The following is a 57,671-nucleotide window of genomic DNA, read 5'->3' as shown; positions in this document are numbered from 1 at the left end:
CGTGCCGCACCGAGGACGACACCACCGCGCCGTCGCGAGTGACGGACGACTTCCACCTGGAGCTGGCGCTCCGGCCGCCCCCGCCTCCGCTCGAGGAGAACGCGGTGCGCGACTTCGTGCGCTGGCTGCGGCGGAACATGAACGTGGTCTCCTCCACGCCCACGCCCACCACGCTGGAGCAGTTCGTCACCCTGCTGCGCGGCTCCGTCGTCCCCTCGTCGCCGGTGTCACCGGTGGACGACTACGTGCTGGACGACCCGCCGGGCGGACCGCTGCCGGTGCTGGAGACGGACGTGGAGTCCTTCCTGCGCGAGGCGTCGCGGCTGTGGGTGACGGAGCTGCGGCCCCTGTGGCGGACGAACTGGCTGGGCGAGTCCCAGGGCTGCACCCAGCCGGTGTCGGCCGCGCCGGAGTCGGAGGTGGACGGCGTCCTGCTGGCCGCGGTGGACCTGCCGCTGGTGCGCGAGCTGGGCACCGGCCCGTGGAAGGTGGACGCGGCGGGCACGAAAAGGGTGGACGAGGCGCAGCGGCCCTACCTGCTGCACCAGCGCATGCTCCAGGAGTGGCTGCTGGCGGGGCTCGCTCGTGACGCTTCGGCGGTGCACCGTCCGGATGACCTGCCGCCCTACTCCATCGTCGCGTCGGGGATGATTCCCATCGACGAGACCTCCGCCGACGTCGGGTACAACGGCTTGAAGGTGACGAAGGTGGAAGTCGGGCTCGTGACGCTGAGCTTCAACGGCTACTCGCACCAGCCGGACCAGTGGCGCTACGTGGTCAAGACGACGCTGGTGGAGCCACAGAACGGCCTGGTGACGCAGCCCTCGCTCAGCTTCGTGCGCGCGGACACGGACGGGCTGCTGCTGAAGGTGCGGGACAAGGACGCGTTGGTCCCCCTCCTCGCCCTGCGCAAGCTGGGTCTCATCGTGGAGGTGAGCCAGTACGCCGTCCCCGCGAAGAAGAAGTCGTCCGGTGGCGACGCGAAGCCGAAGGCCGGCGTGAGCCCTGGCACGGAAGGCACGAGGTAGGCCATGCGCATCGACCTGGACACCGCGTTCCTCGAGGACGGCATCCGCTCGACGAACTTCTTCAACGGCCGGCTGCTGTCCGCCGAGGACTTGAGTCAGGAGCAGACCGCCCACGAGGCGGCCCTGGGACGACACGTGCGAGCCATGGGCGAAGGTGTCGCCCACGGGCTCACCGTGTCCATCGCCCCGGGCAGCACCGTGTCCTCGCCGCTCGTCACGGTGACGGCGGGGCTGGCGCTGAGCCGCGCCGGCCACGCGCTGGAGCTGCTCCAACCGGTGGAGGTCTCGCTGGTGCGAGGCCCCTCCAACAGCGGCAGTGGCGCGACGGCCACCGCCACGGGCGGCTTCGAGACGTGCTCGCCGGGCAGCAGCGACTACGTGTCCGGCACGGGCGTGTACCTGCTGGTCCTCTCGCCCGCCTCCGGCCGCGAGGGGCGCGCGCCCGTCAGTGGACTGGGTGGCAATCCCTCCTCCGGCTGCGAGGCGAAGCGGCGGGTGGAGGGCGTGCGCTTCCGGCTGTTGGATTTGAAGCTGACCGCGGCCCAGCTCTCGGATGAAGCACACCTGCGCAGCCGGGTGGCGCACCTGTGCCTGGGCTCGTCGGACGCGGCGAGCCGCGCGTGGATGGTGAATCCCTTCGGGCCGGCGAACCCGCCCTATGGCCTCATCGACAAGCTGCGGCCCACGGCGCTGACGTCGTGTGACGTGCCGCTGGCGGTGGTGCACTGGAAGGCGGGCGTGGGGCTGCGCTGGGTGGACGCCTGGTCCGCGCGACGCCGGCCCGCGCGCGTGGCCACGCCGGAGCGCTGGGGCCTGGGACTCGAGGACCGCCGCGCCACGGAAGGCGAGGCGAGCTTCCTCCAGTTCCAGGAGCACCTGGACACGCTGCGCACCGGGACACCGGAGACGGTGCGCGCGCTGGACCACTTCGTGGCGCTGCCCGCGGTGGGCCTGTTGCCGCTGGAGGGCATGACGGGCGCGCGGGGCTTCACGTACACGAAGTTCTTCGACGGGCTCACCTATCCCCCCGAGGCGCCGGTCCACGTGGAGGGTTCGCGGCTGCAAGCCCTCTTGAGGATGTCGCTGGCGTACCCGCCGGTGGACCTGGTCCGCAAGGAGCCCTTCCTGTGGCTGTACCTGGTCCACGAGAACCAGCTCGCGCAGAGCGACCCGAGCGGCCCAAGACCCCAGCCCTATCTCGTCTTCGCCAGTGGCTACCTGCCCTACCTGGGCGATGCGCGGTCCGACGCCGCGCACTGGCACTTCGGCAACTACGCGCTGCCCCGCTGACCTTTCCACCTTCCATCTCTCGCAGGCCGCGAGGAGACCCCGATGGCCGACCCACTCAACCTCGTCAAGCCCGGCGACCTCATCAGCGCCGAGCTCATCAATGCGATCATCCAGCTGCTGAACGCGCTGGCCAACACGTCGGGCGGCCCCAACGTGGTGCCCAACCTCTTCAGCCGAACGCTGCTCGACGTGAAGGCCCTGATTGCGCAGTCCGGCGGCAACCTCCAGCTCGCCCTGTCGATGGACGCGTCCGGGCTGGTGGTGAACCTCAATGACCCGAAGAACAACGCGCGGCCGGTCATCGGGCAGATTCCCACGCCGGGCACCCGGGTGCAGGACGGCACGGGCATCCACCTGCTGGTGGCGACCCAGGCCGGCTCCACGCCCACGCCTCCGGCGAAGCCCACCGTCAGCGGCTTCTCTCCGCTGACGCCGAACATCGGTACGGAGGTGCAGATCATCGGCGAGAACTTCGACGCGGTGCGCGCCAACAACACGGTGACGTTCGACGGGACGGTGGCCGCGCCCCCCTCGAACGCGAGCACGCGCTACTCGCTGTTCGTCGTCGTGCCCTCCGTCGCGAACCCTCCCGCCGCCGGTCAGCAGAAGACGGTGACGGTGGTGGTGACCAACCCCGCGGGCGCGACGTCCTCGCAGCTCATCATCCTGGGGCCCACGGGCACGCCGCTGCCCGCCATCACTCCTTTCAGCATCCCGAACGCCCCGCTCGGCGGCGAGCTCATCATCAACGGTCAGAACTTCGGCACCACGCTGACCAACATCCGCGTGTTCTTCGATGACCAGCCCCGGGATGGCACTTCGGGCACGCCCATTGGCGTGCAGCCGCTGGGCACGTCCACGCTGCCCAGCCGGCTCGTCGTCACCATCCCCACGTCCCTGACGGGCATCAACCTCTCCGGGGACAGCAAGATCATCAACATCAAGGTGCGCGTGGGGACGGCGATGTCTCCCACGCAGGCACTCGAAATCTACAAGCCCTGAGGTCCACACATGCCAAGACATTCCAAGAGGCTTTCCTGGCTCGCGCTCCCCTTCCTGCTGGGGGCGACAGGCTCCCTGGCGGCGACGCACGAGCTCGCCATCTCCGCGCCCGCGACGACCATTCCCATCACCCGCGTGAAGGTGATGCTCGAGTCGAGCACGCCGATTCAAAACGGCGCGACGCTGAACTTCGAGACGCCCCTGGGCAACGCCGACGTGACGGTGGGCGGCGGGCCCGTCAACCTGGCCAACGGCGACAACGTGTTCATCGTCGGGGCCGGCACCAACGCCATCATCATCGACTACAAGCGGCGAGACGTCCTGCAGGACCCGAGCAACTTCTGCGGCATCAAGCCCGCCCAGGACGGCTCCGGGACGATTCGCTTCACGCCGGACGCCACGAACTTCAACAACCTCACGGGCTATCGCACGACGACCTTCGCCGCGCCGTCGCTGGACCAGTGCACCTGCGCCTCGCGACGGGTGAAGGGGCTGACGCAATGGAACGCGCCGCCCCCCGGGGTGAATCGGGGTCGCATCCCCATGGACGTGGCGCTGGTGCTGGATCGCTCCGGCAGCATGATTTCGGCGACGCCCGGTGACGCGGCGAACGTCCAGAAGTGGCTCGCGCTCCAGAGCGCCGCCGAGCAGTTCATCCACTTCTGGGAAGTCGAGGGGTTGGCCCCCCTGGACGAGACGGGCGGCACGGGGCTGGGCAGGGACCGGTTGGCGCTCGTCTACTTCGAGAGCGACTCCGAGCCGACCAAGTTCAACGGCAAGCTGTTCGTCGAGCGCGCTCCGGCGCTGATGGATGGCGGTCACCCGTGGGAGCAGGCCGTCAGCCACGTGAACGCGAACATCACCGCGGGCACCACGGCGATGGGCGGCGGCATCCGGGATGCGCTCGCCGCGTGGCAGGAGGACAAGGTCAATGACCTGACGCTGGTGGTGATGACGGACGGCATGCAGAACGTCAACCCGATGGTGAAGGACGGCACGGGCCCGGACATCGGCTTCAAGGTGTTGGAAGTCACCCCCGGCACGACGGAGCGCCTCACCAATCACTGCGTCCCCATGCTGACGGTGGCGGTGGCCAGCGGCGCCGTCCCGTACGCGGACCTGATGAACGGCATCTCCCAGCAGACGGCGGGACAGAACCACCTGACGACGAGCAGCGGCACCACGACGGCCTTCGCGCAGCAGTTGGTGGCCGCGCTCAAGGGCAACACGCTCGCCACGCTGCTCCAGAGCTCCACCACCCTGCCCTCGGGCACCAACACCGCCACCCGGACCGTCGACGTGGACGGCACGGTGCAGAGCCTCTACGTCAACCTGGGCTGGTTCACCTCCAGCCCGCGCGGGCAGCCCGTGACGCTCAAGGTGACCGCGCCGGACGGCAGCAACCCGAAGCCCGTGGCGGTGAAGACGGGCCGCAGCCACGTCCTCAACCGCTATGACTTCCCCAAGGCGGGTCCGGTCGGCAAGTGGCAGCTCACGGTGAACCGCATCCCCGGGACGGCGAGCCCCGCCATTACGTACCAGCTCGCCGCGTATGTTCAGGAGAAGAGCCTCGACTTCCAGCTCTCGTTGGACAAGGTGCGGCACTCCGCGGGCCAGCCGCTCGAGGTCGTCGCGCAGGTGACGTTCGACGGCAAGCCGCTGGAGAAGCTCAACAACGGTGAGCTGACGGTCATGGTGGAGACGCCGAACGGGGCGCTCGGCACGCTGATGCATGAGACGCGCGCCGAGGGCCGGGGCGAGCAGGGACCGGATCCGGTGTCGCCGTACCAGGGCAAGCTGGACACGCTGATGAAGGACCCCGAGTTCCTGAAGAAGATGGGGACCACCGTCGGCAAGGATGAGCTGGTGCTGAAGGAGACCGCGCCCGGCATCTACAAGCTGGGGTTCAAGGACACGCAGACGCCCGGCACGTACCGCTTCCACTTCCAGCTCTTGATGAAGGGACCCTCCGGCGAGCCGGTGCGGCGCACGGAGATCCTCGAGACGCAGGTGGAGGTGCTGCCCTTCGGCCCGAAGACCGACGTCACCGTGACGAAGGTCGACACCGGCAGCTACGTGCTGGTGCTGACTCCGCGCGACGAGCTGGGGAACTACGTGGGCCCGGGCTTCGAGGACCGCGTCGTCGTGCAGATCGACGGCAAGGGCAGGCAGGCCCCGGCCACCACGCCCAAACTCGACGGCACCTACGAGGTCCGCCTGTTCGAGATTGACGACAGCACCGAGATCATCGTGCTGGTGAATGGCACGCCCGTGGCCAAGGGCCCGGTGACGAAGCTGGAGCCGGTGAAGCCCGTCCCTCCGGACAACGGCTCCGGGCGTGACGGCGGCACGGGCGGCGGCGACGGAGGCTCCAGTCCTCCGGTGCCTCCCACGGAGGGCTGCCCCTGCAAGCATACGCGTCCTAGCGGCTCCACCGGCGTCCTGGGGCTCGTGGCCCTGGGGTTCCTCGCGAGCCGTCGCCGCAAGCACCACGACGGCGACTGACGTCCGGTGTCTGGGAGCCTTCGTCACGGGGGCTCCCGGCTCGGCCGAACCACACGCTCATCACGAGGTTGAAGCAGACACAGGTGTCGAGCCCACGAGGACGTCGCGACGATGCATGAGCAGGCGGCACGAGGCAGGACGGTCATTCAGCGGCTGCGGCTGCGCGGGGCGGAGCTGGAGCCGCTCTCGGCGCGGCTGCGGCTCGAGGCCGTGCTGGCTGGAGCCGACCTGCTTCCTCCGGGCCTGCCTCCTTCGGCCACCGTGTGCATCCGGCGGTTGATGGACCCGAAGCCCGGCGTGCTCTCCGTGAGCCAACAGGCCCTGCGTCCGCCCGCGGCGTGGAACGAGGCGTTGACCTCGGTGCTGCGCGAGCAGGTGGCCCGTGCCGCGAGGCCCGCGCATGGCGTCGTGCCGCCTGGCGCGGAGGCCGTGTTGTTCGCGGACCCTTCCGAGCTGCTCGCGTGCCTGGCGAGCGACGTGAGTCGCGGTCTCGCCAGCGCGCATTGGTGGTGGCGAGGCCTGTTCCCCAACGCGGAGCTGGCTCGCACCGTCGTCGCGGAGTGGCTGCGTGCCCCCGAGTACGTCCCGAGCGCGCTGGAGTTCCTCACCCGGCGGCGCGAGGTCCGTGCCGTGGTGTCGGTGTTCACTGCTTCGGAGGCTCGCGACCTGCTGACACGGGTGCTCCGGGTGCATGGCCTGTCCGCCTCCGCGCTCGATGCAACCGCACGAGATACGAACGACGAGCAGCCCGCGCGCTCCGTCGAGCCATCAGGCCCGGTGAAGGCAGGTGGAGCGCCCCACGAGACAGGTGCCCCGTGGGAGCCCTGGGCCCCCGAAGTGCGGCCCTTGAAGGACTCTCGTGAACACGCGGCCCTGCTCGGAGTCGCGCTCACACTGCGACGTGCTCCCGTCGAGGCACGTCGCCCGGAGTTCCTCCCGGCCGTGGGCACCTGGCGGCGCACAGAGGAAGCGCTCTCTGTTCCATTGACCGTCGCACCGCGCGCGGCTCGGCACGAGGCCCCGCCCGAAGCTCTCACGGTCAGCGCGCCTCCGACGCCGCGCGCCGAAACAGCTCCTGACGCCACGGCCTTCGCGGCTCCCGTCGAGGAATCCACGACGCGGCCCCGCTCGGAGACAGCCCCTTTCGAGGAGCGCGCGGCAGAGCCCGACATTCATCGGGCCGAGGCATCGACAGCGAGTGATGACGTCCAAGCGCGTTCGGACATCGACAGCGTGTCACGGCCCACCGAGGCCCCGTCGAGCGCTGAGAACCCTCCGTCCCCTGAGGCCTCACCCGCCTCCGCAACTGAAGACTTTTCGCGGTCCCCCGTGCACACCACGACACCACCGACGCCACTCCGAGAGCTCGAGCCACCCTCCGGACGCGCGTGGGGACTGCCCTTTTCCACACACCTCGGCGGCCTCTTCTATCTGGTCAACCTGGGCCTGTTCCTGGAGCTGTACGGCGACTTCTCGATGCCAGCGCATCCGAACCTGCCGCTGTCGCTGTGGGACTTCGTCACGCTCGTGGGCCGACGCCTGTGCGTGGACCCGCGTCCTACAGACCCGGTGTGGAAGGTGCTTGCGCTGCTCGCAGGCCGGAAGCCCGGAGTCCTCCCCGGCCAGGACTTCACGCCTCCCGATGCATGGCGAATCCCGCCTGGATGGCTGCGCACGTTCCGCACGGCCCGCGACACCCACTGGACGTGGAGCGTCCACGAGGGACGGCTGCGCGTGAAGCATCCAGCGGGTTTCCTCGTGCTGGACGTTCCCTGCGATGAACGCGACGCGGAGACCCACGTGAACGGCGAGCTGGAGCCCTACTCCGCCGTCACGTCGTACACGCTGTCCCGAGGTGACAAGACAGGTCGGCTCGACACCGAGCCCCTGGAGCGGTGGCTGGGGTGGCTCGTGCCTTTCTGCCGCGCTCGACTGTGCCGCGCGCTGGGGGTGTCACCGGACGATGCGTCAGCCCTGGACACGACACTGCTCGCACACGACGCGCGGCTTCACGTGACGGAGGGACATGTGGACGTGGTGCTGTTCCTGTCGCAGCTCCCGCTGGCGGTGCGCATCGCCGGCCTGGACCGCGACATCGGGTGGCTGCCCTCCGAGGGGCGACACCTCACCTTCCACTTCGAGTGAGCCCGAGGCGCGCCATGTCCATCTCCCAGCCTCCTCCCACCGAGTCCCAAGCGCACGAGCACTTCAAGCTCTACTTCTTCGCCGCCACGTCGCGCGTGCTCGCCCAGGGCGCGAGCCTGTGCGGCGGTGAGGACTCGCTGCTCGCGCGCTTCCCCTTCCTCGAAGCCTACCGGGCGGAGCTCACCGAGCTGGGCATCGACCCGCTGGAAGCGTCGACCGGAGCGGGCCCGTGGGCCGAGGCCATCTCCGCCTGGGAGGAAGACGTCACCGAGCACCTCCCCCTGCGAGCGCTGCGCAGGGCCGCGCTGCTGGACCACGACACACTGACGCTCCTGCTCGCGGTGGGAATGGTCGAGGAGGACGCCCGCTTCGGCGCGCTGTTCGCGTCACTCCAGGGAACACCCACGCTCCACCGTCCGACGCTCGGCCTGCTGAACGCGGGCTGGCGCGGAGATGAGGACCGGGGCGAGACGCGCGCACGGCTGCGTCGCCTGATGGAGCTGGGGCTCGTGGAGGTGACGGACCACGAGGCCCCTCGCTCCGAGTGGGCGCTCCATGTCCCCGGCGCGGTCTGGGATGCTCTGCGGGGAGAGGCCCCCGATAAACCCACGCCGTGGATGAAGCACCATCCCGTGGAGCGGCTGGAGCAGGACGAGCCGCTCATCATTCCTGAAGCACTCCGCGAGGCCCTGGAGCGACTGCCCACACTGCTCGGCTCCGATGAGGTGCGCGCGCTGGTGCTGCGTGGGCCTCGTCACAACGGTCGGCGCACACTGCTCCGCGCGGTGGCCCGAGCGCTCGGGCGAGGCGTGCTGGAGGTGGAGGGACTCCAGAAGGTGGAGGACCCGCGCTGGCGCGTCGTGGGCCCGCTGGCCACGCTGCTGCATGCGATGCCCGTGGCCGTCACTGACCCGCCTCCGGGCGAGGCCGCCGACATTCCCGCGCTGGAGGGACTCGACGGTCCGCTAGGTGTCGTTCTCGGCCGATTGGGTGGCGTCACTGGTGACGGCGTCGACCGCGCGCTCACGCTGGACGTGGCCATGCCAGGGCCGGACGAGCGCGCGCTGCATTGGGAACGAGGACTGGCCGGCCGGGCCTGTCCCTCCCTGGAGGCATTGAGCACGGGCTTTCGCCTCACCCGAGGACATCTGCGACGCGCGGCCCGGCTGGCGCAGGCCCATGCGGCGCTCGCGGGCCGGCAGCACGTGGAGCCCTCCGACGTGCGCGAGGCCACGCGCGCGCTCAACCGACAGGCCCTGGACACCCTCGCCGTGCGCGTGACGACTCCAGGCGACTGGAGCCAGCTCTCCGTCGCGAGCGAGACGCTGCGCGAGCTGCGCCTGCTGGAGACTCGCTGTCGCTACCGTGAGCGCATGGGCTCGACCTTGGGCAGCTCCCTGGCGCGACAGCTCACCGCGGGCGTGCGCGCCCTCTTCCAAGGCCCCAGCGGCACGGGCAAGACGCTGGCCGCGCGGCTCGTGTCGGCGGCGCTCGGGCTGGACGTGTACCGGGTGGAGCTGTCCTCGGTGGTGAACAAGTACATCGGCGAGACGGAGAAGAACCTCGCGCGCATCTTCGCGCTCGCCGAGGAGCTGGACGTGGTGCTGCTCTTCGATGAAGGCGACGCCCTCTTCGCGCGGAGGACGGGCGTGGGCTCCTCCACGGACCGCTACGCCAACCTGGAGACGAACTACCTCCTCCAGCGCATCGAGTCCTACGAGGGCATCCTCATCGTCACCACCAACGCGTCCGACGCCATCGACACCGCGTTCCAGCGGCGGATGGACGTGGTGGTGGACTTCCGCTCGCCAGACGCCTCCGAGCGCTGGACGCTCTGGCAGCTCCACCTGCCTCCGGCGCACTCCGTGGACAGTCAGTTGCTTCGCGAGGTGGCCGCGCGCTGCCAACTCAGCGGCGGACAGATTCGCAACGCGGTGCTGCACGCCTCCCTGCTCGCGCTGGAGGAGCAGGCCCCGCTCGGCTCCGCGCACCTGGAGGCAGGGGTGACGCGCGAGTACCGCAAGGCCGGAGACGTCTGCCCCTTGCGTCGGGCCACCACGCAGTCCCTGCGAGGCTGAGAGAGCCCCATGCCTCCCGCCCGCGCATCCGCCCGAGCTTCCTCCCGCGCACCCGCGCGAGGAGCGGCGCCCGCACGCGCCGGGGCCACGAGCGCGGCGGCTCCTGGAGGCGCGGCCATCAAGGTCGGTGGCGACGCGGAGAAGGACCCGCGCTTCCGCAAGGTCATCGAGCAGCTCAAGAAGAGCTCCGACAAGACGAAGAAACATCCCCCCGCGTCGCAGAAGGCCGCGGAGGCGCAGGCCGCCGCCGTGTCCCCGCCCACCGAGCAGCTCGCGGGGGCGAAGGGCAATCAAGTCGACGCCATGAAGGCGGCGGAAGCGCCCAAGACAGAGCCCAACGGTTTCCTCGCGATGTTGCGCGCGGAGATCGAGAAGGTGATGCCGAAGACGCTGGATGACGCCGACAGCTTCATGGAGGGCAACGAGACGGCGCAGGTGAAGGACAGCGTCGCCGGAGGTGTCAGCGAGACCAAGCAGGCCGCGACGGGTCCCACGGAGGCCGCCACCGCGGCGGCGCCGGACCCCAGCGGCGTCCCCGCCCGACAGTCCTCGGAGATGCCCTCCGAGCCCGCGCCCGAGTCGCTTCCGGTCAACGGCGCGGAGGCCATGCCCGCGCCCAAGCCGAACACCCAGGTGCAGGCGCTGCAGAAGGGCAAGCAGGACGCGGACCAGCAGATGAAGGACGCGGAGCTGACGCCCGACCAGCTCAAGAAGGCGAATGACCCGCGCTTCTCCAAGGTCATCTCGGAGAAGGGCCAGGTGGAGAAGACCGCCGGAGCCGCACCCGGCAAGTACCGCGCGAGCGAGACGGGCACCCTGGGTCAGGCCAAGGCGAAGGCCGGTGGGGATGCACGTGCCGGCGTGGCGCAGATGGCCGGCGTCCGCGTGTCCGGCAACAGCAAGGTGAAGACCCGCCAGCTCCTGGCGAAGCAGAAGGACGAGGCCCGGCGCAAGGAAGTCACCTCGAACATCGAGCGGATGTACCAGCAGACGAAGCAACGGGTGGACTCGCGGCTGTCCACACTCGAAGCGGACGTCATGCGCATGTTCGACCTGGGCGCCGAGGCCGCCCTGTCGGACATGAAGTCCTATGCGGACCGGGAGATCGAGAAGTTCAAGGACGACCGCTACAGCGGCCTGACGGGCAAGGCCCGCTGGGTGGCGGACCTGTTCCGCCCCGTGCCCGAGGGCATCAAGGTCATCCTCGGCCAGGCGCGTACGCGCTTCGCCTCGAAGATGGATGCGCTCGCGGTGCGCATCTCCACGGCGGTGGACAACCGGCTGGCCCAGGCCAAGGCCGACGTGGACAAGGGCCAGGCCGCCATCAAGACGTATGTCGACAGCCTCCCGCGCGACCTGCAGGGCGTGGGACAAGAGGCGCAGAAGGCGGTCGGCGAGCGCTTCGACGAGCTGCGCAGCGGCATCGACGCGAAGAAGAACGACCTGGCCCAGAAGCTGGCCCAGAAATACAAGGAGGCGTTCGACAAGGCGGACGCGGCCCTCAAGAAGTTGGAGGAGGAGAACGCCGGCGCGCTGAAGAAGCTGGCGGACGCCATCGGCGAGGTCATCAAGATCCTCACCGAGTTCAAGGACAAGCTGATGGCCCTGCTGCGCAAGGGCTGGGAGACCATCAAGCTCATCCTCGCGGACCCCATCGGGTTCCTGTCCAACCTCATCTCCGCCATCAAGCTGGGCGTCCAGCAGTTCCTGGGCAACATCAAGGCCCACCTGATTCGTGGGTTCATGACGTGGCTCTTCGGCGCGCTGGCGCAGGCGGGCATCCCCATCCCCACGGACCTGACGCTGCCCAGCATCCTCAAGCTGGTGCTCGCGGTGCTCGGCATCACCTACGAGCGCATGCGCGCCAAGGCCGTGAAGCTCCTGGGCGAGCGCACCGTGGGGCTGCTGGAGAAGGTCTTCGAGCTGGTGCGCACCCTCATCACGTCTGGCCCGGCGGCGATGTGGGAACAGATGAAGGAGAACCTCGGCAACCTGAAGGACATGGTCATCGAGGCGCTGAAGTCGTGGCTCATCGAGACCGTCGTCAAGCAGGCCATCACGAAGATCATCTCCATGTTCAACCCGGCGGGCGCCATCATCCAGGCCGTCCTCGCCATCTACAACACGGTGATGTTCTTCATCGAGCGCGCCAGTCAGATCATGTCGCTCATCGAGGCCATCATCAGCTCGGTGCACGCCATCGCCACGGGTGCGATTGGCGGCGCGGCCAACTGGATTGAGCAGGCGCTGGGACGCGCGGTGCCCGTGGTCATCAGCTTCCTGGCGCGGCTCATCGGCCTGGGCGGCATCAGCGACAAGATCAAGGAGACCATCCTCAAGGTGCAGGGGATGGTGGACCGCGCCATCGACAAGGTGCTGGCGAAGCTGGTGGCCCTGGCGCGCAAGCTCTTCGGCAAGGCCAAGGGCGCGGGGCCGGAGTCACAGGTGCCCGTCGCGGAGCGGTGGAAGAACGGCATGGCCGCGCTGGACAGCTACCTCGCGGCGGACCGGGGCAAGGAGAAGCGCATCGGCGATTTGAAGAAGGGCCTGGCGCCCCTCAAGTCGCGCTTCGGTTTCACGAAGCTGGAGGTCGTCCGCCAGGGCGCCGGAGTCGCCGTCGACGCCGAGATGAACCCGAAGCAGCTCAAGGGCGTGAGCGACAAGGGCCTCATCGACGAGGACTACGTGAAGACGGTGCGCCCCGAGGGCGCCAAGGGCGACGTGCGCTACGAATGGAAGACCTCGGCTCGCGGCGCCGAGCACTTCTACTGCGTGGACTCGGAGAACACCGAGTGGCACTGGCGCAAGAAGGGCGAGCCGAAGTCGGGAACGTGGATTGCCTCGGCGCAGGGCCGCAAGCAGCAGAAGGAGGCGGAGGCGGCGGCGACCGCGAAGGTGAAGGCGGACAACCCCAAGTACATCTCGATTGTCTCCGAGGAGAAGGCCCTCACCCACTCCGGCCTCGACGTCGCGGGGCTCGCCCCCGGCGCCACGCCCGCGGAGGACCGCGTCGTCATCGGCGAGGCCAAGTTCCTCGGCGGCAAGAAGCCGCAGAGTGTCAAATACGTCCCACCCGAGCAGGTGGGCACCGTGCAGCCCAGTGGGCGCACGCGCGAGAATCCCCTGTCCGCGACGACGGACAACCTGCAGACCAACCTGGCAAACGCCACGGCCGCGCAAACCAACCAGGAGACCGTCAAGCGCGTCGAAGGGGCGCTGAAGGCGGGCAGGGTCGAGGTCATCTACTTCCTGGCGGGTCAGGCCACCATCCCGGCCGCGAAGCTCGCGCGCATCGCCGCTCGAATCCGCGCCGAGCTCGCCAGCTACCTCAAGGCGAACTTCGCGATGAAGGATGATGAAGTGAAGCTCGTGGTGGCAAATGTCATCGTGCGAGTGGAGAAGATCTGAAGCGCGCGAGGCGCGCAGGAGGCATGTGATGTGTTGGGTCAACCTCTGCTCCACCCGCTACCGACTGCGCGCCTCCGCAAGCGAACTGCTGTCCGACTGGGAGCAGGACACGGGGCTGAGGCCCAATTCGTTGCAACCCGTCCTCCTTGCACTCATCGCGGGCGACGCGTCGCTGGTGCAGCGAGCCCTCGCGCTCGCGTCCCGGCTCATCTCCACGTACTTCGAAGGGTTCGATGACGCGGACCTGACTTCTCCCGCGGCGCTGTCCAACATCGCGGGACTGAGCATCGCAACCCACCTCACGGGCAAGGACCAGTCCGCGCTGTGGAAGCGCATCGCCGCCGCGCCCGTGCCACACGACACCACGGCACGCGCACTCCAGGCCGTCGTCGCGCGACTCACCCAACCCTACGCTCCGCCTGGCGAGACACCTCGCGCCAAGAAGCACTTCATCCGGAGTCAATCCGACTGGCTCTGGCGATTGGGGCACTCGCCCGTCCAGCAGACCTTCGACCTCTCGGTGAGTCCGGACCACCCGATGTGGCCCTATCACTTGAGATCCTTCGTGCTGCCTCTGGGATACGAGCGCCATCGGCAACTCGAAGCGGAGGGGCACACAGTGTCGCCGATGGACCTGTTCCAGCGCGGCGCATATCCCGAGCGGCACGCTCACGTACTCTATGAGCGAAGCCACCCACGCCCGCCCACGGTGTCCAAGCCGGACGCCAAGGACCCGAGCACCTGGTTCGGCTTCGATGCCGTGGAGGCGGATGGGATGGGGCTGCGCGCCTATCACTACCTGGGGTTCGGCTTTCAAGCGCCCTTGCTGTTCCGCGAGGGCCTGGACGCGTTCGGATTCCTGGGTCAGCTCGACAATGACTGGCAGCTCGTGCGCGAGGCTCTGTCCGCTGAGGCCTGGCGAGAGGTCGAGCAGCGTCGCGAGGCGGGCTGTACGCACGTCATCGTCTACGACGCCAACGAGGCCACCGTGCCCAAGAAGGACCTGGCCCGCGCCGCGGACCACTTCGGCCTGAAGCTCGAGGCCGTGGACCTGACCGAGGTCTGAGCACCATGTTCCGACACGTCTTCGCCTGCCTCGTCCACGAGCGTCCCGACTGCGTCGTCGACCTCGTCCGCAACCTGCATCACCTGGACCCGAGCTCGCTCATCCTGCTCTACAACGGCGGGCACAACTCGAAGCTGCTCGAGGGCTTCCCCTTCGAGCACTACAACGCCGTCGTCCACCCCACCCCGCGCCCGATGAAGTGGGGATGGCTGCACGACTTCGCGCTCGACTGCTTCCGCTTCGCGCGGGAGCACCATCCGTTCGACGCGATGACCATCGTCGACTCGGACCAGCTCGGCTTGCGGCCCGGCTACTCCGAGCATCTGCGCGCGTTCTTCTCCGCGAATCCCGGCGCGGGCCTGCTGGGCAACGTGCAGACGCCACACGGCCCGGGGGCTCGCACGGCCCCCGCCGTCCATGCCCGGCGCGAAGTGGACCTGTGGCGTCCCTTCCTGCGCAGGTTCCCCCAGGGCGAGTCCCAGTTCGTCCATTGGACGTTCTGGCCGTCCACCGTATTCGGCGCCGACGCGGCGAACGACCTCGTCTCGCTGTTCGAACGCGACACGCAGCTCCAGGACCTCCTCCGTCGCTCGCGCATCTGGGCCACCGAGGAGGTGCTGTTCCCGACCTTGACGGCCCTGCTCGGCCACCGCGTGATCACCAGCCCGTGTGACTACGAGGTGGTTCGCTACCGCGTCCGGTACTCCACCGCGCAGCTCGACGCCGCCATGGCCTCGCCCGACGTGTTCTGGGCGCATCCGATTCCTCGCCAGTTGGACGACCCGCTGCGCGCCCACGTGCGCAATCGCTTCGAGCGGTATGAGCAGACCTCCGCGCTCGCGGCGACGGTGCTCCCGCTCCATGCGAGAACCCCTGAGCACGAGGAGGTTCCCCACCCCACGCTGACTCCCGTCACGGCGCCGCCTCCCGCTCCTGGCCCTGATGCGGTGGCTGCTGAAGAACACGCCTCACGAGGCGCCACGGTGGCGGACGTGGCACGCACGGAGTCTCCCGGCCTGCTGCTCACGTGGCCCCTCCTCGCGGAGATGCGCGAAGTCGAAGGCTGGCTCACGGATGAAGAGGCGGACCTGCTCATCGCCGCCACCTCGCGCGCGCTCACGTCGCTGCCCTCGTCACATGCGGTGGTCGAGGTGGGCAGCTATTGTGGCAAGGCCACCGTCGTTCTTGGCCGCGTGGCCCAGTCGCTCGGAGTCACCGCGCCCATTCACGCCATCGACCCGGGTGACGGAGTCGTGGGCGCTCGCGGCGGCAACCTTCAGCACATGGGCTCCACGCGCGAGAAGCTCGCGCGCACGCTCCAGCGGACCGGACTCGCTTCCCGCATCCAGGTCCATCACCAGCACGCGCCCGGCGTCCCCTGGAGCGAGCCCATCTCCCTGCTCCTGGTGGACGGGCTTCACGACTACGCCAGTGTGTCGGCGGACTTCCTCCACCTGGAGCCCTCGCTCGTCGTCGGTGGACTGGTCGCCTTCCACGACTGCGCCGACTACTTCCCCGGCGTGAAGCGCCTCGTCCGGGAGCTGCTCCACGAGGGGCGCTACCGCGCGCTCCACACCGCGGGCACCCTGGCCGTGCTCGAGAAGCGCGCCATGGCCAATCGCCTGGAGGCGGTGCCCACGCCGACACCCGTGCCGACGCACGAGGAGCCGAGGCCCACGCTCACCCTCGCTCGCGCCACGGTGGCCCCGAGCACCGAGGAGCCACGGCCCACGGACGTCCCGTTGCCGCACGGGGTCCGGCCCACGGTGTCCTGCATCATGCCCACGTTCAACCGGCGCCAGTTCGTCCCGCTGGCGGTGCGCTGGTTCCTCGCGCAGGACTGGCCGGAGCGCGAGCTCATCATCGTCGACGACGGCACCCAGCCCGTGGCGGACCTGCTCCCCGAGGACCCTCGCATCCGCTACGTGCGACTGGAGCGGCGGCACTCCGTGGGCGCCAAGCGCAACCTCGCCTGTCAGTCAGCGCGCGGCGAAATCATCGCCCACTGGGACGACGACGACTGGTCCGCGCCGCACCGGCTTTCCTATCAGGCCACGTCACTGCTCGACGCGGGCGCCTCCGTCTGCGGCCTCACGCGCGTCTACTACCACCAGCCCGCGACGGACCGCTCCTGGCAGTACGTCTATCCCCCAGGTCAGCGGCCCTGGGTCTCCGGCAACACGCTCTGCTACACGAAGTCGTTCTGGGGTCGAAACCCGTTCCCCGACATCAACATCGGCGAGGACGCGCGCTTCCTCTGGAACGACCCGTCCCGCAAGCTCCTCGTGCTCGACGACCCGTCCTTCTTCGTCGCTTGCATCCACGACGCGAATGTGGACCCGAAGCGCGTCCACCATCGCTACTGGCACCCTCATCCCACGGACACCGTGCGCGCGCTGATGGGCGACGCGTTCAACGCCGTCCACGCCCTCATCGCGGCCTGAACCCGACATGACTCCCGCGCTCAACTTCTGCTTCCACGGTGGAGTGTTTCGCCCCACCGTCGTCGCCGCCATCCGCTCGGCGATGAAGCACAATCCCCAGGCCAGGACCTTCATCTACTGCGACGAGCCCGGCATCCGCCGCTACCAACCCCTGCTCCCCGGCGCCCACTTCGAGGACCTGGCCGAGCACTTCTCCCAGCTGGGCACGACACGGCTGGAGGTCGCCTCCCGGCGCATGAGGGCCTTCGCGCTCCTCCAGAACGGCGGCTGGTACCTGGACGCGTTCGACACCGTGACGCTGCGCCCGCTGCCCGACGTGGAGCGCTTCACCATTGGCGAGGAGTGCTGGGACCCACGCCGCCGCTGCGCCGGGGTCTGCGCCAGTCCGTCCGGCGACGCCTTCGCCGAGCACTGGCTCTCCGCGATGATGGCCACTCCCGAGTCGGAGTGGGACCACTGGACGGACCAGACGCTGTGCAACCAGCTCATCGGCAAGCACGGCAAGCTCGTCGAGTCACTGCCCACCGGCCGACTCAACTGGCCCTCCGAGAGCGGCTTCACCGGCGAGCTGCGCCTGTCCGAGGACCAGGTGGCGTGGCTCCTGGATAATGCCTGGGTCATCCACTACTTCGGCCGGGGCGCGAGCGGTGTGCCGTACAAGGAGATGGGCCTGTCCACCCTGAGACATTGTCGCAAGCTCGGTGGCTGGCTTCCCCGACTCATCCTCCATCACAGCCAGGGCCTCACCACCCTCACTCCAGCGGACTGATGCCTTTGACGCGTCACGTCTTCGAGAGACAACGACTGCGGGTAAATACATCGAGGGTGGATTGCTCGACCGCTAAGAGGATGTGAAACTGGGGAGGTCGACGAACCAGCTGGCTCGCCTTCTCGACCCCCTCTCGAGGACTTTCACCGTGAGCGCCCCACCCGCTGTGCTTGGTGTCTCCTTCGCGGTGTCCGTTGAACAGGGTGTCCCTTCCGCGCTGCCCTCGCGGGCCATCGAAGTGGACGTGGGGGTGGCGCTGCCCACCGCCTTCGGAGGCCTGCGGAAGGTCCTCCGCGCCTGTGAGGAGACCGCGCCCCAGGTCGTCCGCGCCGTGGCCTCCGCTCATCCGTCGGAATGGAATCGGCTGTTTCCGGGAGCCATCCAGGGCGTCCCGGATTTGGGTGACCTGGCGCTGTCGCCCTCGGAGCGCCGGCTCCACCGCGAATCCGAGCAGACCTTCTGGATTCTCACCGTCGCCGCGCGCGCCATCGTCGAGACGCTGCGGGTCAGCGGACGTCCCCTGGTGCTGCATGGCGCTGGGGAGTGCGACCTGGTCAGCCTGCGCGCGGTGATGCGCGCGGCCGAGTGGGCCCGGCTCGACGGACTGGACGGGACGCTGCTGTTCACTGGCTGGAGGACTCGGCGTCCCCACGGCGCCGCCGTCTTCGAGTTGCGACGACAGGCCTACCTGGATTCGCTGAGTGACAGGCTGCGAGTCCCCCACGCCTCGGGCCCGGGGGCGGTGTCCTCTCGGCGGGATGAGCCGGCGGTGGACCTGGAAGGCCGCTACCTGCGGCTGGTGGTGGACGCATCGGAGTCGCGCGAGTCGCGCGTCGCGGCGGCCATCCTCGCCATCCGCCAGTGCTTCTTCACCACGAACTATGAAGGCGCCATGCTGGCCGCGGAGCACGGCCTGTCGCTGCTGGACGGCGACCCGGACACGCAGCTCGCCTCGCGCGTGGCCCAGGCCTGGGACGTGCTGGACACGGGCTTCTCCACGCCCGCCATTGAAATCGACCGCGCCAGCCTGGGCGAAGTGGATGAGTTGAAGGCGCTCATCCACCGCAGCATGGGCGTGGTGCATGTCTTCACCGGTGCACATGACGCGGCGATGGAGTCCTTTGGCCGCGGCCTGGAGTGCCACATCCCTCCGGAGCTGGTGGCGCGGCTGCACATGTTCCGCGCGCTGACGCTGACCAAGCGCTTCGGGCAGCTCCCCAACGCTCGCGTGGAGGTGGAGGCGGGCCTCGCCGCGCTGGCGAAGAGCACCGCGCCGGACCGCGCGCTCCAGGAGGGCTGGCTGCGCAACGTGTGCGCGCTGACGTGGTTCCAGGAGCGCAAGCTCGACAAGGCGTTGGTGGAGGAGAAGCTCGCCATGCGCTGCGTGGGAGACCTGCACGACGCGAGCGCGACGCATCTGAAGATCAACCTCATCTCCAACGCCAGCTACCTCCAGGAGTCGGCGCGGCAGTTCTCGGACGCCATCGCGACGTGGCGGCGCTTCGAGAGCATCAGCGCGAAGTGGGGCGTCAACTTCTCCAAGCACCACAACTACCGGCTGGCGGGCTTGGAGTTCGCCTCGGGCGCACGCGCCGAAGCCGTGGAGCACTTCACGCAGGCGTATGCCAGCGCGGAGGCCCTGCGGGACTCCTTCCACCGACAGGTCATCGCCGCGGAGCTGGGGCGGATGTTCCTGGACGACGGGAAGATGGACTCGGCGGTGGACTGGTTCGCGCGCGCGGAGCAGCACGCTCGCGAAATCGGCGAGCCGCTCAAGGCCGCGGAGAGCCTGGCGGGACTGTCACTGGCCGCCGGGCGCTCCGACTGGTCCGAGGCCCTGCGCTGCGCTCGCGCCAGCTCCACCTGGCCCAAGGAGACGCAGGCCCTGGTGGACGCGCTGGGCCGAGGCGACGCGGCGGCGGTGCAAGCCCTGCTGCCCCGCCCCCGGACGAAGCTGAACCGGCCCTTCGACTCGGTCAGCCTGTACTAGCGCGTCGCGGTGAAGCGCCGCGAGACGTCGCACGAGGGCATGCCCGACGGGACATTCACCTGGTTGGCGGAGTACGTCCCGGAGAAGACGGCCCGCGTGTCGTCGCGCGCGGGCGCCTCATCGAAAGAGCCATCGAGGAGGAACCGCAGCTCCGACGTGGGCCCCTCGCGCCCCTGGAACGTCTTGCCACCGCTCAGGGACACGCCCGTGTAGGAGCTGCCGTAGTAGTTGCCGGTGAGCTGGACGTCACCCAGCGTCGCGTAGACGGCCGTGGTGTCTCCCTCCCGGTCGATGACGAGCAGCGCTCCCTCCGGCAACGTCACGCCCGCCATGTCACAGGCGGCGCTGACAGGGCGGGTGTCCTCGAAGCGGAGGACATAGCTCCCGTCGATGGCGCAGTCGCCGCGACACTTGTTGTCGGAGGTACCGCCACAACCCGGGTTGCCCATGCCACTGCCCATGGACAGCACCGCCGTCACCAGCAGCAACGGGATGCGAAGGTGCTTCACGGCGGATGGCTTCACGATGTTGTCAGTCACGTCACTCATGTCGGATTCCCCTCGACTGCTCCGGCCCAGAGACGGCGGTGAAACGGTGATGTTGCTAATCGACGACGGCGTTGGAGGTTGATGCCCGGCTCGGGGAGAAGGGCTCGGCGAGCTCCGCGCGGCCCCAGGCGACCAGCTCCACGAGCACCGTCGCCGCGTGGGCGCCGGTGAGGATGCCCTGCCCGCCCAGCCCCGTGGCCACGAAGGTGCGTCGCGTGCCCGGGTAGCGTCCGAGGTACGGACGACCATCCGGAGTCACCGCGCGCAGCCCCGCCCAGGCGCGCACGAAGCGAGCCTCGCGCAGCCGAGGCGCCAGCTTCGCCACGGTGGCGCTCAGGTGCAGCAGCCCCGCGGGCGTGACGTTCTCGACGAAGCCGACGTCCTCCTCCGTGGCGCCGACGACGATTTCCCCCGCGCGCCACGGCGCCAGATACGTGGGCCCCGAGATGACGCGAGTGAGGGACAGGCCCGGCTGGTGCACCACCAGCATCTGTCCACGCACCGGCTTGAGCGGCAGCGGCGGCAATCCAGGAAAGGTCGAAGACCACGGCCCCGCGCTGACGATGAGCTGGTCCGCGCGCAGCGTCTCGCGATCGGTCCGCAGCACCACACCCTCGGTGCTCTCTTCCACGGAGCGCGCGGACTCACCGAGCCGCACCCGCACGCCCGCGCGCATCGCCGCGCCCAGCAGCGCGTTGACGTAGCCCTCCGTGTCCACCATGTGGCCGTGCGCTGTCTCGAATGCGCCCAGCAGCGGCGTCCCCGCCAGTGCGGGCTCCAGCTCCACGAGTCGGGCCGCGTCCACCCACGTGCCCAGCTCGTCCGGATGCCTCGCGGCGCGCTCGGCGAGGGCGTCACGTCCCTTCGCGTCCGCGGCGATGCGGAGGATGCCCTGGCCCCGGCGCAGCAGGTGGCCCTCTGGCAGCGCGGACAGGTCCTCCGCGAGCGTCGCCCTTCCCGCCCGCGAGAACGCGAGCATGGACGGGTCGTCGTAGAGACGCACCGAGGGAATCGCCACACCCGCCGCCGCGCGAGAGCCCCGGCCGCCCGGGTCCGCCGCATCCAGCACCGTCACGCGCGCCCCGGTGGCCGCCAGCCGCCTCGCCACGGACAGCCCCACCACTCCGGCACCGAGGACCACGACATCCGAGCTGAAACTCATCTGTGAGACTCACCAAGGTGAAGCGAGGACTGTCCCCTGAATACACGAAGGGCGCCGACCCTGCTTCAGGGTGCGGCGCCCGGGGGGGAGGGCGAAGTCGACTGCGTGTATCAGGCGACCGCAGTCTCGCTCATGCGCTTGGCGAACAGCTCCGCCGCGTTCTTGAGGCTCTGCTCCGACAGGCCCTTCTCCGTGTTCGCCTTCACCACGTCCTGGAGCAGGTCGGTGATCTGGCCCGGCTTGGAGACCTTGTCGAGCAGACCGCTCACCAGGCTGTTGCCGCCCATGCCCTCCATGAGGGACTTACCGGGGAAGTTGTTCAGCAGGTTCTTCGCGACACTGGCACCCGGGAACAGGTCCATGGCGGCGCCCAGGCCGGCCTGGAGCGGGTTCTCGCCCTTCATCAAGCCGCTGACGAAGCCCGCCGCGATACCGAGCGCGGGGTTGATGGCCGTGAGGGCCGGCTTGAGGATGTCCAGCGCCTTGCCGAGAACGTTCTTGAAGAGGCCCATGGTCGCAATCTCCCGAGGTCTGGCGTCGCTCCGCGTCCGTCGCGAGCCAGCCTGACAGTGGAGTTATCGGGCCCACTCGCCCGAAGTTCCGTGTGCCCTGGATCAAATTCTACCGACGGCCCAAGTCCCTGGAATTCCGTGGGTTTTCATCCCACCTTGTCGGCATACGTGGAGAAATCCCACCGATAAATCGGGCGTTCACCCCTTCGGAGGGCCCTTGGGTGCGGGCGTCGTAGCGCGGGATTCGGGGGCGCCCTTGAGCACCTCGTCTGAGGCGAGCGCGGCCTTGTAGCGCTCATCACCCTTCCCCGCACTGAAGCCGTCGCGCTGCTGCGCTCGGCTCAGGATGACCTCGCCACTGATGAGCTTGTCCAGGTGGTCTTGAATCTCCGCCACGGTGGCGGCCTTGGGGTCCTTGGCCTTGAGGTCCCCGTCGAGGGTGATCTCCAGCGGCATCTGCTTCTGCGGGTGCTGGGCGTAGTCGAGGATCTTCTCGACGTAGGCCTCGACGGGAATCTGGAGGAGCCGCGCCTGCTCCTTCACGTCCGCGTCGACCAGCAGCTCCGCGCGAATCTCCTCCACCGGGCGCTTCAGCTTCCGAGTCTCGGGGACGACGGTGTTCTCACCAGACATGGGCTCTCCAGAGGGACTGGCAGTGACTTTGCCCCATTCTGTTCGCGGACCCGCCTCGGATGTCAAAGCGGCGAAGTGCCCTCGCTCCAGCGAGTGAACTGCATGCGCAGCTCACAGGTGTAGCGGCCTCGGGCGTCCTGGAGCCAGAGCTGCTCGGGGGCTGGGTACATCTCCTCGACCGACAGCCGCTCGGCCTCGCGCGACAGATGCGAGAGCAGGTCCAGGGCGAAGGGGCTCGCGGTGTCGATGAGGTACGGCTTGCGCTCCTTCGAGCTGCGCATGAAGACGAAGCGAGGCCAGCTCCGCGCGCGTCGCTCGCGCTGCGCGGCAAGGAAGAGATCGAACCCGGTGGGGCGCGCCAGCTTCTCCGAGGACAGCTCCCAGCGCTCGCGTTGGTACACCGCGCCGCCGATGCTCAGGCGAGGCAGGTGGCTGCCCTTCGTGCGCAGCGGCGCATGGAGCACCTGGGGATGCGCCAGCGCGGCGAAGGGCGGGTAGGAGGAGAAGTCATCCAGCGGCAGGTACAGGTGCACCCGCTCACCCTTCCCGTCTACCAGCACCGGCCCCTGGGACGTGGGCAGCACCTTCACGTCGGCCGGAGTCATGGCCCCGTCCTCGACGTCCAGCACGTCCGACACCGCGTACACGAGGCGGCGGCCAGGGAACACATAGAAGCCCTTGTTGCGACGGCGGATGGACAGGCCCACCAGTCCGCGCGCCGAAGGGTCCGCCTCCAACCAGCGCGAGGCCACCGCCGCGTACCGCTCCCGCGACGGGAAGAACGCGCTCAGCCAGCTTCGCAGCATCAGGTGGTGGTGCACGCGCGCGAGCATCACCTCGAAGCCCGCGCCGGCCCCCTTCGAAGCAAGGCAGACGTCCGGCAGCGCATACCGGCCGCCCGGCGTGGACGTGCCCAGGAAGTCCACCGGCAGCGAGCGTGCCCGCGAGCCATCCTCGTCGAGCAGCACTGGCGGCACCGGGGAGAAGCGGCTCCCCGCCACCTCGTCCGGACGCAGGCGTACGGCGTACTCCAGGAGGTCCACGGGGCGCTCGTCGGTGCCGAGCGCGTCGCGCACCTGCTCGCGAAAGCCCTGCTGCACGCGCTCGCCATAGGCCGCCGACAGCTCCAGGGGGCCCGTCAGCGCGGACTCGAGCTCCTCCGTGAAGCGACGGCCGAAGCGCAGACGGAAGGGAGAGCTGGCCTCCTCGTAGAGGATGAGCCGGTCCGCGTACACCTGGCCGTCACCGCGCCGCGCGGGCTTGCCCGTGGCCTCCGTGAAGCGGGCCTCCAGCTCCGGCAGCAACGCGCGACGCCGCGTCAGGTCCGCCGTCTGGAACTCGGCCTTCAGGCGCGCGAGCGTGTCCAGTCGCGCAAGCCAGAGGGCCCGCGCCTCCAGCTCCGGCAGGGCCGCGACGGAGTCACGCACGCTCTCGAAGGTGGAGAAGTCGTTGGGGCGGAAGGGCAGGCCCCACAGCAACAACGCGCCCTTCACCAGCGGAATGGCCGCGCGCATCACGTCTTCGACCGCGAGGCCGAGCACCTGCGCCGCGGCCGAGGGCGTCGGGTGTGCGCGCAGCACGGCCAGGAGCTGCTCGGCGCTCTCGGACAGCGGCACCTCCAGTTGCAGCGCCTGGCAGGAGGCGCGGCCTGGGGACACCGTGAAGAGGGGGTTGAGGCGCAGAGGCAGGTTAGGCCGCAGCGTCCGCTCACGTCCCACTGCGCGCGCGAGCTCCGTCACCGCCCAGAAGGAGAAGAACGTGCGGCGACCGGTGTCGCCACTCTCCACGGTGCGGACGTCGAAGTCGTCCGAGTCGGTGCGCTCTCCGTAGGAGATGGGGCCGAAGAAGCTGGTCGTCTCGTTCTTCGCGCAGAAGCGCTGGAGGTACGTGTAGACCTGTCGGTCCACGCGGCGCGCATCGGACGTGTCCTTCTGCTCGCCACCACGCAGGTAGCGGGCCCAGACGTTGTCGAACATCGCGGGACTGGAGAGGAACACGGCCTCCTGGATGGCCGGGTCCGACGCGCGCTCGCGCAGCTTCAAGCGCAGGTCCGTGCGCTCTTTCGCATGGCGTGCCTGGAGGGCCTCGCGTCGCACGCGGTAGCGCTCCAGTGCGTCGCGGCTCGCCGGGCCGTGGCGGGCCTTCAGCGTGGGCACCCTCCCCTGCTCGAAGGAGTCCTGGAACGCCTTGGCACCGGATTCGTCACCGTCGGCGCGCACCGCGTCCAGGAGCGCCCGCTCGTCGTCGAGCAGCAGGTTCGCCTCGGCCAGCACCTCGTCGGAGAACCCGAGAGACTCCAGCCAATCGAACGGGAAGCCGGCATGCCGGAGCACGAACACCTCGCCCAAGGTCCAGCGCTCGCTCATCCGTGCGTCCTCTCCAGGATGGACTTCGTCACCAGCATCTCCACCACCTTCGCGCGCTGCGCTTCCGGCACTACGCCCAGCGCGGCCGACGCGGTGGCGGGCACCGTCAGTCGGGACACCACGGGCGCGAGGCGCGCATCCATCGCGAGCACGACCCCGGTGCGCAGGTTCGCCGCGTACCACGTGGGCTTCGGGGCTCCGTCGAGCGAGGCGGGCAGCCGCACCACCGCGCAGTCCGCGTCCAGTCGGATGAGCGCGGGAGCTTCGTGCGCGGTCTCCATCGAGGGCGCGGCAGCTTCGTGCGAGGTCTCCGCCAAGGCCACCGGTGCCCGGGGCGCGTGCAGGAAGGCCGCCGCGACACGGCCCGGGCTGAGCGGCGCGCGACTCAGCAGCCGGCTCGCCAGCGAGGTGAGAACGGCAGGCAGACGCGCCCCCGGAATCGTGCCCGGCTTTTCGATGGGGCGACTGCGGGACAAGTCCCTGTCCGCCGGAGGGTCACCGGGCTGTCCCCACCAGCGCCCCATGTCGCGAACTCGGGCGATACGCTCCACCGACGCGTGGAACGGACGCACTCCCGCGAGGTGGTCGAAGAAGCGCGAGCCCTCCAGCGCGGCCAGCGTGACCTCCAAGGACGCCTCGTCCACGCCCGGCGCTCCGACCCACCACTCCGCGACGACCCGCACGCCTGCGGCCTTCAACCGTTGATAGCCCTGGACGAGCGGCTCCACCGGAATGACCCGGCGCTCGACGTCCATCACCCGGCCGTTCTCGATGCCGCAGAAGCCCACCACCACCGTGTGACAGCCGCTCTCAACCAGCACGTCCGCCGCCAGGAGCGAGCCAAGCGACACATGGCCCGCCCAACGTGCGCCCTCTGTGTATGCGCGCACATCGGCCAGCGAGCAGGCACCGAGCCAGCTTTCTCGTCGCCACTCACCCGGCTCCGCACCGTCGGCCAGCGGCGTCTCCATCTCTACCCAGTCCTGCTCATCGCCCCACGGATAGGGAGCAAGAACCTCGAGCCCCAGCGCATCGGAGACCCACACGAGGTCATCAGCATCGGGAGCACCGTTCAGCGGAACCACGCGCCAGCGCAGCGCGGACACCTGCTCGGGGAACGCGGCGCGCCGGAACGCGGGCATCCGCGCCAGCACCTTGCGATGTGTCCAGGCAAAGGGACCGGCGAGCTCCAGGGGCACATGCGCCGGACACGCCTGCGCGAGGGTCACGGCGGCGGGCAACTGAAGGTCTCGCTCCAGCCAGATGCGGACGCACTCCGCATCCTCGAAACGCCCGAGGACACCCGCCACGTCATCCGAGTACGGCGCCGGCAGCGACGCCGCGCGCTGGACATCCCCGCTCCGCTCCGTCGTGCCGGACTCCAGTTCCACGTCATCCAGTCGAAGATGAACCCCGTGAGGCGGGCCGGAGATGGCCGTCAACACCGCGCCCAGGGCGCGCAGCTCCGGTATGGGTCCCCGGTCGCGAAGGCCCTGCGCGACTCGCAACAGGAGCAACTCGCGCATCGTCTGAGGAGAGGGGGGCGACGACTCGCGGGCCAGGGCCTCCGCCTCCACCGACTCGGAGGAGTAGACCCGGCGGCCGAAGTCCCTCGCCAGGTCCAGCAGGCACCACCCCTCGGGGACCTCGGGTACGAGCGTGATGTCCCGGTGTGGAGGCAGCACCCACCACTTCATCGCTCCTCCTCCGTGACGAGGGGCACGGCGGACCGGGGGCCACCCCACATCAACGTGCAGCGCAGCTCCACCGTGTGACGACCTCCCGGCCCGCGGAGCCAGAGCTGCTCCGGCCCGGGCAACATCTCCGAGAGGAGGACCTCCTCCTTCTGCTCCAGCAGGTTGAGGAAGACACGCAGCAACGGCGGGCTGCGCACGTCCACCAGCACGGGCTTCCGCTCGCCCTTGAACTTCGCGAAGACACACGTCGGAAGGCCGCGCGCGTCCCACAGGCCCACCGCGACGCGAAGCCTCGCGCGGTCGTCCTTGCACGCGAGCAGCGCCTCGCACGCCGCCGCGTCCAGCCGCCACTGCTCGCGCTGCACCACCACCCCGCCGAGCGTCACCCGCGGCGTGTGCTCCCCCAGCGACACCCGCAGCGGGCGGATGCGCGGCAGGGAGAACGCCGTATGCACCGCGCTCTCCAGCTCGCCGTTGTAGAGGCACACCTCGGAGCCGAGCCGCTTCGACACCAGTCGCGCGCTCTTGCCATCGCTCTCGACGAACAGGTCATCCAGCGGAATCCGCCACGCGGAGGCGCGGGAGCTGACACCGCCCAGCTCCACCACCGGCCCGGGAAACTCCGAGGGCAACAGCCCCGTGCGGCGCGAGGGCAGCACCGTCACCAGGGGCATCGCGCGCGGCAGGGCCCCGAGCGCACGCACCATGGCGCTCTCCACCTTCGCTCGCGAAGGATGGAACTGGAGCGCCCAGCCCCACACCAGCGCGGTGTCGTGGATGTCCCCCATCACCAGCGTGTAGTCGCCCCGTCCCCACGCCTCCACGTCCGTCGCCCCGACGAGCAGGTCCACCGACGTGACGAGCGGCAGGGCCCGCGCCGAATCCCACGCGGGAGGCACCACGTCACCCAGCTCGACGGTGTGCGCGTCCGCGTTCGGAATGGCCTTCGCGAGCAGCTCCGCCAGGGAGGTGTCCAGCGGCACCGGCAGGTCCGCGCTGGCGGCAGCCACCTTCCAGAAGGGCACGGTGCGCGAGCCGACCTTCTGCGCCACCGCCGCGCGAGCCGCGTCGCGCGTGCGCCAGGCCGCCTCGGCCATCCACGCCAGCGCCGGCTCCATGCGGGTCCCCAGCTCGCGGGCTCGCTCACCGCCCACCTCGAGCCGCAGGTCTCCGCCGCACTCCTCTCGCAGCGCGAGCCGGTCCTGGTAGAAGTTGTGGGACTCGGAAGCGGGCCCACGCTCCGACGCGGGCGCCACGCCCCACTGCTCCTTCGCCCGCCGCGCGAAGGCGTCCTGGAGCGCCATCTTCCCGCTCGCGTCCGCCGCGCCATACCGGCCCATCAACTCCAGCAGCGCGCTCAAGCCCTCGACATGACGCCGCGCCCCCGCGCTCGGCAACGCGGCGACACGCTCGGCCAGGTCGTCCACGGGGTGGTGCACCGCGGAGGGCACCTCGAGCTGATGGGTGAGCAGCGACTTGTCACAGCCCAGCCGCAGCGCCTCGCGAGCCAGTCCAGGCGCCACGCCCAGCGACGAGGCCAGGGCCGCCAGCGTGCGCGTCCCGTCCGCCAGCTCCACCAGCCGAGGCAGCAGCTCCTCCGCGCTCTCCGGCGTGGGGCCCGACTTGCGCGCGGGCATCTCCGCGAACGCCTTGCGACGCGGCACGAGCCACGAGGCGATGTCCGGGTCGAACGCGATGGCCCGCACCAACCCCTGCACCAGCCACGAGGCCGCGAAGGTGTTGCGCCCCACCAGCGTCTCGGGGCCGGACCAATTCAGCGTCACGCCCGTGGGCGCGTCCGGGTCCACGCGGCCGTAGTTGATGGGGCCGAAGAAGCCCATCGTCTCGTTCTTCGCGCACAGCCGCTGCAGATAGCTGGCGATCTGCCGACGCAGCCGGGAGCCCTCGCGCCCCGCGAGCAGGTCCTTGGCCACCGGCGGACTGGAGCTGGCCACCGCCTCCAGGAAGCGCGGCTCGCGGCACAGGGCGACGAGCTGGGACTCCACCGCCGCCAGCTCGCGCTCCATCGCCTCGGCGAAGCCCGCTTCCGCCTCCTGGGCCGCCGCCGCGCGGACATTCCATTCCTCGAAGCGCTCCGGGGACTCCAGGCCCTCGATGCTGACGGGACGCCCCGCCTTGAGCGCGGACAGCAGCTCTCGCGAAGGACGACGCACGCGTGGCCCCTGGGCACGCAGCGCCTCCAACCCGCGTCGCTCCGAATCGAGCCGACGCGCCCACGCCGCCGACTCCGGGCACCCCAACCGCTCCAACCAGTCGAATGGGAAACCCGTCGTCCGCACGACAAGGTGAGGGAAGAAGGTCCAGCCCTTCATGGGTCACATGCCCTTCAACCTCGTGGGGCGCCCGAAGGCGGCCCGAGGCCAGCCACTCAGTCTTGCTACCGAGCCGTCACGACAATCTCCTGGCCCGGCACCGCCAGCACCCACTGCTTGCTCGCGGCACCAGGACAGCTCACCACCACCTCCAGCTCCCTGCCGGCCTCGATGGAGGCCTTCGTCACCGGCGTGCGGTTGGGCAGCGGCGCGCCGTCCACCTGGACCTGGCAGCCCGGCGCGCTGCTCGTCACGCTCAGCACCCCGCGCGTCCCAGGCTGGGGCATCGCGTCCGCCAGCGTCCTCACGTCGATGTCTTCGCGAAGCTGCGTGGTGCCGAACCTCCGCAGCTTCCCGTTCACCGCCGTGGCGACGAGCAGCGACCCGGTGGGCGGCGCCGGCAACGCCTCCGCGCCGGACTCCAGGCGCACACCGCCGACGTACACGTGCTCGCCCTCTTCCAGGTTGAGGAACATGGAGCCGGGGCCGCGCAGCATCACCACCGCCACCACGGCCACCACCAGCAGCAAGCCGCCGCCCATGGCCGCCCACTTCCATGAGCCCTTCCCGGACTCGGACGTGGCGGGCTCCACCTGCTGTACCGGCGCGGGAGCCACGGGACGCGCCGTGGCTCCAAGGCTCGGATGTGCTGGCGAGGACGGCCGGGGCGCCGGGGCGGGACGAGGCGCCGACACGGGCATGGACGTGGAGGAAGGACGCTGAGGCGCGGGCACCGCGGTGTGGCCCGGCTGAGAGGGACGCGGTGCGGGAGCAGGACGGGCCGGCTCGGGAGGAGGCAGCGCAGCGCCCCCTTGCAGCAGCACCACCTCGGTCCGGTCCGCCGCCTCCAGCTCCGGAAGCATCGGCAGCGGCGTCATGATGGGCGGAGGAGGAGGCCGGGACGCCACGGGAGCCGGCGTCGCGGGACGGGGCGCCACGGGCGGAGGCGTCGGCGGGCGGGTCGCCACGGGAGGCGGAGTGGCGGGACGGGTCGCGACAGGCGGAGGCGTCGCGGGCCTCGCGGCCACGTTGCCGCTGCCCGTCCCCGTCGTCGGACGCGGGATGTTGCCGCTGCCCGCCGTGGTCGCCTTCGGGCCGCTGCCCGTGCCCCGGTTGGGCGTCCTGCTGTCGACGGGGGCCACCATGTCCCCGCTGCCGACGTTGCCACTGCCCGTGCCGCTGGCGCCAGGGATGGGCTTGGGATGGCTGCCCGTACCCGAAGCGGTCGACGGCGTGTACTCCACCAGCCGGTCTCCGAGCGTGTCCTTGAAGAACTGGGCCACCGCCGCCGGGGACGAGTTGAGGCGGTGGTGCGCCATCACCGCTTCAATCTCCTCGCGCATCGCCGCGGCGGACGGCGTGCGGCGCGCCGGGTCCTTCACGAGCGCGCGGAGGATGAGGTCGGAGACATCCTGCGGAATCTGCGGACGCAGCTGCGAGGGGACGGGCGCGGGCTCGCGGACGATGGCGTTGAGCGTGGCCGCGTCGTGGTCCCTGCGGAACGGAAGCTGTCCGGTGAGCAGCTCGAAGAGGACGACGCCGAGCGCGAAGACGTCGTTGCGCGCGTCCAGCGTGCGGCCCGACGCGGCCTCCGGGGAGATGTACGAAATCTTCCCCTTCAGCACGCCCGCCTGGGTGTTCTCCTCGCCCGCCACCTTGGCGATGCCGAAGTCGCTCAGCTTGATGGCCCCGTCCAGGGAGATGAGGACGTTGTGCGGGCTGACGTCGCGGTGCACCACCGGGTGCGGCGTGCCCGCCGGGTCCACGTACGCGTGCGCGTAGTGCAGGCCCGCGGCCACCTCCGCGACGATGCGCAGCGCGTGCTCCAGCGGCAGCGCGAGCCCCTTGCGGCGCAGCTCGTTCACCAGCCGCTTCATGTCCGGCCCGCGCACGTACTCCATCAGGATGTACGCCACGCCGTCGGACACGCCCACGTCGAAGGTCTGCACGACGTTGGGGTGCGTGAGCCGCGCGTTGGCGCGGGCCTCCGCGAACAGCATGTCCACGAACTCGGGGTTCTGCGCGAACTGCGGCAGGATCTTCTTCATCACCACGAACTTCTCGAAGCCCTTCACGCCCACCTGCTTGGCGAGGAAGACCTCGGCCATACCGCCCTGGCCCAGTCGTCGGATGATGTTGAGCTTGGTGCTGCCCAGCGAGTTGGAGATGTCGGTGGGCGAGCCCTTGTTCGCCTGCGGGTCGATGTTGGTGGACCCGAACAGGTACTGACTGAGGGCGCGCGGCTCCAACCCCTCGATGTCGTCCAGCGGCCGGTCCGTGAGCTGCACACGCGCCAGGAAGCCCTGGAGCTGAGGCATGTGCGGCACCTGGGCGCTGCCGCCGCAGATGGGGCACTCGATGGTGATGCTCGTCTGGTGCGCGCGAAGCTGCGCCAGGTACTCCTGGGCCTGGATGCGCTGGTGGCTCACCTGGCCGCAGTTGCGGCACTCACACGGCAGCCACAGCGTGGCCAGCCGGCCCGGCATCAGCTTGGACGAGCGCGCCAGCACGGCCAGCGCCGGCGGAGGCACGCGGCACAGCAACACCTCCGCGGCCTGCGCCGCGGTGTCCAGCACCTGCTCCAGCTTGGGCAGCGCCTCCGGCTCCACCGTGCTGACGTGGCTGAAGTCGAACGCGACGCGCCCCTCCAACCCGGACGCGAGCCGGCGCACGTTGAGGTCACCCTTGAGCGTGCTGGCCAGCGAGATGAACGTGACGTCGTCCTGGACGATCTTCAGGTGCTGCGGGAGCTCCGGCTGCTCCGTCGGCATGCTCGCGCGCAGGTAGCGCATCACCACCGGGTCCACGGTGCCGAACTGCTGACGGCGCGCGTAGTCGAAGAACTCGCCCGGCAGGTCCGCGAACTCCAGCGGGTTGGAGCAGACGGGGCAGGTGTGCTCGGGCGCGCGCTCTTCCGCGATGACCTGGGCTTCGTCCACCAGGTTCACCACCCGCATCCGGTCTTCGTTGCAGGTGCGACACGTGTAGGGCGCGAGGACGGAGAGCACGCGGGCGACACCCGCGAAGCCCTCCACCATGTTGAGCTGATCCACCACGACGGGGGGCGCATGCACGACGTACAGCCCCAGCGCGCCCGGAGGCAGCTTCGCGGCGAACTCAATCCACCGACGGACCCCGTAGGAGCTGATGCGCTCCACCCGGCCGAGGTCGACGACGAGGAGCCCACTGAGCTCCGGGCTCGTCGACGTCAACGGGAAGGTCTCGTCGATGACACCGGCGATCCGGACGTGGGTGATGGTACCCACGCGGAGCCGGCTGATGATGGCGTTGGAACCCTGGCTATCCACCGGCCCTGACCTCATGCAGACAGAACATCAGTGACTTGGGCTGGGTCGCGCGGCGGCGCGCGTCTCCCAGATCCACCACGCACACGACTCGCGACTCCCGGCCAGCGGTCACCCGGACCGCCACCGTGTCGCAGTGCTCGAGGATGCGACGCAATCCAAGACCCGCCCCACCGCCAGACGCATCCACCTTCACGCGCTGGCCCCACCCCTCCAGCGCCCGGGCGAACGAGCCCGGCCGCAGGCCGCCGAAGCGGTCCGCCACTTCCAACCACATCCGGCCGTCCTCCACCGCGAACGTCAGCTCGCAGGCGTCCTCCGGCTCCACTTCCCGCACCTCGGTGCGCCGGTGCGCGTACCGAGGCTCGCCCCGCGCATCCACCGGCGCATCCAGGAGCGCGTTGGCGGCGATTTCATGCACCACGTCCGCCACCAGCCCCGCCGCCACGCGGCTGCCCTGCGCGTCGCTGACCGCCGACGCGGCCTCGTTGGCCGCCGAGTTGATGTCCGCCACGCGGCGCAGCGGATGGCGCGTCACCTCCGCCTGGTCCGGGAGCAGCGAGCCCTGCTTCCACAGCGAGCCCAACAGCCGGACCTCCCACATGGAGGGCCCGCCGTCGCGCTCGCGCGTGGCCAACAGCAGGGCCGGCGGCTCGCGCCGCAGCCACTGCGCGTGCTCGGGCTTGAGCACGCCGTCGAACAAGACCAGCGCTCCCTTGCCCCCTACCCCACCCTGAGCCAGCAGCGGCACCGCCTGCTCGAGCGAGGCCGCGGGCAGGGACGCATCTGCAATCAGCAGGAGGCCACCGGCCTCCAGGTGAGGAGCGGTACTCAAACGCGGTGCCTAATAGCGTACCTTGACTTCACTGAAGAAGGACTGGGGCGGCGCAGGGAAGCCGTGAGACTCCTCGTACGCCGCGTTGAAGAGGTTGGAGCCGAGGAACGACACGGAGATGCCGTCGTAGATGTTGAAGCCCACCCGGGCGCTGGCCGTGAGGTAGCTGGGCAGCTGCACTCGGGAGCTGGGCAGGCCCGTCGTCTCGTCCACCTGGAAGCCCGGGTCGAAGCGCGGCCCGACGAAGAGCGCGTACAGCTCCACGAAGGCCACCTTGCCGATGTTGGTACGGCCGCGCGCGTAGACACGGTGCGTGGGCGCGTAGTCCAGCGGCGTCTCCGGGCCGTCGCCGAAGGGCAGGTTCTTGGCGTCGAGCAGCTGGTAGGCCACGTCGAACGAGGAGTTGATGGACGGAATCTGCGCCGCCGCCTCCAGCTCCAGGCCGGCGATGCGCGCGTCGCCCATGTTGCGGAACTGGGACACCGAGCCGAAGACGAGCTCCTGATTGATGAAGTTCTTGGCCACGTTGTAGAAGCCCGTCGCCGTCAGGCGCACGCGCCGGTCGAAGGGCCAGAAGTCCACGGAGCCCTCGAACGTGTCCAGCGTCTCCGCGCGAAGGTTGGCGTTGCCCACCAGTGTGGACGCGTACATCTGCTGGTTGATGGCCAGCTCCGCCAGGGTGGGCGCGCGGAAGGCGCGGCCGTAGTTGGTGCGCAGCGTGAGCAGCTCCGGCACCGCGTGGAAGACGATGCTGGCGCGCGGGGAGATCTGGTCGGTCCGCTCGCGCCAGACGATCTCGGGGATCTGATAGCGGTCATACCGGGCGCCTCCGCTCAGCACCAGGCGCTCCGTCAGGCGGTACTCCGCGTCCACGAAGCCACCGAGGATGGTCTGCTTCGTGTCATCCATCGACAGGCCCGGCAGCACGTTGGGCACGTTGACCTGGTCCGCCTTCAAGTCGCCGCCGAACGTCACCGACAACGAGCCCGCCGAGTACAGCGCGCGAACCTCGCCGCCCAGCCGGCGCCGCTTGCCCAGCGCGCGCGTGGGGTCGCCACCGAAGGCGTTCTCCAACACCACGTCGCGGCGCTTGAAGAAGCCGTACGCCTGACCGAACAGGCGCAGGTTGTCCGTCACCTGCTGATCCACCTGCGCGGAGGCGTTGAAGTTCTGGACGGACTCCTCATCGTCCGGCGTGTAGTGGCACCGGCCGCAGTTGCCCACGGTGGAGATCTGCGTGTGCGAGCCACCCGGACGGCCAATCGTCGCGTCCGTGAAGTCCGCGTCCAGCGCCAGCGGCCCCACGCGCACCTTGCCGTTCACCTGGTGCACCATCGAGTCCTGGTTCGTGTCCACCAGGCCCGTGGCGGGGTCATTGAAGAGCTGGGGCCCGTCGGAGCCATAGCCGTAGTAGCCGAGCAGCGCCTCCACGGGGCCGCCGCGTCCGGCCACGTTGCCGTGCAGGCGCCACGTCTGGTCCTGGCCCGCGAGGATGCGCGCCTCGGCGCCCACGTTGCGTCCCGGGGCGATGAGGTCCGCCGGCTGGCGCTCGATGATGTTGATGACGCCGCTGAAGGCGTTGGAGCCGTACAGCGAGGAGCCCGGGCCTCGGATGACCTCCACCTGCTTGAGGTTGACGAGCGGCGTCGTCTCGTCCGCGTAGAACTGGCCCGTCCACGGGTCCGTCAGCGGCCGGCCGTCCTTGAGCAGCAGCAGGCGGTTGGACAGGTAGTTGGAGCCCAGGCCACGCGCGCTCACCGCCGCCTTGCGCATGGACCCGCGGCGGCACTCCATACCGGGGAAGTACTGGATGGCCTCGCACAGCGTGAACTGGCCGGTGCCCTCCAGCTCCTCCGCCGGAATCCACGACACCGTCAGGGGCACGTCCGCGATGCGCTGGTTGCGCTTGGAGGCCGTCGTCACCACCGCCTCGCTCAGCACGCGGTTGACCGACTCCTCCAGGGCGTCGGCGCCGCCCAGCGGATCCTCGCCGGGCAGGCTCGCGAGGCCAGCCGGAGGCGGCATCGGCCGGTCCGTGGTGGGCTGGGCGAAGGGCGCGGAGATCGGCACGTTGTCACTGGCGACCGGCGCGGTCGACGGGCTCCGCGTCGCGGGCAGCACCGCCCCATGAGCGGCGGGCGGCGTGCTCAGCGGATCCGACGTGAGCGCGGGGTCCAGGGAGGGGCTCGCCACCGGAGCGTGCGAAGGACTCGCCGGGTGGGTCTCCACGGTGGGCGCGGGGGCGACCGGGACAGGCGGCTCCGCCGTCACGGCCTCGGTGCCCAGGGAGGTCTCTTCCGTATCGAGGCCGGAGCCCAGCACGGGGATCTCCGACTCGGGCACCGGCTTGCTGTTCTTGCGCGGCTTCGGGGGCTTCTTCGCCGTGCGAGGAGGCTTCGTCGCGGGCGTCTTCGTGGCCCCGGGGACCTTCGTCCCAGGCGCGACGACGCGCCTCTTGCGCTTCACCTTCGCCGGCGCCTCACCCGTGGCGCCAGAGTCCTGGGCCTGGGCCACCGTCGGGAGGGCCACGGCCAGGGCGCAGAAGAGGACGGCCATCGCCATGGAGGCGCGGAGACCACGGCGCCCTGCGTGAGCTCCCACCGCACCTCGCAGCGGATCAGCAGACACTTTCGAGTGCATCGTTCTCACATCCGCGAATGGGAGGAGCCCCCGCGGTCCTGTACGCCCCTGTTGGCGGGCGAGGCGCCAGGGCAATCGTTCTGTTGGACGAATTCACTCACCTGCACGCTCGCGCCGTAAGAAAACAACCTACCCCAGAGGGCCAGCGGGGCCAAGTTGATGATTCTCATTCCCTGAAACTCAAGAGTGTTTCGGCGAATCGCGTCGAAGGTTGCGTCAAATCAATCGTCGGGCTGTTCGGCGGCCACGGCGAGGTCGCTGGCGAAGGACGGCAGCGAGGGACCGAGCTCCTCGGCGCGGACCAGGACCTCGGCGTCCACGCGCAGCTCCGCCGCGTCGGCGAAGACGGGCTGGCGGCGCGGGGGCCCCTGGGTGACGAGACGTCGGAAGTCCTCGAAGTCCTTGCCTTGAATGCGGGCGAAGGACTCGAACGGTGCCACGGCACCCACGGAGGACAGGGCCGACTCCAGCACTTCCTTGTGGTTGCGCAGGTCGACCAGGACGGCGCCCGGCAGGCGGGAGCTGCGGAAGAGGACGCGCAGGTCCTTGTCCTTGGGGACGTGGGACACGGGCACCAGGGCCGCCTCGGCGCCCTTGGCCTCCAGCATCTTCAGGGCGGACTCCACGTTGGGGACGGGGGTGAGCTTGAAGTGGCGCTGCGCGTCCAGGTCACCGCCGAGGACGGCGTGGGTGACGAACTTGGGGTCGGCGGGGCCCGCGCCCTTCACCAGCGCCAGGCGCTTGCCGGCCAGGTCCTTCACCACGCCCTTGTGGGTGGAGACGATGGCCCAGCGCTGCTGGGACTCGCCGGGACGGGAAGCCCAGGCCAGGGGGGTGGCCTTGGAGCCGAGCTGCACGGCGGCCCACCCCTCCACCACGGCGAAGTCCACCAGCCCGTCGGAGATGGCGCGCGCGAAGTCCTCGTAGCGGCCGAAGCTCTTGGCGGCCACGGGGCGGTCCATCGCCTCGGTCAGCTTCGCGGCGAGGGCCTCCGCGTACTGGAAGCGCTCCTGGCCGTCACTCAGCGTCGTGGCCAGGAAGACGCCCAGGGTGGCCTTCTTGGGGGCAGCGGCGGCGGGGGTGATGACACAGAGGGCCAGCGCGAGGCCGGCCAGGAGGAAGCGGAGCGTCTTCATGGGGTGGTCTCCTCCGCGGTGGCTCCGGCCGGCGCCGAGCCCGAGGGCTCGGAGAGGCCATGGAGGCTCTGCAGGCGTTCCTTCCACTCGCGCACCTGGGCCTGACGGGGGCCAGGGCCGGACGCGAGGTAGCGGCGCCAGGCGTCCACGGCCTCGGCGGGCTCGTGCCGGCGCTCCTGGGCGTCGATGCCCAGGTTGAGCGAGGCGACGGACACGGAGGACTCCAGGCGACGCCACGTGGCCAGGGCCTCGGACGTCTTGCCCTTGCGCCAGTCGACGCAGGCCTGGTTGTGCTGGAGCAGCGCGTCCTCGGGCTCGGCGGTGAGCGCGGCCTTGAGGGCCTTCTCCGCGCCCTTCATGTTGCCGGAGGCGTAGGCCAGCGAGGCCTCGCGCCGGTGGAGGGCGCCCGTCAGGGACGCGAGCCACCTGGGCTGCCCGGGCATGGGCTTCTTGGACGCCGCGGTCAGCTGCTTGCGCGAGGCGGCCACCTGCCCCTTCTTGTAGAGGACGAAGGCCTCCGCCAGGGCGCGCGTGTTCGGCCACGCCCAGGGCTGCACCGGGGTGAGGGCCTTCTTCAGCGCGGCGCTCGCCTCCGCGTGGCGACCCGCCTCCGCACGCGACAATCCGCGAGCGAAGAGGACCAGCTTCGTCAGGTCCGCGCGCTTGCCGGTGCCCAGCTTGTCCACCGCCTCCAGGTCGCGGTCGGCGCCCTCGACATCTCCCGTCTCCAGGCGGGCCAGCGCGCGGCGCACCAGCACGCGCGGCAGGTTGGCCTGCGCCACGCTCGCGGCCGTGCGCGACGGGCCGACCTCCGTGAGCCGCTGCACGGCGGCGTCCACCTGACCCAGCTCCACCTCGGCGAGCGCGGCGCCCACGGAGGCCTCGGCCTGCTGGTCCGGCTCCTCCGTCTGCTTGCCCGCGAGGGCGAAGGACTCCAGCGCCGCCTGCGCATCACCCGCGCCCAGCCGCGCGTAGCCCAGGAGCAGCTGCTCCCGCCACGTCGCGCCGGGGAGCGTCGCGCCCTGCTCCATCACCTTGCGCGCGTCGGCATAGGCGCGTGTCTCCATCATCGCCGCCGTCAGCCGCCGGGCCATGAGCGCGCTCCGGTCCAGGTCGAAGGCCCGGCGCAGATCGCGAACCGCGTCATCCGCTCGCCCCGCCCCGCCCCTGTCCCGGGCACGGTGCGCGAGCGCGCGGGCCAGCCACTGCTTCGCGCCGGCGTGCGCGGGCTCCACCTGGAGCGCGTTGCTGTAGTCCTCGATGGCCTGGTCCCACTGGCCGGTGGCGAAGTGGTCGGCGCCCAGGAGCATCCAGCCCAGGGCCTGACGGGGCACCATCTCCACGACGCGCCGGTGCACCTCCACCGCGCGCTGGTAACGGCCGGCGCGACGGTTGACGGAGCCGAGCGACGCCCACAGCTCCACGCTGCTCGCGCCCGAGCGCACCGCGGCCTCCAGGAACTGGATGGCCTCCTCGTGCCGTCCCTGCGCCTGGAGCGCCTTGCCCACCGCCATCTGTCCCAGCACCAGGCCGGGCTGAAGCTCCAGCACCTTGCGGTAGGCCTCCTCGGCGGCGGGGGCCTGCTTCTGCGCCAGCCGCACGTCACCCAGCAGCAGGTACGCGGCGGGCGTCGCGCCCACCTTCACCATGGCCACCGCCTGCGTCTCCGCGCGGGGCACCTCGCCCGAGGCGAGGTACAGCCGGGCCAGCTTCTCCTTCGGCTCGGCCGCCTGCGGGAAGCGCGTGGTGATGCCCTCCAGCAGCGTCCGCGCCTCACCGGGCTTGCCCTCCAGCTCCAGCACGCTGGCGAGTCCCAGCTGCACGGTGGGCGACTCGGGTCGACCCGCCTGCGCCTGGGTGAAGGACGCGCGCGCGGCCACCGCGTCGCGGCGCAGCACGTGCGCGCGGCCCAGCAGCTCGTGAATCTGGAAGTCGTTGCCGGCCAGCTTCGCGGGACGCATCGCCAGATACTTCTGCAACCGGGTCACCGCCGCATCGCCCTGCTGCGCGAAGAGGTAGTAGCTGGCCAGGTAGTAGTGGACGATGAGGTGCTCGGCCTGGTCCGCGCCGGCCACCTGCTCCAGCAGCGGCACACCCTCCGGGAAGCGGCGCAGCTTGAAGAGCGCCACGCCCAGGGGGTACGACAGCGACAGCTCGGCGGGGTTGGCGGCCTGCACGGGCTTCACCTTGTCCACGGTGCGAGCCCAATCCTGGAGCGCGTTGGCGGCGGAGCCCACGCCCGCGGCGGCGGCGACGGAGCCCGGCTCGGCGGCCAGCGCCTGCTCGAAGAGGCCCAGCGCCTTGCGGTACTTCTCCTCCGCTTCCTTCTTGTCACCGGAGGCGCTCGCGGCGCTGGCGGACACCTGGGCCGTCTCGCCCTCCTTCACCAGCCGCTGCGACTCGGACATGGGTGGAGGGCGGTACTGCGCCAGGGCGGGAGGGCCAGCCAGCGAGGCCAGCAGGGCGAGCGCCGAGACAAGGCGTCGCATGGGGGTGTGGGGTGTGCGGCGCATGCGGGGGCGTCCAGGGGTCAGGCGGGGCTGTACTCGGCCACGACGACGGTGATGTCGTCGCGCTGGGGCTGTCCGGCGCTGTGCGCGCGGGCATCCGCGAGCAGCGCGTCACGCAGCGCCTCCGCGGACAGGTGGGCGTGGGCTTGCACCGCCGCGGCCAGACGCTGGGTGCCGTACATGCGCCCCGTCCCATCCCGCGCCTCGGTGATGCCGTCGGTGTACCAGATGATGATGTCGCCCGGCCGGAGCTGCGCCTGGCGGGACGTGAACTGCGACGTCACGGACGCGCCGAGCAGCGGCCCACGCGCGGGCAGCGAGGCCACCTGCCCGCTGTGCTTGTTGAAGACGAGCGGGCTGGGGTGCGCACCCGCCGCGTAGTCCACCAGGCCGTTGGAGACATCGATGACGGCCAGGGCGCTGGACATCTGATGCTCGCCGCGGCCCACGTTGGCCAGCGTCACGTTCAGCGCGGTGATGAGCATCTGCGCGTTGACCTCGGTGGGCTCGCGCAGCGTCATCGCGGAGGCGAAGCCGCTGGTGGCGCTCGTGGCCACCAGCGAGGTGGACAGGCCGTGGCCCGTCACGTCGCCGATGCCGATGACCACCCGCTGCTCATCCAGCACCGCGCGGAACCACCAGTCTCCACCGCAAGCGTCGGCGGTGACGACGAGGCCCGCGATGCGCAGCGGCCCCACCTGCACGGCGTCACGACCGGGCAGCAGCGTCTCTTGAACCGTGCGCGCCAGCGACACCTCGCGCTCCAGCTGGGCCTTGGCGCGCACGTCGTCGAGCAGCACCTTGATGCGCTCGGCCATGTGGTTGAACACCACGCCCAGCGTCTTCACCTCGCGGCCGGCGCCGCTGGCCACCTGGGTGCGCGCGCCCAGGTCTCCGGCGGCCAGCTGCATCACCTTGTGGGTGAGCACGCCCAGCGGCCGGGTAATCCTGCGGCTCTGGAACGCGGCGACGACGCCCGCCAGCACCACGAAGCCCAACCCCAGGGCGAGCATGCGCACGGTGTTCGCCCTCACGGTGGCGCGCTTGTCGCGCTCCAGGACCTCGAGCTGCTCCTGAAGCGCACGCAGCGAGTAGCTGATGACCACCAGGCCCTTGCCGCTGGTGGAGCCGTAGTCGATGGGCTCCTGAATCTCGTACACGGCCTGGTTCCGGTAGAACGCCTGCACCAGGCGCTGCTCGGCGGCGCGTCCACTGGGAGCGGCCTCGGGCGCATCGGCCTCTGCGGCCTTCGGCTCGCTGTCCGCCATCACCAGGCCCTCCGGGTCGAGAATCTGGACGCGGAGGATGTTGGGGTTGGTGGAGACGATGGAGCCGGCCACGCCTTCCAGGAAGGCGTAGTTGTTGTCGCGCAGGTTGGTGACGGACGTGAGCGCCAGCGTCTGGCCCACCGTCCGCCCCAGCTCGCGGGCCTGCTCCTGGATGCGCTCGGTGGAGCGGCGCGCGGTCTCCTCGAACTGGGACTGCGTCGACGCGACGGACAGCGCCGCGAGCAGGCCCACGATGACCACCACGAGCGCGGTGGTGGTGAGCAGGAGGATCTGATCCAACCGGAGGCCCCGGATGGCCGCCACGTTGGGCAGCTCGCCGGCCTCCAGCGGAGCGATGAGCGTGCCCGTCGCCTCGGCGTGGGGCAGCCCGACGTTGGAGGTCAGCCGCGTGGCGGTGGCCTCGCGGGTGCCGGTGATTTCCCGGGAGCCCGTCCGCTCTGCCGCGGGCAGCGTGCCCGTGGGGGACGTGCCCGGAGAGGTGCCGGACTCGGGTGTGGGGTTCAGACGCGTGTTCGTGCTGGACAAGGACACACCCGGAAGGCCACGCCAACGCGCGGCGGGGAGCGGGAAGGAGAGCGGCGACTCTAGCGCACTTCTCCTACTTCGCGAGACCTTGCCCCCCACACCACGTCACCACGCGTCCCACCGCGTGGACCTCCCCCGAGGTGTGGTGCGCGTGTTGGACCGGATGACACTTCACCTCCGGTGCGACGCGGACCGGGGCCTCCACCGCGCGTCCACGCGGGGCGTCCGTTAGCATCCCAGCCCCATGAGGCCCCACTTCCACGTGGATGGGTTTCCCGTCCGCGTCCATCCGCTCTTCTTCCTCACGACCCTGGCGACGGGTTGGGACTTCGCCTCCGAGCCAGCACGACTGGCGCTGTGGGTCGCGGTGGTGTTCGCCTCGGTGCTCCTCCACGAGCTGGGCCACGCGTGGGCGTACCGACGGTTCGGCTCCACCGCGAGCATCTCCCTGCACGGGATGGGCGGGACCGCGCAGGGCACGGACGTGCTCACGCACCGTCAGTCCGCGTGGGTGAGCTTCGCCGGCCCCGGGGTCGGCTTCCTGCTGGGCGGGCTGGTGTGGGGCGCCTCGGTCCTCACGCCGCTGGGCGAGCAGGGAGGACTGGTGGGCGTGGCAGTGCGCCAGCTGCTCTGGGTGAACATCGGCTGGGGACTCTTCAACCTGCTGCCCGTGCGGCCACTCGATGGTGGCAACCTGCTCGCGTCGCTCGTGCGAGCGCGAAAGGGCTACCGCTATGAGCGCGCCCTGCACGTCATCGGCATCGTCACGGCGATGGCGATGGTGGGGCTCGCCATCTGGCAGCGCACCGTCTGGGTCGGCGTGATGGCCCTGATGTTCGGGGTGATGAACCTGGAGCAGCTGCGCCAGCTCCCCCGAGAGGTCCGCTACCAGCCCGCCACGCCCCCTCGCCGGGCCTCCACGCGTCGCGCCTCCGCCTCCCTCGCGGGCGCCGTCACCCTCGACGAGCTGCTGGGGCGAGGCCCCACCCCGCCCGCCTCCGCCCCCCAGCAGACGGCGACCACCGAAGCGGCGGCCCCGGTCCTCGCGCGACCCGAACCGGAGGAGATGGAGCCCGAGGCCCCTCACGACCCGGCCACGGTGGGCCAGCTCCTGCTGGACAGCGGCCTCGCGGGCCTCGCGGTGAAGCCCCTCCAGGAGGCCTTCTCCCGAGCACCCTCCCCTCGCGCCGGACACCCGCTCGTCCTGGCGCTTCTGGAGTCGGGCCGCGCGGCGGAGCTGACCGCGCTGCTCACCGGACCTCGGGCCGCGCACCTGTCCGAGGAGACATTGGGCGCCATCGAAGCGCACGCGGGCGGGGACGCCGCGCTAACGGACCGCGTCACGGTGCTGCGACGCGCCGCCGCTCCCACTCCTAAGTTGGATGAGCAAGGCTGATTGCCGCGCCGCGCCACCGGGCCCTGTTTGAGCGGGGGGCTGACAGGAGCGCATCTGCGCGCTTGAGAAAAGGGGGCGCATCCGGGTTATAGGGGCCTCCCCCTCCAGCCAGAGGACGCCCGCGCGTGTCTCGACCCCGACTCATCAAAGAATCGTCCGCGCCGCTCCCGCTCGACAGGGAGCTGCTGGTCCGTATCCACGACCTCATGGTCAAAACGCGCGTCCTCGAGGAGCGCCTCATCCAGATGTACAAGCAGGGCCACGGCTACTTCTGGATTGGCGGCCCGGGTGAGGAGGCGTTCAACGTCCCGCTCGGCCTGCTGATGAAGAAGGGCCAGGGCCCCGAGTACGACTACCTCCACGCCCACTACCGCCAGTCCGGCACGCTGCTCGCCCTGGGCGAGGAGCCCATCGGCGCGCTGCGGCAGATGAAGAACACCGCGTCGGACCCGTACTCCGGTGGCCGAAACTTCGCGGGCCACTTCTCGGTGCGCAAGTACAACGTCACCCCCGTCAGCTCCCCCATCGAGGTCCAGTACTCCATCGCTCCGGGTACGGCCATGATGCAGAAGCGCGTGGGCGGTGACGCCATCACCATCGTCACCGGCGGCGACGCCGGCACGGCCGAAGGTGATTTCGCCACCTGCCTCATCTGGAGCAGCCGCCCCGCCAACCCGCTGCCGGTGCTCATCATCGTCACCAACAACAAGTGGGGCATCTCCACGTCGGCGGAGGGCCAGCACGGCGAACCGCGCGTGAGCGAGCGCGGCAAGGCGTTCAACATCCGCTCCAAGACCATCAACGGCAATGACCCGGTGGAGGCGTACACGGAGCTGAAGGAGGCGATGGAGTACGTGCGCACCGAGCGCAAGCCGTTCCTCCTGGAGGCCAACGTGTCGCGCCTGTACGGGCACTCGTCCGCGTCCGGCGCCAACTACGTGTCCGAGGAGCTCGACTGCCTCAAGCTGTTCGAGGCCCGGCTGGAGCAGGACGGCGTCCTGACGCGCCAGCAGATGGACGAGCTGCGCAACCGCTACACCGAGGACATGGCCGCCGCCGCCCGCATCGCCCGGGACGAGCCGCTGCCCGCCCCGGAGACCATCTGGAAGCACATCTTCGCGGAGGACAAGTAACCATGGCCAACATGGCACAGGCCATTCGCATGGCCCTCCACTACGCCGAGGAGAACCTCGGCGTGACGGACATCTTCGGCGAGGACGTCGGCGCTCCGCTCGGCGGCGTCTTCACCTGCACGCAGGGCTTGAAGACGGCGTGGAACTCGCCCCTGGACGAGCGCGGCATCATCGGCGCGGCCATGGGAATCTCGATGGGCGGTGGCCGGCCCGTCGCGGAGATCCAGTTCTGCGACTACGTCTACAACACCATCGACCTGCTCAAGCTGGCGGGCAACACCTGCTGGTCGAGCAACGGCGACTGGAACCTGCCCATGGTGGTGCGCACGCCGGTGGGCAGCGGCATCCGCGGGTCCATCTACCACTCGCACTCGTTCGACGCGACGATGACCCACATCCCCGGCTGGAAGGTGGTCATGCCCTCCACGCCGCTGGACGCGTACGGGCTGCTCATCTCCGCGTGCAAGGAACAGAACCCCGTCATGTTCCTGGAGCCCAAGGCGCTCCTGCGCGTGAAGGGCGACGAGCGCATCCCCGGCGAGCCGGACGATGACCGCGCGCTGTCGAAGATGATCGACGCGCCCCTGGGTGACCGCTCGCAGTGGAAGCCGCAGTGGCCCGCGGAGCTGGAGGCCTTCGCCATCCCCATCGGCAAGGGCAAGCTGGTGCGCGAGGGCACGCAGCTCACCGTCGTCAGCTACGGCCGCACCCTGCCCCTGTGCGCGCGCGCCGCGCAGACGCTCGCCGACGAGGGCATCAGCGTGGAGGTCATCGACCTGCGCTCGCTGTGGCCCTACGACTGGGAGATGATCAAGGCCTCCGTCCAGAAGACGGGCCGCGTCCTGTTCGTCAACGAGGACACCGAGGTCACCAACTTCGGCGAGCACCTGCTGCGCCGCACGGTGGAGGAGCTCTTCTACTCGCTGCTCGCGCCGCCCCGCCTGGTGGCCGGCAAGTTCATCCCCGGCATCGGCCTGGCCGACACGCTGGAGATGGCCTCCGTGCCCCAGCAGAACGACATCACCGACGCCTTGCGCTCGCTCGCTGGCGAGCAGCCGTAAGCGTCGCACCCACAAGTGGGCCGTGGTTCCCGCACCACGGAAAGTTCCGGGCCGCCGTTCCTCTTTGGGGAGCGGCGGCCCTTTCGTTAGACTCCCAACTGCCTTGTCACAACCAATCGTCCGGACCGCCACCCCCGCGGGTGCAGATGCTCCCGCCTTTCGCATTCGCCGCGCCCGTCGGGGCGACGCGGAGGCCATGGCCTTGCTGCTTCGCGAGCTGGGCTATCCGCAGGGCACGGACCAGCAGACCGTGCATTGGGTGGTCAGCCATCCGGAGATTGAAATCTTCGTCGCGGGCGACACGCAGGACAAACCCGTGGGCATGCTGTCGTTCTCCCACCGGCCGCAGCTCCGGCTGCGCGGTCGCGTGGCCACCATCGACGAGCTGGTGGTGACGGAGACCTGGCGCCGACGCGGCGTGGGCCGCGCGCTCATCAAGCAGATCCTGGAGCGCTGCAAGGTGCTCAGCGCCCGTCAGCTCCAGCTCGTCTCGCCGATGACCATCACTCCGGAGGCGCGCAACTTCTATACGGCGTGCGGCTTCTCCGAAATCGACGCGGGCGTGTTCCGCCATGCGGAGACGGAGGGCCGCCGCTAGGGCTGGCCCCGTCTCGTCTCCGCCGGACGTCAGCGCTTGGACTTGAAACTCTCCACCACCCGGTGGAGCCGCGCGCGGTCCTCGTCATTCACGTCCGTGAAGCGCACGCCAATGGCCTCCTCCTCATCGCGCACCCACGCGATGATGCCATTGAGGTGGAACTCCTCGCCCGCGATGTCCATGGACAGCCGCACCTGCGAGCCTACGTCGTAGGCCTTGCGCGTGCGCAGGCACAGGCCGCCCGCTGACACGTTGATGGAGAACACGCGCAGCGCCCGCGCGGCATCCTCCGTGTGCTCGAAGCGAACCGCGAACTTCGCCGTCACGCGTTCATCGGAGCGACGGTTCGCGTACGCGGAAGGATCTCCTGGTGCCATCTCTGCTTCCGCCACCTTGCTAGTCATGTGCACCCGCTACCCCCTGGCCACTGCTGGCGACCCGCTGCCATCCCAACCTCAGGGATTCTGACGCGCCGAGCCACCCCTTGGGCATCGGTCATCCGGCTAGTGTCCGCTGCTTTCCAGGCACGATTCAAGAGGGCCCCCAGAATGAAGTCCATCAGCTAAGTCCCCGCTGACTTCGATTGGGGAGCATGGATGCGCGCGTGGCTCGCGGTGTTGACGGGGACCCTCTTCCTGGCGCTGTTGGCGCCCGGATGTGATGACGATGACAACAAGCCCGGCCCCAACGGTGGAGACTCCGGGGTGCCAGGAGACCCGGACGGCGGCGGACAGGGAGATGGCGGACAGAGTCCCGACTTCGCGTGCAACGTCGCAAGGCAGGAAGGCTGTGGAACAAGCCAAAGCTGCCACTTCGCGGACCTGGGTGGAGGCAAGACGGGCAGCCGGTGCTTCGCGGCGGCGTGTGACGTCGTCCAGCAGAGCTGCGCGCAGGGGCAGCGCTGCACCTACGTGAGCGTGGGCGCGACGACGGAGCGGCGGTGCGTGGAGGCGGGCACGGGCGCGGAGGGCGCGCGGTGCACGCTGGCGGCCTCGGACGGCGGCGGCGAGTACGACACGTGCGCGGCGGGCCTGTTCTGCAAGGACGAGCGACAGGACGACGGCGGCACGAGCTTCTTCTGTCGCCGCCTGTGCCACGCGACGACGCAGTGCGGGGACGCGGGCGAGTGCAACACGGTGTTGCGGCTGGCGGGCACGTCGGAGCTGCCGCTGCTGTGCGGGCCGCGCTCGCAGGCGTGCGACCCCTTCGCGCAGGGCTGCACCGCGCCGCTGAGCTGCTATCCGTCCGCGTCCGGCCCCGTGTGCGCGGGCAGCGGCACGCGCGGCACGGGCGAGGCATGCGACTTCAGCAACCAGTGCGCGCCAGGCAGCGCGTGTGTGAATACGGGGCGAGGACTCAACTGCCGACCGCTGTGCCGGGCCTCGGGCTCGCCCGCCTGCGCCACCGGGACGTGTCGTCCACTGAATGACAATCCGGGGGTGGGTGCGTGCGTGCCCTGAACCGCGGTGCCCACGCTGGGTAACTCCGTCGACCGGCCGAGTCCGCTCGCGGCCGTGCAAGGGCCGTGAGCGCGGACGCGCGGGACACCCGGAGCTCCGTCTCGCCCGGAGACCAGGGGGGCGTGCGCCACGCGACTCGGGACTTGCGCGTGTGTTTGGCGGTCGTCGCGGGAATTCGCGGTGAGCATCGTGCGTCCTCGGGAGGGAGCGACGATGCGAATGTGGCGAACGTGGCTCGGAGTCCTGGCGTGTGTGGGCGGTGCGCAATGGTCGTGCGCTCCCAGCACCGCTGAAGACCCCGTGTGGGAAGAGCCCTCTCAGGAGCAGGGTGAAACCTCGAGTGCGCCGGACGCGTCGGTGGACGTGGCGCCAGCGCTCGTGCTGAACGACGAAGGCCAGGTGCGGACCCCTCCTCCACCGGCGCCGTTGCCCGCCATCAGCTTCCAGCCCGGCTTCCATCAAGCCCTGCGCTGGTCCTACACCGTGAGCAGCGTCACCACGTTCCGGATGCGAGTGCCCGTGGCGCGCACCGGCGACCGGATACAGGTGACGTTCCGCTCCGGCGACGGGGCGCTCACGCTCCAGCGCGCCACCGTGGCCAGGGCGGGCGCGGACGGCTCGCTCGTGTCGACTCCCATCGCCCTGAACTTCCAGGGCAAGCCGGGCTTCTCCACGGGCGCGCGCGCCCTGGTGACCTCGGACCCGGTGGCCTTTCCGGTGACGTTCCGGGATGACCTGGCCATCACCTTCGAGGTGCGCGGCGCGCTGGCCGCCAGCGCCATCAACGCGTTTCCCGGCAGCTTCGCGCGGGTCGGCACCCACTCCCAGGCGCTGGCCGCACTCGGCGGCGACACCTTCGAGCGCTCCGTGGGCGTGGCGACGGTGGAGGTGGAGGGCCCCTCGGGCCGAGCCTTCCTGGCCATGGGCGACAGCATCACCGAGGGCTACGTCGACCTGCGCAACGACACGCGCAACGCGTGGCCCGCGCTGGTGGAGTCACAGCTCGGCGTGCCCGTGGTCAACGCGGGCGTCAGCGGCCAGGGCTTCTACGACGCGCTGATGCTGCTCGACAATGAGGTGCTCTCGGTGAAGGGCATCACCGACTGCCTGGTGCTCCTGGGCACCAATGACCTGGGCGACGCGGGCGCGGAGGAGCAGATGGAGACGCGGATGCTGCTGCTGGTGCAGCGGCTGGAGCCCTTCTGCCACGTCTGGGTGAGCACGCTCTTGCCAAAGGAGAAGACGAACTACGGCGCCTATGAGTACGTGAAGTCGCAGCGGCTCAGCTTCAACGCGTGGCTGCGCGCCGGAGGCACGGGCGCGGAGGTCATCGACCTGGAGTCGGTGATGCGGCGCACGGGCAACGTGCACCTCTACCTGGAAGGGCTGGGCGTGGACGGCATCCACCCGAGCACCGAGGGCCACCGGGTGATGGCGGCCGAGGTGGTGCGCACCCTGCGCGAGCGCGGCCAGCTGTAGCCGCGCGCACGTCGAGTCGAGTCGAGTCGGCCGCTCAGCGAGGACCGAGCACGCCGTGCAGCACGAGCAGCTCCGCCAGCCCCGGCGGAGTCAGGAGCCAGTCGTTCTCCGCGGGCACCCAGCGCACCGGCGCGCCCGCGGACTCCAGCAGCGCATTCACGCGCAGCAGCAACGGCGAGAACGTCGTCGCGGGCGCGTCCCAGTCCCCTTCGCCCACCTCGACCTCGACACCGCCCGGGTCCACGACGAAGGCGTTGCGCCCTTGCAGCGGCTTCACGGCGAAGCCCGGCAGGTAGGGCTGCATGGCCGCCTCCAGTCGCTCCAGCAGCGCGCCGTCCTTGAAGGGATGGGACAGCTCCCAGTCGAAGAACGTCGGGAGCTGGGACAACAGCTCGCGGCGCAGCGGGTCCTCGCGGCTGTCGCGCCAGTGGTGCTCCGCCAGCTCCATGGCCGTGGCGGGGACCTTCAACTCCCAGGGCTCCAGCTTCGCGAGCAATTCCCCCATGCGCTCCACCAGCTCGTACGGAGGCTCGGCGCGAGACACCCAGGCCACGTCGGCCACGGACTGGCCTCGCCGCTGGCCCGTCACCCGGTCTCCCGCGCGGAGCTGGAACGGCGGCGCACCGGACTCCGGCTCCGGATAGAGGGGCGCGTTGAGGAGCCCCTCGCCCGAGTCCGGACGCAGCCTCGCGAAGCCGTGCTTCGGGTTGACGTCCTCCACCGTGAATGTGTCCTTGGCCATCCGACGTCTCCTCTCGGAAAGACTCACTACCCCGTGTTGCGCATGCCGGCCGCGATACCGTTGAGCGAGAGCAACAAGGGCCTGTCGCAGTCACTGGCGTTCTCGCGCTTGCGGCGCATCAACTCCACCTGGAGGAAGGACATCGGGTCCACATACGGGTTGCGCAACGAGATGGCGCGCTGGAGCTGGGGGTTGTGGTCCAACAGCCGAGCCTCCCCCGTCAGCCGCTTCACCTGCCGACGCGTGCGCCGGTGCTCCTGCTGAATCAGGCGCCACAGCGGACGCGTGGAAGCGGGAGCGAGCGCCGCGTAGCGACCCGCGATGGCCATGTCCGACTTGGCCAGCACCATGGTGACGTTGTCGATGACGGCCTTGAAGAAGGGCCACTGGCGGTACATGCGCTTGAGCAGCGCGGGACCACCGGGCTCCTTCGCGCACGCCTCCAGCGCGGAGCCCACGCCATACCAGCCGGGGATGATGGCCCGGTTCTGCGTCCAGGCAAACACCCACGGAATCGCGCGCAGCGACTCGAGTCCACCGGCCTTGCGCTTGCTGGGGCGCGAGCCGATGGGCAGCGCGGAGATCTCCTCCACCGGCGTCGCGGCGGTGAAGAGCTCCAGGAACCGGGGGTCTTCCCACACCAGGGCGCGGTACGCCTTGCGGCCCGTCTCAGCCAGCGTGTCGAACGCGGCGCGAAACTCCTTCTCGTCCTCCGGCGACGGACGCGGCTGCGCATCCAGCATGTGCGGCAGCACGCCGCCCACGATGAGCTCCAGCGTGCGGCGCGCGAGCTCCGGGCGCGCGTACTTGTGGTCCAGCGCCTCGCCCTGCTCCGTGGCCTTGTAGCCACCCGCCACCGCGCCAGGAGGCAGCGCGAGGATGGCCTCCTGCGCGGGGCCGCCTCCGCGAGCCACCGACTCACCTCGTCCATGGAACAGCCGCAAGGGGACTCCCGCCTCGCGCGCCGCCTCGGTGAGCGCCACCTGCGCGCGGTAGAGCGCGGCGCTGGCGGCCAGCAATCCCACCTCCTTGCCGGAGTCGCTGTAGCCGACCATGACCTCCTGCGCGCCACGCGCGTCGACATGCTTGCGGTACTCGGGATGCGCGAAGAGCGTGCGCAGCACGTCCGGCCCGGAGTCCAGCGCGCCGAGCTGCTCGAACAGCGGCACCACGTCCGCGGTGGCGCAGCCGCGCTTGGCGTCCCACAGGCCCGCGTGCTTGAGGCAGCGGAAGGCCGCGAGCACGTCCTCGGCGGTGCTGGCCATGCTGAGGATGAGGGTACGGCAGGCGGGCTCTCCCGCCTCGGACTGGGCTTCCCGCAGCTTCTCCAGCACCGCGAGCAGGCGCTTTCCACCTTCCGACGGCGCGGGCCCACCTGCCTCCAGCGAGGCCGCCGCGCTCACCGCGTCCTCGGCCGGCACGCGGGCTTCCAGCTCCGCCAGCGCCAGGCCCAGAGCGAGCACCCGCTCGCGCATGCGTCGCACCTGACGGAGCCCCGCGTTGCCTGCCTTCGCCTCCTCCAGCGAGCGCGCCAAGAGGTCCAGATCGGCCAGCAGCGCCTCGGGCGTCCGGTACGCGCTCTCGGGCATCGCCCCCGCGTCGCCGGTGCGCTGGGCCAGCACGTGGCGCAGGGCCTGATTCAGCCGCTCCTCCATGAAGCGCAGCTTGCGACGCCAGGGCTCGCCCACGGTGCGGGGCCCCAGGCGTTGCTCGGCCTCGGGGAGCTGCGCCGCATCACGCTCCAGCGAGGCGAGCAGCTCCTGCGACGGCTTCGCGTGCCGGTCCGACTGCGAGAGCATCCCGCCCAGGCGCTCCAGGCCCTGAATCAAGAGACGCAGCCCGCGAGCACGGTGAGCTCGCAGCGTGTCGCCGAAGACCTCGGGCGTCACCAGCGGGTTGCCATCCATGTCTCCGCCCACCCACGAGTGGACTCGCACCGGCGTGTCCACCTGCCCGAGCGGCTCGCCGTAGGCGCGCTCAAAGGCCCACTCCAGCACCTCGGGGAGCTCCGAGAGCTGCTCGGCGAGCACCTCCTCCACGTACCAGAGGATGTTCTTCACCTCGTCGCCCACGGTGGGTCGCTCGCGGCGCAGCTCGTCCGTCTGCCACAGCGTGGTGATCTCTTCGCGGAGGGACTCGACGTTGTCGGCGCTCTCCCGAGGGGTGAGCTCACACCGGTCCCGCTCCTCCAGCAGCCCCGCCATCCGGTAGAGCTTCTCCAGCAGCGTGCGGCGCACGGCCTGCGTGGGATGAGCGGTGAGCGTCAGCGTCACCTGCATCTTTCGGAGCGCCTCGCGCACGCGTGAAGCGGGGATGCCCGCGTCCTTGAGGGACAACAACGTTGCCTCCAGCGAGCCGCGCTGGGGACTGGGGGACTCGGCGCCGGCGTGGGCCCGGGCGCGGCGGATGCGGTGATGCTGCTCCGCCAGATTCACCAACTGGAAGTAGACCGAGAAGGCGCGAAGCACGGGCTCGGCTTGGTCCAGGGGCAGACGCTTCAGGATGTCCGCCAGCTCGGCCGCGGAGGCACGTCGCCCCGGCACCGGGCCGCGCCGCCGCTGGATGGCGAGCCGGCGCACCTCTTCTTCCAGGTCGAACAGCTCCTGCCCTTCCTGCTCGACGAGCACTTCTCCCAACAGCCGCCCCAGCAGGCGGACGTCACGACGAAGCGGCTGATCCACGGCGCGCATACGAGCCATATGAAGGGGACCGTAACCGCTTCCGCCACGGAGCGCGCGGGCAATGTCCGGGGACTCTCCACTTCTCGTTCAGAGCGGAACCCGAGGTATTCGAGTTCGGCATCCGTCAGTGGAGAAGTCTGAAGCGCCCGGGCACGAACAGGCGCGACGCGCTATCACACCACCCCTCGCCCCCCACCCGGCCAGGCGAGCCACGACGATTTGACCGGACATATCCGGTATGGTCGCACCGTGAGCTTGAGCCGCCCCCTCCCCCGTGGGCTCCTACCCCTTGTCCTGCTGGTGCTGTGCATCGCGCACGTCGCGCTCGGGCTGGTGCTGCTCCCTGGGAGCATGTTCGCCAAGTACCCGGACAGCGCCCGCCTGCTGATGACGGACCGGATGCTCCCCGAGCAGGGCGCGGACTTCAGCCCGCTGTATCTGCTCCTCAACGTCGCGCTGTCCCCTACTGCGCTGCGGTGGATGCAGAGCCTCGCGGGCGCGCTCGGGCTCATCGCCGTCTATGTGCTCGGCGCCCGACTGCTGTCGCGCGCGGTGGGCCTGCTCGCCGCCGCGCTCGTCGCGGTGACGACGCCCGTGTTGCTCTATGAGGCCACCCTGGAGCCGGACCTCCTGGTGATGGTGCTCAACCTGGGCGCACTCGCGCTGCTCGCCCATGCGAGGCCTGACTTCCGGACGCGCTGGCTGGTGGGCGCGGGCGTCCTGCTCGGCCTCTCCGCGGCGACGCGCCCCACGGGGCTCGCCATCCTCGTCCTCTCCACGGGCTGGGTGCTCTGGGAGACCCGGCACACGGCGCGGCGCGTGGGCCTCCAGGCCGCCGGGGTGCTGCTCGTCACGGGACTCTTCTCCTCCTGGCTGCCCGCGCAGATCATCCGCGCGACGGTGGGCTCGCATCTCGGCGCGACCATGAGCGCGGGCGCGGTGCTGCACATGGGCAACCGCCCCGAGGGTACCGGCCTGGGCGCGCAGCCGCCCACGCTCATCAAGCAGTATGAGGCCCAGCTCTACTCCCCCGAGCGACCCGACCATGCGCACAGCCTCTACCGCCAGTTCGCTCGCGCGGAGGCAGGTGAAGACCTCTCCCCCACGCGCACCGAGCTGTACTGGATGCGCAAGACGCTGAACTTCGCTCTGGAAGAGCCGGGCACATTCCTGGGCCTCATCGGTCGCAAGCTGGCGTTCTTCCTCTTCGGCCCGGAGGGACACGACCTGGTCGAGGTGCGCCGTGCCGAGGCGAGACTCTCGGGCCTGCCGCTCCTGAATGCCCAGGTCCTCGGGCTGCTGGGACTCGCGGGACTGGGCGTGATGTTCGCGCGGCGAAGGCCCATCGGGCTCGTTGTGCTGTACCTCGCGGCGAGCACCGCGCTGGCCGTGGGCTTCTACGTGGTGAGTCGTTATCGGGTGGCCGCCCTGCCCGCGTGGGCACTGCTCGCGAGCGCCCTCGCCGTCGCGATGTTCGAATCGCGACGCCAGCCTCGCGTGCTGGGCGCCAGCGTGGCGGCCTTGGCGCTGTGCCTGGCGCTGCCGTCATTCTTTCCCTTCGTCCGTGACGTGGACAGGATGCTGGAGCGCACCGAGGCGGTCGGCAGCCCGGGCGCCGCCCTGAGCGAGGCCCTGCGCGCGGGCCACTATGACGAAGCAACCCGTGCCTTCGAGCAGCTCCAGGCAGCGCATCCGTTCACCGCGCTCAGCCGAGCCTTGCGCGGTGTCCCCTTCGAGTCACCCGTTGTCGCCGAGCATTCCGGCGCACTGTCCGTGGAGAAGCTCGGGCTGGAGACTCCCATGGACCTCTACTTCGCCTCAGAGCTGGCGCGACGAGCGGGCCACTGTGAGCAGGCGCTCGACGCGGCCAGGGCGGCACAGGCCGCGGGCTACCGGGGGGCGCTCTACGACACGTCACTGGACCCATCCCTGGTGATAGCGGACTGCCTGCTCTCACGGGGCGACGGCGCGGGGGCACTCGAGGCAGCGGAGGCGTCCCTGGAGCAGCGCGGCGGAACGCTGGATGCGCTGGCCTTCGCGGCAGTGGGAGCCGAGGTCCTGGGCGGCCAACGCGCTCGCTGGGAGTCAAAGCTCTTCGCGCTGCATGACCTGTTGAGCGCACGACATGCGCGAGGACTGGCGCGCGTGCGCTGGGGCCTGTACGCGGGCGCGCTGGAGGATGCGGACGCGGTGCTCGCCGCCGTTCCCGACCTCGCCGTCACCCACCATCTGCGCGCCGTCGCACTCGCGGGCCTGGGCCGACACCCCGATGCGCTTCGAGCCTACGCGCGGGCGATCCAGACCCTGCCGGGCTTCAACTTCGAGACCGCCCTCCTGGAACGTGCGGTGGCGGCTGGACTCGCGGCGGCGCCCAACGCTCCGGCCATGCTGACCGTGGCCACCGAGCATCACCTCCGCGCGGGACGCCTGGAGCTGGCACGCGAGCTTGCGACACGCGCGAGCACCCTCGCCCCGAATGACGAGGGCCTCGCGAGGCTCGCCAAGGAGCTGGCCGAGGCGCGCCCCTCCGGAGTCCCCGTCCCTCCCCCACCCGCCCCGCCACGGCCCCGCTCGTCCACGAGCCCCTGAAGCCACGCGGAGCACCGCTGTGTCTCCACGCCCGCATCCAAGCCCGGTCCGCGCCTTGCAAAACCCCTGTGCACGAGACGCGGCCGACAGCGCCGCTCAGGAGCACAAGGTCATGTGGATGACACGGTGTTGGAAGGTGGCGGCGATGTGCGGCTTTCTGGCCGCGCCCGGGGCCCTGGCGAAGCCGACGACGCTCGCCCAGCCCCCCGAGCAGGCGGACACGACTCCGCGCCTCTTCGAGGCGGAGATGCCAGAAGGCGATGACCTCTTCGCCGGCGCCCCCGATGAGATGGCCCCGCCCCGCCTCCGCCACGCGGAGCCCGTGTCCTGCATCGCCGCGCCGGAGGGCCGCCTGTGGGTCGCCTCCACCGAGGAGTGCGGCGACAACGAGTGCATCGACAAGATGACGGTGTGGGTCGGCTCGTGGACCGTCGAGGACGTGGCGGTCGACGTCCAGTGCGACGCCGAGCACGTCATCCTCTCCACCCACGACTGGCGGATGGTCCTCATCTCCGACGGCAAGGGCGACTTCGACGTCGAGGAGTCCACCCTGGGCGAAGAAGAAGCCCCCCTGGCCGGAGGCGAGCTGTCCAAGCCCGCCTCCGAGAGCTGAACCTCAAGGACCGATGCGGCGCAGGATGAGGATGGGTCCCTCGTCCAGCCGCCTGTCCCTCAAATCAATCTCGCAGTCGATCATCCAGTCGCCATGGCCCTCGGGGTCCATGATGCGCTGCTGGACCTCCCAGAGCCGCTTTCCCGACTCCTTGAGGAACGTGTTGGCCGGCTTGCGAGCCTGGGGCGTGAGCACCACGATTTTGTGCTCCTCGTGGTACGGCACCATGGCCTGCTCCAGCTTCGGCGCGGTCCACTCTCCCAGCGCGTTGTCCAGGAGCGACAGCGCATCCGCGTAGCGCTTCTGCCCCAGCGCGCGCAGCAGCCGGTGCAGCTCCTCGCGCACGCGGGCCGCGAACGCGCGCGGGTCCTCGGTGAGCTCCTTCGGCTTGAGCTCCACGGCCGGCTTCGCCTCGACGACGGCGCCCGGATTTTTCATCCGCTCCCACTCGTCCACGAGGCTGGAGTCCACCTGACGAATGGTGGCCCGCAGGTGGTCGATGATGTCCTCCACCTCCTCCGTGCGGAAGCGCTCCGGCACCGTCTGCGCCAGCGTCTTGTACACGTCGCTGACGTAGCGCAGCAGCACGCCCTCGCTGCGCTGCAGCCCGTACTCGCGCACGTAGTCGTGGAAGGACATGAAGCGCTCGAACATGTCGCGCACCACGGCCTTGGGGCGGATGTTCTCCTCGCCCACCCACGGGTGCTTGCGCGCGAAGGCGTTGAAGGTGCCGTAGATGAACTCGCGGTTCGGCTTCGGCCACTCCAGCTTCTCCAGCTCCTCCATGCGGTCGTCGTACTCGACGCCGCGCGCCTTCATCTCTTGAATCTTCTCGCCCTTGAGCTGGTGCAGCTGCGCGTAGAGCACCACCTCCGGGTTCTCCAGGATGGACTCCACCAGCGTCACCACGTCCAGCGCGTACGTCTCCGTGGTGGGGTCCAACAGCTCCAACGTCTCCAGCAGATACAGCGACAGCGTGTGGTTGAGGCTGAAGTCGTACTGGAGCTCCTGCGCCACCTTCACCGTGGCCCCCGAGCCGCCCTCGCCGCGCGTCACCTCCACGATTCCCGCGCCGCGCAGCGTGCGGAAGTCCCGCGCCGCCTCCCTCAGGTGCCTCCGCTTCAGGAAGTCCGAGTCATGGCAGCGCTGGATGAGCTCCACCAGCCGGTGGTAGCCCCCCGTGCCCCGGACGTGGTCGCTCTGGAGCAGGTTGAGGATCATTCCGTGGGACACCGAGAAGCGTGACTCCAGCGGCTCGGGCATGCCCGTCTGGAGCCGCTCGAAGGTGCTCTTGTCGTACTGGACGAAGTTCTTCTGCGGCGGCTTCGCCTTGGGCGTCTTCTTCTTGCCAGCGGCCTCCTTGGCTGCCTGCTTGACGTTCTCGACGACATACTCGGGCGCCTGGGCGACGACGCTGCCCTCGTTGTCGAATCCCTTGCGGCCCGCGCGACCGGAGATCTGCAGGAAGTCGCGCACGCTCAGCGTGGTGAGCTTCTCGCCGTTGAACTTGAAGAGCTGGGTGAAGGCCACCGTGCGGATGGGGATGTTCACGCCCACGCCCAGGGTGTCCGTGCCGCTGATGACCTTGAGGTGGCCGCCCTGGGCCAGCTTCTCCACCAGCAGGCGGTACTTGGGCAAGAGGCCCGCGTGGTGCATGCCGATGCCGTGGCGAAGGTAGCGCTGGAAGTCCTTGCCGTAGGGCGTGTCGAAGGGCGCGTCCATCAGCGCGAGGCGGATGGCCTCCTTCTCCTCCTTGGTGGAGAAGTCCACGCTCATGAGGTTCTGCGCCTGCTCGGCGGCGGCGCGCTGCGTGAAGTTCACCAGGTAGATGGGGTACTTCTTGCGCGCGATGAGGTCCTCAATCGTCTCGTGCAGCGCGGACTCGCGGTAGTCGAAGTCCAGCGGCACCGGGCGCTGCGCGCTGCGCACCGTGGCGACCTCGCGGCCGGTGAGCTTCTGGAGGCTCTCCTCGATGATGTGCGTGGGCCCCAGCGTGGCCGACATCAAGAGGAACGTCACCTTGGGCAGGGCGATGAGCGGAATCTGCCACGCCACGCCTCGGTCCTTGTCCGAGTAGTAGTGGAACTCGTCCATCACCACGTAGTCCACCCGGGCGCCCGCGTCGCGCAGCGCCAGGTTGGAGAGGATTTCGGCGGTGCAGCAGATGATGGGCGCGTCGCGGTTGATGCTCGCGTCGCCGGTGAGCATGCCCACGTTCTCCGCGCCGAAGGCATCACAGAGCGCGAAGAACTTCTCGTTCACCAGCGCCTTGATGGGGCAGGTGTAGAAGGAGACCTTGCCCTCGGCCATGGCCTTGAAGTGGAGGGCGGTGGCCACCAGGGACTTGCCCGAGCCGGTGGGCGTCTTCAGGAACAGGTGCTTGCCCGCCAGCAGCTCCAGGATGGCTTCCTCCTGGGCCGGGTAGAGGCTGAGGCCGTTCGTCGTGACGTAGCCGACGAAGCGGTCCAGGATGCTGTCAGCGTCGAGCGGGGGCTCCCCTTTCTTGGGAAGCAGGGCGGCGAGCGGCGCTTGGGACTCAGGGGTGTCCATCACCCGGCGGACTCTAGAGCAGCCACCGATTCGAGTCCGCTGGGAAATCAGACACCCGTGTCCCACGGACGGTTCTGACCTGGACGCGGGCGCCGGGGCTCGGTCCACCCCGCGTCATTGTCCACGCACGCCGGAACGATGTGGCTCGCAGGG

Annotated in this window: 36 protein-coding genes (1 of these 36 running past the window's edge); 19 read left to right on the top strand and 17 right to left on the bottom strand. The window is 70.0% G+C overall.

Translation table 11 applies throughout. From position 1 onward, the window contains the following. The 11 genes from ACN469_RS37335 to ACN469_RS37285 form a co-directional block, all read left to right on the top strand. A protein-coding gene (locus tag ACN469_RS37335; RefSeq protein ID WP_498776104.1) for a hypothetical protein crosses the window boundary here: on the top strand, positions 1-1,028 show its 3' portion. It extends 421 nt beyond the left edge of the window; the window shows 1,028 of its 1,449 coding nt (coding positions 422-1,449); the start codon falls outside the window, past its left edge; its stop codon occupies positions 1,026-1,028. 3 nt (positions 1,029-1,031) lie between these two features. Next, positions 1,032-2,318, top strand: a complete 1,287-nt coding sequence (locus tag ACN469_RS37330; protein WP_498776102.1) for a hypothetical protein — start codon at positions 1,032-1,034, stop codon at positions 2,316-2,318. Between the two features lie 42 nt (positions 2,319-2,360). Further along, positions 2,361-3,320: an IPT/TIG domain-containing protein gene (locus ACN469_RS37325; RefSeq protein ID WP_498776100.1), complete on the top strand. Its 960-nt coding sequence runs from the start codon at positions 2,361-2,363 to the stop codon at positions 3,318-3,320. A gap of 9 nt (positions 3,321-3,329) precedes the next feature. Continuing rightward, the gene (locus ACN469_RS37320) at positions 3,330-5,825 is read left to right on the top strand and encodes a vWA domain-containing protein (protein ID WP_498776098.1); all 2,496 of its coding nucleotides are present in this window, start codon (positions 3,330-3,332) and stop codon (positions 5,823-5,825) included. A 111-nt stretch (positions 5,826-5,936) separates the two neighbouring features. Next, on the top strand, positions 5,937-7,970 hold the full coding sequence (locus tag ACN469_RS37315; protein ID WP_498776096.1) for a serine/threonine-protein kinase: 2,034 nt from the start codon (positions 5,937-5,939) through the stop codon (positions 7,968-7,970). 14 nt (positions 7,971-7,984) lie between these two features. Further along, on the top strand, positions 7,985-10,048 hold the full coding sequence (locus ACN469_RS37310; RefSeq protein WP_498776094.1) for an AAA family ATPase: 2,064 nt from the start codon (positions 7,985-7,987) through the stop codon (positions 10,046-10,048). 9 nt (positions 10,049-10,057) lie between these two features. Continuing rightward, the gene (locus ACN469_RS37305; RefSeq protein WP_498776093.1) at positions 10,058-13,456 is read left to right on the top strand and encodes a phage tail protein; all 3,399 of its coding nucleotides are present in this window, start codon (positions 10,058-10,060) and stop codon (positions 13,454-13,456) included. Positions 13,457-13,484: 28 nt separating this feature from the next. Next, a complete protein-coding gene (locus ACN469_RS37300) occupies positions 13,485-14,522 on the top strand; it encodes a hypothetical protein (protein WP_498776091.1) in 1,038 nt (345 codons plus the stop codon). A gap of 5 nt (positions 14,523-14,527) precedes the next feature. Continuing rightward, positions 14,528-16,966: a glycosyltransferase gene (locus tag ACN469_RS37295; RefSeq protein ID WP_498776089.1), complete on the top strand. Its 2,439-nt coding sequence runs from the start codon at positions 14,528-14,530 to the stop codon at positions 16,964-16,966. A gap of 7 nt (positions 16,967-16,973) precedes the next feature. Then, positions 16,974-17,735 carry a hypothetical protein gene (locus tag ACN469_RS37290; protein ID WP_498776087.1) on the top strand — a complete coding sequence of 254 codons (762 nt, stop codon included), beginning with the start codon at positions 16,974-16,976 and terminating at the stop codon, positions 17,733-17,735. A gap of 148 nt (positions 17,736-17,883) precedes the next feature. After that, a complete protein-coding gene (locus ACN469_RS37285; RefSeq protein WP_498776085.1) occupies positions 17,884-19,725 on the top strand; it encodes a tetratricopeptide repeat protein in 1,842 nt (613 codons plus the stop codon). Here ACN469_RS37285 and ACN469_RS37280 read toward each other — a convergent pair. The 13 genes from ACN469_RS37280 to ACN469_RS37220 all read right to left on the bottom strand — a co-directional run bounded on the left by ACN469_RS37280 (position 19,722) and on the right by ACN469_RS37220 (position 41,216). Then, a complete protein-coding gene (locus tag ACN469_RS37280; protein ID WP_498776084.1) occupies positions 19,722-20,273 on the bottom strand; it encodes a hypothetical protein in 552 nt (183 codons plus the stop codon). The genes ACN469_RS37285 and ACN469_RS37280 overlap by 4 nt on opposite strands. Before the next feature lie 55 nt (positions 20,274-20,328). Further along, positions 20,329-21,435 (bottom strand): NAD(P)/FAD-dependent oxidoreductase, encoded by a 1,107-nt coding sequence (locus ACN469_RS37275; protein WP_498776082.1) that lies wholly within the window; start codon positions 21,433-21,435, stop codon positions 20,329-20,331. Between the two features lie 110 nt (positions 21,436-21,545). Next, positions 21,546-21,947, bottom strand: coding sequence for a hypothetical protein (locus ACN469_RS37270; RefSeq protein ID WP_498776081.1), 402 nt, complete (start codon positions 21,945-21,947; stop codon positions 21,546-21,548). Positions 21,948-22,145: 198 nt separating this feature from the next. Next, entirely contained in the window at positions 22,146-22,580 is a 435-nt protein-coding gene (locus ACN469_RS37265) for a hypothetical protein (protein ID WP_498776079.1), read from the bottom strand. Positions 22,581-22,642: 62 nt separating this feature from the next. After that, a complete protein-coding gene (locus tag ACN469_RS37260; protein ID WP_498776077.1) occupies positions 22,643-24,946 on the bottom strand; it encodes a lantibiotic dehydratase in 2,304 nt (767 codons plus the stop codon). Continuing rightward, a complete protein-coding gene (locus ACN469_RS37255) occupies positions 24,943-26,643 on the bottom strand; it encodes a hypothetical protein (protein ID WP_498776075.1) in 1,701 nt (566 codons plus the stop codon). The genes ACN469_RS37260 and ACN469_RS37255 overlap by 4 nt, the downstream gene beginning before the upstream one ends. Next, a complete protein-coding gene (locus tag ACN469_RS37250; RefSeq protein ID WP_498776074.1) occupies positions 26,640-28,976 on the bottom strand; it encodes a lantibiotic dehydratase in 2,337 nt (778 codons plus the stop codon). The genes ACN469_RS37255 and ACN469_RS37250 overlap by 4 nt, the downstream gene beginning before the upstream one ends. 65 nt (positions 28,977-29,041) lie before the next feature. Then, on the bottom strand, positions 29,042-32,284 hold the full coding sequence (locus ACN469_RS37245) for a serine/threonine-protein kinase (RefSeq protein WP_498776072.1): 3,243 nt from the start codon (positions 32,282-32,284) through the stop codon (positions 29,042-29,044). Continuing rightward, on the bottom strand, positions 32,277-33,116 hold the full coding sequence (locus ACN469_RS37240) for a hypothetical protein (protein WP_498776070.1): 840 nt from the start codon (positions 33,114-33,116) through the stop codon (positions 32,277-32,279). The genes ACN469_RS37245 and ACN469_RS37240 overlap by 8 nt, the downstream gene beginning before the upstream one ends. A 9-nt stretch (positions 33,117-33,125) precedes the next feature. Beyond that, positions 33,126-35,678, bottom strand: a complete 2,553-nt coding sequence (locus tag ACN469_RS37235) for a TonB-dependent receptor plug domain-containing protein (protein ID WP_498776068.1) — start codon at positions 35,676-35,678, stop codon at positions 33,126-33,128. 299 nt (positions 35,679-35,977) lie between these two features. After that, positions 35,978-36,892, bottom strand: coding sequence for a PhnD/SsuA/transferrin family substrate-binding protein (locus ACN469_RS37230; RefSeq protein ID WP_498776066.1), 915 nt, complete (start codon positions 36,890-36,892; stop codon positions 35,978-35,980). Next, a complete protein-coding gene (locus ACN469_RS37225; protein WP_498776064.1) occupies positions 36,889-39,405 on the bottom strand; it encodes a tetratricopeptide repeat protein in 2,517 nt (838 codons plus the stop codon). Before ACN469_RS37225 ends, ACN469_RS37230 begins: the two co-directional genes overlap by 4 nt. 17 nt (positions 39,406-39,422) lie before the next feature. Continuing rightward, positions 39,423-41,216, bottom strand: a complete 1,794-nt coding sequence (locus ACN469_RS37220; protein ID WP_498776062.1) for a PP2C family protein-serine/threonine phosphatase — start codon at positions 41,214-41,216, stop codon at positions 39,423-39,425. Positions 41,217-41,460: 244 nt separating this feature from the next. Between ACN469_RS37220 and ACN469_RS37215 the strand changes: the two genes are divergently transcribed. From ACN469_RS37215 to ACN469_RS37200, 4 genes are all read left to right on the top strand, one after another. Next, entirely contained in the window at positions 41,461-42,612 is a 1,152-nt protein-coding gene (locus ACN469_RS37215) for a M50 family metallopeptidase (RefSeq protein ID WP_498776060.1), read from the top strand. 125 nt (positions 42,613-42,737) lie between these two features. Beyond that, on the top strand, positions 42,738-43,745 hold the full coding sequence (locus ACN469_RS37210; protein ID WP_498776058.1) for a thiamine pyrophosphate-dependent dehydrogenase E1 component subunit alpha: 1,008 nt from the start codon (positions 42,738-42,740) through the stop codon (positions 43,743-43,745). Between the two features lie 2 nt (positions 43,746-43,747). Then, entirely contained in the window at positions 43,748-44,806 is a 1,059-nt protein-coding gene (locus ACN469_RS37205) for an alpha-ketoacid dehydrogenase subunit beta (RefSeq protein WP_498776056.1), read from the top strand. A 196-nt stretch (positions 44,807-45,002) separates the two neighbouring features. Further along, positions 45,003-45,404, top strand: coding sequence for a GNAT family N-acetyltransferase (locus ACN469_RS37200; RefSeq protein ID WP_498776054.1), 402 nt, complete (start codon positions 45,003-45,005; stop codon positions 45,402-45,404). A 29-nt stretch (positions 45,405-45,433) separates the two neighbouring features. Here the strand turns inward: ACN469_RS37200 and ACN469_RS37195 are convergent, their stop codons facing one another. Further along, on the bottom strand, positions 45,434-45,808 hold the full coding sequence (locus tag ACN469_RS37195) for a TIGR02266 family protein (protein ID WP_498776052.1): 375 nt from the start codon (positions 45,806-45,808) through the stop codon (positions 45,434-45,436). Between the two features lie 192 nt (positions 45,809-46,000). Between ACN469_RS37195 and ACN469_RS37190 the strand changes: the two genes are divergently transcribed. Together ACN469_RS37190 and ACN469_RS37185 are read left to right on the top strand one after the other, a co-directional pair. Continuing rightward, positions 46,001-46,864: a hypothetical protein gene (locus ACN469_RS37190; protein ID WP_498776050.1), complete on the top strand. Its 864-nt coding sequence runs from the start codon at positions 46,001-46,003 to the stop codon at positions 46,862-46,864. 213 nt (positions 46,865-47,077) lie between these two features. Then, on the top strand, positions 47,078-48,343 hold the full coding sequence (locus tag ACN469_RS37185) for an SGNH/GDSL hydrolase family protein (RefSeq protein ID WP_498776048.1): 1,266 nt from the start codon (positions 47,078-47,080) through the stop codon (positions 48,341-48,343). 34 nt (positions 48,344-48,377) lie between these two features. Here the strand turns inward: ACN469_RS37185 and ACN469_RS37180 are convergent, their stop codons facing one another. Beyond that, complete coding sequence (locus ACN469_RS37180; protein WP_498776046.1) at positions 48,378-49,085, bottom strand: hypothetical protein; 708 nt, start codon at positions 49,083-49,085, stop codon at positions 48,378-48,380. A 26-nt stretch (positions 49,086-49,111) separates the two neighbouring features. Then, positions 49,112-51,784 carry a phosphoenolpyruvate carboxylase gene (locus tag ACN469_RS37175; RefSeq protein ID WP_498776044.1) on the bottom strand — a complete coding sequence of 891 codons (2,673 nt, stop codon included), beginning with the start codon at positions 51,782-51,784 and terminating at the stop codon, positions 49,112-49,114. A 237-nt stretch (positions 51,785-52,021) separates the two neighbouring features. On the opposite strand from ACN469_RS37175, the gene ACN469_RS37170 reads away from it, so the two are divergent. Next, positions 52,022-54,355 (top strand): glycosyltransferase family 39 protein, encoded by a 2,334-nt coding sequence (locus tag ACN469_RS37170; protein WP_498776042.1) that lies wholly within the window; start codon positions 52,022-52,024, stop codon positions 54,353-54,355. Between the two features lie 118 nt (positions 54,356-54,473). Next, positions 54,474-54,968, top strand: coding sequence for a hypothetical protein (locus ACN469_RS37165; protein WP_498776040.1), 495 nt, complete (start codon positions 54,474-54,476; stop codon positions 54,966-54,968). Positions 54,969-54,971: 3 nt separating this feature from the next. On the opposite strand, the gene ACN469_RS37160 is transcribed toward ACN469_RS37165, so the two are convergent. Then, complete coding sequence (locus ACN469_RS37160; protein ID WP_498776116.1) at positions 54,972-57,518, bottom strand: DEAD/DEAH box helicase; 2,547 nt, start codon at positions 57,516-57,518, stop codon at positions 54,972-54,974. Between the last annotated feature and the right edge of the window lie 153 nt (positions 57,519-57,671).

Source organism: Corallococcus terminator (assembly GCF_049194865.1).
Lineage (GTDB): Bacteria > Myxococcota > Myxococcia > Myxococcales > Myxococcaceae > Myxococcus > Myxococcus terminator_A.
This window is presented reverse-complemented; position numbering and strand designations above follow the sequence as displayed.

Excerpts from the sequence above, each read along its gene's own strand:
- ACN469_RS37330 (WP_498776102.1), top strand. The coding sequence starts at position 1,032 with ATGCGCATCGACCTGGACACCGCGTTCCTCGAGGACGGCATCCGCTCG.
- ACN469_RS37325 (WP_498776100.1), top strand. The coding sequence starts at position 2,361 with ATGGCCGACCCACTCAACCTCGTCAAGCCCGGCGACCTCATCAGCGCC.
- ACN469_RS37320 (WP_498776098.1), top strand. The coding sequence starts at position 3,330 with ATGCCAAGACATTCCAAGAGGCTTTCCTGGCTCGCGCTCCCCTTCCTG.
- ACN469_RS37315 (WP_498776096.1), top strand. The coding sequence starts at position 5,937 with ATGCATGAGCAGGCGGCACGAGGCAGGACGGTCATTCAGCGGCTGCGG.
- ACN469_RS37310 (WP_498776094.1), top strand. The coding sequence starts at position 7,985 with ATGTCCATCTCCCAGCCTCCTCCCACCGAGTCCCAAGCGCACGAGCAC.
- ACN469_RS37305 (WP_498776093.1), top strand. The coding sequence starts at position 10,058 with ATGCCTCCCGCCCGCGCATCCGCCCGAGCTTCCTCCCGCGCACCCGCG.
- ACN469_RS37300 (WP_498776091.1), top strand. The coding sequence starts at position 13,485 with ATGTGTTGGGTCAACCTCTGCTCCACCCGCTACCGACTGCGCGCCTCC.
- ACN469_RS37295 (WP_498776089.1), top strand. The coding sequence starts at position 14,528 with ATGTTCCGACACGTCTTCGCCTGCCTCGTCCACGAGCGTCCCGACTGC.
- ACN469_RS37290 (WP_498776087.1), top strand. The coding sequence starts at position 16,974 with ATGACTCCCGCGCTCAACTTCTGCTTCCACGGTGGAGTGTTTCGCCCC.
- ACN469_RS37280 (WP_498776084.1), bottom strand. The coding sequence starts at position 20,273 with ATGAGTGACGTGACTGACAACATCGTGAAGCCATCCGCCGTGAAGCAC.
- ACN469_RS37275 (WP_498776082.1), bottom strand. The coding sequence starts at position 21,435 with ATGAGTTTCAGCTCGGATGTCGTGGTCCTCGGTGCCGGAGTGGTGGGG.
- ACN469_RS37270 (WP_498776081.1), bottom strand. The coding sequence starts at position 21,947 with ATGGGCCTCTTCAAGAACGTTCTCGGCAAGGCGCTGGACATCCTCAAG.
- ACN469_RS37265 (WP_498776079.1), bottom strand. The coding sequence starts at position 22,580 with ATGTCTGGTGAGAACACCGTCGTCCCCGAGACTCGGAAGCTGAAGCGC.
- ACN469_RS37260 (WP_498776077.1), bottom strand. The coding sequence starts at position 24,946 with ATGAGCGAGCGCTGGACCTTGGGCGAGGTGTTCGTGCTCCGGCATGCC.
- ACN469_RS37255 (WP_498776075.1), bottom strand. The coding sequence starts at position 26,643 with ATGAAGTGGTGGGTGCTGCCTCCACACCGGGACATCACGCTCGTACCC.
- ACN469_RS37250 (WP_498776074.1), bottom strand. The coding sequence starts at position 28,976 with ATGAAGGGCTGGACCTTCTTCCCTCACCTTGTCGTGCGGACGACGGGT.
- ACN469_RS37235 (WP_498776068.1), bottom strand. The coding sequence starts at position 35,678 with ATGGCGATGGCCGTCCTCTTCTGCGCCCTGGCCGTGGCCCTCCCGACG.
- ACN469_RS37230 (WP_498776066.1), bottom strand. The coding sequence starts at position 36,892 with ATGAAGACGCTCCGCTTCCTCCTGGCCGGCCTCGCGCTGGCCCTCTGT.
- ACN469_RS37225 (WP_498776064.1), bottom strand. The coding sequence starts at position 39,405 with ATGCGCCGCACACCCCACACCCCCATGCGACGCCTTGTCTCGGCGCTC.
- ACN469_RS37215 (WP_498776060.1), top strand. The coding sequence starts at position 41,461 with ATGAGGCCCCACTTCCACGTGGATGGGTTTCCCGTCCGCGTCCATCCG.
- ACN469_RS37205 (WP_498776056.1), top strand. The coding sequence starts at position 43,748 with ATGGCCAACATGGCACAGGCCATTCGCATGGCCCTCCACTACGCCGAG.
- ACN469_RS37200 (WP_498776054.1), top strand. The coding sequence starts at position 45,003 with ATGGCCTTGCTGCTTCGCGAGCTGGGCTATCCGCAGGGCACGGACCAG.
- ACN469_RS37195 (WP_498776052.1), bottom strand. The coding sequence starts at position 45,808 with ATGACTAGCAAGGTGGCGGAAGCAGAGATGGCACCAGGAGATCCTTCC.
- ACN469_RS37190 (WP_498776050.1), top strand. The coding sequence starts at position 46,001 with ATGCGCGCGTGGCTCGCGGTGTTGACGGGGACCCTCTTCCTGGCGCTG.
- ACN469_RS37185 (WP_498776048.1), top strand. The coding sequence starts at position 47,078 with ATGCGAATGTGGCGAACGTGGCTCGGAGTCCTGGCGTGTGTGGGCGGT.
- ACN469_RS37180 (WP_498776046.1), bottom strand. The coding sequence starts at position 49,085 with ATGGCCAAGGACACATTCACGGTGGAGGACGTCAACCCGAAGCACGGC.
- ACN469_RS37175 (WP_498776044.1), bottom strand. The coding sequence starts at position 51,784 with ATGGCTCGTATGCGCGCCGTGGATCAGCCGCTTCGTCGTGACGTCCGC.
- ACN469_RS37165 (WP_498776040.1), top strand. The coding sequence starts at position 54,474 with ATGACACGGTGTTGGAAGGTGGCGGCGATGTGCGGCTTTCTGGCCGCG.
- ACN469_RS37160 (WP_498776116.1), bottom strand. The coding sequence starts at position 57,518 with ATGGACACCCCTGAGTCCCAAGCGCCGCTCGCCGCCCTGCTTCCCAAG.